This window comes from Arthrobacter wenxiniae, assembly GCF_013376105.1.
GTDB lineage: Bacteria > Actinomycetota > Actinomycetes > Actinomycetales > Micrococcaceae > Specibacter > Specibacter wenxiniae.
Genome location: NZ_JAAMFM010000002.1, coordinates 228,938 through 286,183 on the forward strand (window position 1 = coordinate 228,938; position 57,246 = coordinate 286,183).

Genomic DNA, 57,246 nt, shown 5'->3' on the forward strand with positions numbered 1-57,246 from the left:
CGCTGCTCCACCCGCTCGCTCATGACATGCTCCCAGCGGCACGCCTCATCGTGGACATAGGCCCAGTCCAAGCCGATCACGTCGGCCAGCAGCCTCTCGGCCAGGCGGTGCTTGCGCATGACGCGCGTGGCCTTGTCCCGGCCGGGAGGGGTCAGCTCGAGGTGGCGGTCGCCGGAGACTATGACCAGGCCGTCCCGTTCCATGCGCCCAATGGTTTGGGAGACGGTGGGACCGGAGTGGTGCAGGCGCTCGGCGATGCGTGCCCGCAGCGCCACGATGTTCTCTTCTTCCAGCTCCAGGATGGTGCGCAGATACATTTCCGTCGTGTCAATCAAATCTGTCACGTCAGATTCCTCCTGAGGTTGAGCGAGATTCCGGGCACAGGCCTTTTGCCTCTACGTTATCCTGCTTAATACAAGGGAGGAAAACCTCCCCTTGCTCCAGTTGTGTACCCTGCGCCCGCCCGGCAGCAGAAGAATGTTTCACGATGCGGCCTGCATTTCAGGATGGGCCGGCGGTTGCGGCAGAATTGGCCGCAGGCCCTTGGCGCCTTTGAATCCATCGCACAATTTTTGGAGCAGCCCGTGAGCGAATCCACGCCCCTCACCATCCCCGCCAACCTGCGTCCGGCAGACGGCCGCTTTGGCGCGGGCCCCTCGAAGGTCCGTCCGGAGCAGGTGTCGGCCCTGTCCGCCGCGGGTGCGTCATTGCTGGGCACCTCCCACCGCCAGGCCCCCGTAAAGAAGCTGGTGGGCGAGGTCCGCAGCGGCCTGGGCGAGTTCTTCAACGCCCCCGACGGCTACGAGGTCATCCTGGGCGTGGGCGGCTCCACAGCGTTCTGGGACGTGGCATCGTTTGGCCTCGTGGAGAAGAAGGCCCAGCACCTCTCCTTTGGCGAGTTTGGCTCCAAGTTTGCCGCGGCCACCAACAAGGCCCCGTTCCTGGACCCCTCCTCCATCATCACCTCGGAGCCCGGGACGCGCCCCGAGGCGGCGGCCGAGGCGGGCGTCGACGTTTACGCCTGGCCCCAGAATGAGACCTCCACCGGCGTGGCCGCCCCCGTGCAGCGCGTTGCCGGGGCCGACGACGGCGCGCTGGTCCTGGTCGACGCCACCTCCGCCGCGGGCGGCCTGCACGTGGATGTAGCGCAGGCCGACGTCTACTACTTTGCCCCGCAAAAGAACTTCGCGTCCGACGGAGGACTCTGGCTTGCGCTGTTCTCCCCCGCCGCGCTGGAGCGCGCCGCGCGCATCGGCGCAACCGGGCGCTGGGTGCCGGACTTCCTGAACCTGGGCACGGCCATCGACAACTCGCTGAAGAACCAGACGTACAACACCCCGGCCCTGGCGACGCTGGTGACGCTCAACGAGCAGGTCAGGTGGCTCAATGAAAACGGCGGCCTGGACTTTGCGTCCAAGCGCACCGCGGACTCCGCCGGCCGCCTGTACTCCTGGGCCGAGGCGTCCGGCGTGGCCACCCCGTTCGTGTCGCGTGCCGAGGACCGCTCCAATGTGATCGTGACGATCGACTTTGACGAGTCCGTGGACGCGGCCGCCGTGGCCAAGGTACTGCGCGCCAACGGAATTGTGGACACCGAGCCCTACCGCAAGCTCGGCCGCAACCAGCTGCGCATCGCCACGTTCGTGGCGATCGAGCCGGACGATGTCACGGCACTGACCAGGTGCATCGACTTCGTCATCGAAAACCTCTAAGCCCCGGCCCAACAGGGCCCTGGCTGCCGCGCCGGACGGACGACGGCGGCCAGGGCCGTCGGGCGGGTTCCTCCCAGAAGGCGTCCAACTGCTCCTGATTGGAGTAGTGCCCCCGCACTTCCCGGATCAGGCCGTCCTCCACGTGCATCAGCTGGCAGCCGGTGATGTCCAGCACCCGCCCGCCGAAGTCCCCCGTGGCGTGCTGGACGGCCACGACGTAACGCTCGCCCACGGCGACGTCGAGCAGTTCAGCCTTGAAGGTGCCGCCGGACAGCGGCCCCAGCTTCACGAGGAACTCATCCCGGATGGCGGGCCAGCCCACGTGGTCGCCGGCAATCGGCCCCGTTCCTGGCAGGTGCCACAACGCATCGGGCGCAAAACACGACTCGGCCTTGGCCAGGTCACGCTCCGCGACAGACTCGTAGAAACGCCTGACCACGTCCGCTGCCGCATCATTCATGCCCACAGCATGTTCCCGCGCCCGTGTTGGCGTCAACAACATCTTTTGCGGACCGGCCGCGACGGGGCCCGGCGAGCGGGACGGCCTCGGCCGGCGTGGGGCGGGTCAGGCCTGCGGTGCGCCGCCGGCGCCACCCGGGGACCCGGCGTCGTGCCCGGACTCCCCTGACCCACCGGAGTCCCCGGACTGCCAGGATTCCTCCTCCGCGGCGCCGCTGGCGGAATCCCCTGCGCCGGATTCCTCCGGCTCGTCCGCCTTGGCGTCCTCCGGGCGGACCCGCTCGGCCCACGGGACCCACGGCGGGGCCAGGATGGATCCGTTGGTCGGGAGCAGGCCCACTTCGTTGACGGTGGCGTCCTTGGAGCGCGAAACGCGGGTCAGCGTCGCGAACCACTGCCACCCGGCATAGCCGGGGAGCCTGCATTCAAAGAGGTGCGTGACGGTCCGGACGCCCTCGCTGCGCACGGCGGCGTGCGGGCCGATGTTGGCGTCAGCGGCGATGTCCAGCACGGCGCTGCGGGCCACGTCCGCGGCCGCGGCAAGAAAGGCGTCGGGCTTGCCCACCCGCCAGACGGGGACCCCGGGCCGGGGCACTGCGTCAACGGCGACGGCGTCAACGGCGGAGGCACCCGCCGTCGGCTCGGCGTCGGCGTTCCGGGCGGCCGCCGTGGCGGGCTCGGTGGGAAATTCTGTCATCGTGGGCACCGTCATGCGTCGAAGTTGTCGGCAACCTTGCGCAACGCCGCGGCAATCTTGCTCGCGTCGCCTTCAGGGTACTTGCCGTTGGTCAGGGATCCTATGGAGTGTTCCAGCAAGGTCGCCAGGTCCTGCACGATCGGGGCGAGGTCGCGGGCAGGCATGCGCTTGGCCTTGGCCACGGACGGGCCGCGGTCCAGGATCTTCGCAGCCATCGCCTGGGCACCCTTGCGCCCGTCCGCCACGCCGAACTCCATGCGCATTCCAGGCTTGATTTCACCGGCGTCGGGCGCGAGGGCATTGGCGCGCAGGAAGACTTCCTTGCCGTCATCGGCGGTCAGGATGCCGAAGCCTTTTTCGTTGTCGTACCACTTCACTTTGCCGATCGGCACTTGCTTTACCTCGTTAATTCTTCTGTAGGAACCATGCCCGGCGGCTGCACGGCGGTGGGCCGGACGCACCCTGGACCGTGAAATGTGCATCCACTGCTGGCGGGGCCGGGGCGTGCCGGTCCAGTCCCTTCAAGGTTACCGCGTCCGGGAATGCGGGCGTGCTTTGTGCCGCCCCTGTCCGCTGTTAGCGTTATGGGCATGAGCACCCACAACACCGCCCCCGCCCCCGACGGCCGGGGCTGGCTGGCATTCAACCTTGCGGCCGTGGTGCTGGCCCTGGCGGGCGTCGCCGCACTGGCCATTTTGCTGCTGGCGAAGTGGGCCGGCGGCGAGCCGTGGACCGGCCTCACCTGGATCGCGATGCTCTGCCTGCCCGCAGCCTTCATCATGATGGGCGGCAGCGTCATCCATGCCGTGTCCCGGCGACGGCGGCTCTAGTCCCAACCGCCGGTTTTCGCGGTAGCGTTGAGCTGATGTCCACCCTGCAGCTCCTGATCTCCGACCTCGCTGCCCGGCCCGATTCCTCGCTGCTGCGGCTCCTTTCGCTGCGCCCGGAGCTGATGGACCCGCCGGCAGCCGATTTCGCCGCCCTCGCCGCCCGCGCGTCGAGCCGGGCCGGGCTGTCCCGTGCGTTGGACCGGCTGAACGAGCCGCAGCTGCAACTTCTGACAGCCCTGGCGGTGGCTGCGCCTGCCGGTTCCGGGGCCACCGCCGCACAGCTTGCGGAGGCCGTGGCGGACGCCAGTGCCGCAGAGCTGGAGCCGCTCCTCGAACAGCTTCACGAGCTGGCCCTGGTCCTCCACTCTCCCGAGGACACGGACGACGCCGGACCCCGCCGCTTCCTGCCCGTCACCTCCCTGCGCGAGGTGCTGGGCGCGCACCCGGCCGGGCTGGGCCGGGGCTACGTTGAACTGGCCGACGCCCTGCCCGGCTGCCGGGACAGGCTGGCCGGGATCGCCGGCACCCTGGGGCTGCCGGGCGGCGATCCGGCGGCAGCGCTGCACGCCCACGTCACGTCGTTTGCCGGGCCGGACGCGCTCCTGGCCGATGCGCCCGACGGAACAGCCGGGCTGCTGGCCAAGTTTGCGGCCGGCCCCATGGGCCGCGTGGCCCATGCGCTCCGCGACGTCGGCCGGGAGGGCCGCCCGGGCGAAGGCGCCGCGCCCGCCCAGCCCGACGCGGGCGGCGCCGTCAACTGGCTGCTGCGCCGGGGCCTGCTGATTCCCCTGGACGACGACCACGTGGAACTGCCCCGTGAGGTGGGCCTGCTGCTTCGCCACGGCCGCGTGGTGACCCACTTTTCCCCTGCACCGCCCGTCGTGGAGGTGGCCCGGGTCCGCACCTCGCTGCGGGACAACGCGGCCACGGGCGCGGTGGCCGCGCTGCTGCGCACCATGGGCCGGCTCCTGGATTCCGTGGAAAACGCGCCGCTGGCCACGCTGCGGGCAGGAGGGGTCGGCGTGCGTGCCGTGCGCGCCGTGGCCAGGGATCTCGACGTCGAAATGGCACAGTCGTACTTTTACCTTGAGCTGGCCGCCATGGCGAAGCTCATCACGCTCGACCCCGACACGTCGCTGTGGAAGGCCACGGCGTCCGGCTGGCGTCCGCGGGACCGCGCCGAACAGTGGCTGTGGCTGGCCTCGGCCTGGCTCGACGCCGGACGGCTGCCGTCCCTGGTGGGAACAGGCTCCCCCGCCGTCAATGTGCTGGCGGGCGAGGCCTTCCGCCCGGACGCACCGGCCCTGCGCGCCACCTCCCTGCAGGTGCTCGCCTCGCTGCACGGGGGCGCCGCGCTGCACGGGGACGCCGCGGAGTCCGGCACGGTTCCGGCACCCACCATCGAACAGGTGCTGGACCACTACGCCTGGCACCATCCGCGCCCGGCCCGCCGCATTGCCAAGGCGCTGGCCGGCTTCCTCGCCGAGGCCGAGCTGCTGGGCCTGACCGGCGCCGCCGCCCTGACGGACCTGGGCCTGGCCGTGATCGGCCGCGACTGGGACGGCGCCCTGGCCCTCCTCGCCGGCACGCTGCCGGAACCGGTGGAACACGTCCTGCTCCAGGGCGACCTCACCGCCGTGGCGCCCGGCTACCTTTCCCCGGTCCTGTCCGAGGAGCTCGCGCTGCTCGCCGAGCCGGAGGGCCGGGGCACGGCCGGCGTGTACCGCTTCACCCGCGCATCCCTCCAGCGCGCCCTGGCGGCCGGGCGCACCGCCACCGGCATCATGGACTTCCTGGCCGCCCACTCGGCCACGCCCGTCCCGCAGCCGCTGGAGTACCTCGTGGCCGACACCGCCTCCCGCCACGGGCGCTTCACGGTGGTCGCCGCCTCCGCCGTGGTCAGCGCCCGGGAGCCGGGGCTGCTGGCAGAACTGCTGGCCGTGGGCGCGGCCTCCGGCCTGCAGCTAACCGCGGTCTCCCCCACCGTGGCCGTGTCCGCCCTGCCGCCCGCCGAGCTCGCCAGGAAAATGCTCGACGCCGGCCACTCGCCCGCGCTGGCCGGCGGCGTCGCGGCGGAGGAACCGGGCCGGCCCGCCGGCCGGCCGCGGCGGGCAGCCCCCTCCACAACGCACCCGGCCATGGCGCCCTGGGAGGCCGCCCGCCTGTCGGCGGCCGAAGGGCAGGAGGCGGGGGACGCCGTCGTGCATCCCGCGGGACCGGCGGCGGCCCAGCTGGCCATGCTGCGCAGCCGGCCCGCCTGGACGCCGGGGCGCGGGGAGGCGGCGCCGGCCCTGGTCCGCGAGCAGCTCCAGCGTGCCATCCGCACCATGGCGGACGTGTGGCTGACCACTGTCGGCGGCGACGGCCGGCCGGAACGGCTGCGGCTGCGCCCCGTGACGGTTGCGGAGGGGCGCGTGCGGGCGTTCGACCACGAGCGGGACAGTGAACGGGTTTTCAGCATGCACCGGATTGTGGACGTGGACTTGATTGAGGGCGGCAGCGCCGGCACGAAAGGCAGAGCATGAACGACGGGCCGTTGATTGTCCAAAGCGACAAGACCATCCTGCTGGAGACGGCGCATCCGCAGGCCACCGAGGCGCGGCACGCCATCGCCGCGTTTGCCGAGCTGGAGCGGGCGCCCGAACACATGCACAGCTACCGGATCACGCCGCTGGGCCTGTGGAATGCGCGGGCCGCCGGGCTCGACGCCGAACAGGTGCTGGACACGCTGCTGACGTTCTCGCGCTTCCCCGTGCCGCACCCCCTCCTGATCGACATAGCTGAGGTCATGTCCAGGTACGGCCGGCTCACCCTGGAAAAGGACCCCGTCCACGGGCTCGTCATGCGCACCAGCGACTTCCCCGTGCTGGAGGAGGTCATCCACGCCAGGAAGATCGGCGCGCTCCTGGGGCCGCGGATCGACCCGCTGACCGTCGTGGTGCACTCCTCCCAGCGCGGGGCGCTCAAGCAGCTGCTGCTCAAGGCCGGCTGGCCCGCGGAGGACCGGGCCGGGTACGTCGACGGCACGCCCCACCCGATTGCCCTGACCGCCGGGGACGCCGACGCCGTGGCCCCCAAGGACGGCGCGTGGTCGCTGCGCCCCTACCAGGACCTGGCCGTGGAGAACTTCTGGGCGGGAGGCTCGGGCGTGGTGGTCCTGCCGTGCGGCGCCGGGAAGACGATTGTGGGCGCCGCGGCGATGGCCGTCTCCGGCACCACCACCCTGATCCTGGTCACCAACACCGTCTCGGCCAGGCAGTGGAAGGCCGAGCTGCTGCGCCGGACCACGCTCACGGAGGCCGAGATCGGTGAATACTCCGGCGCCGCCAAGGAGGTCCGCCCCGTCACCATCGCCACCTACCAGGTGCTGACCCTGCGCCGCGGCGGCCTGCACCCGCACCTGGAGCTGCTCAACGACAACGACTGGGGGCTGATCATCTACGACGAGGTCCACCTGCTGCCCGCCCCCATCTTCCGCATGACGGCGGAGCTGCAGGCCCGCCGCCGGCTGGGGCTCACGGCCACGCTGGTCCGGGAGGACGGCCGCGAGGGCGAGGTGTTCTCGCTGATCGGGCCCAAGCGGTACGACGCCCCGTGGAAGGACATCGAGGCCCAGGGCTACATTGCGCCCGCGGACTGCGTGGAGGTGCGGATCGACCTGCCGCAGGACGAGCGCATGGCGTACGCCATGGCGGACGACGCCGACAAGTACCGCCTGTGCGCCACCTCGGAGAGCAAGTCGGCCGTGGTGGAAAAGCTGGCGGCCGAGCATGCCGGCGAACAGCTCCTGGTGATCGGGCAGTACATTGACCAGCTCGACGAGATCGCCGGGCGCCTCGGCGCGCCGCTGATCAAGGGTGAAACGCCGGTCAAGGAGCGCGAGCGGCTGTTCGGGGAGTTCCGCCGCGGGGCCGTGAAGACCCTGGTGGTGTCCAAGGTGGCGAACTTTTCCATCGACCTGCCCGAGGCCTCCGTGGCCATCCAGGTCTCGGGATCCTTTGGCTCCCGCCAGGAGGAGGCACAGCGGCTGGGCCGGCTCATGCGCCCCAAGGCCGACGGCCGCACCGCCCGCTTTTACACCCTGGTGGCGCGCGACACCGTGGACGCCGACTTCGCGGCCAAGCGCCAGCGCTTCCTCGCCGAGCAGGGCTACGCCTACCGCATCATCGACGCCCCCTGACCAAACCCTCGGTTGCAACCGGGGCACTTTCCCCCAACCCTCCCGCCCAACCGGGGCACTTCCCCCCAACGGTATATGTCAACCTGTTTGAGAGAGGTTGACATATACCGAGGCGAGCGAGCGTTTCGAAAAAGCGCCCCGGTTGCAACCGAGCGTCTGGGTATGCGGAGTAGGATCATTTGCCACAGGGTCCCGTCCGGCTGGAGGCGTCATGGATTACGAAGAGTCGGTGGCCGCGCACTACGGCAGCGGCGGCGTCCTTGAACGGCTGCTTGCCGTAGTGCGCAGGGCCGGGGCCGACCCGGGGAATTTTACGCCGGAGGACCTCGGCGGCGCCGACCAGCTCCACATCGGCGGCCGCGCCGCCACCTCGCGGGTGGCTGAACGCGCCGGGATTGGCGCCGGCACCCGCGTCCTGGACATTGGCTCCGGGCTGGGCGGAGTGGCCCGCCACCTGGCCGCCGAATTCGGGGCCACGGTCCACGGCGTGGACCTGACACCGGAGTTTGTGGCCGCCGCCACCGCGCTCACACAGCGCACCGGGCTGGCCGGCCCGGTCGAGTTCACCCAAGGCAGCGCCCTGGACCTCCCCTTCCCCCGCGGCACTTTTGACGCCGCCGTGGTGATCCATGTGGGCATGAACGTCCGCGACAAGGACAGGCTTTTTGCCGAGGCCGCCCGCGTCCTGCGGCCCGGCGGGGTCCTGGCCGTCTACGACATCATGCTGCTCGGCGGCGACGTCGAGGCCTATCCGCTGCCGTGGGCGGCCACGGCGGAGACGTCCTTCCCGCAGCCGCCCCTGGCCTACAGCGACGCGCTGGGCCAGGCGGGCCTGGAGGTGGACCGGGAAGCCAAGCCCCTGGCCGAGGGCATTGAGTTTCTGGAACGGGTCCGCGACGGCGCCGGCCCCGCCGGGCTGGACGGGCCGGCCATGGCCAACCTGCTGGACGCGTTCCGGGCCGGCTTGCTGGCGCCGGTGGAGATGTACGCCCGCCGCCCATGACCTTGGATCGGCACGGGCCCTAGAACAGGACCCGCAGGTCCTCAAGCAGGTCCACCTGCTGCGGGTCGCCCGCCACGCAATGCAGTCCCGACTCCGGCGTTCTCCCCGAAAGCCCCCGGACAAACTCAAGTCCGACGCCGGACACCTGGGTTTGCGGACCCCGCCCGCCCAGGTGCCACGTGCCGTGGAGCTCGCCGCACAGCTCAAGCGCGACGCCGGGCGCCGGCCCCGTTGCGGATACTCCGCCGACGCTCCCGGCGCCCCTCCTGGATGCCCATTCCACGGCGGCGTCCCGCATGATTTGTTCGAGAACGTGCCCGTCGGCTTCCGTTGCCGGGCGCGGCCGGCCCGTTGCCCGCGCCAGGTCGATGCCGTGCATCCACGCATCGCGGAGGTAGATCACGTTGAAGAGATAGCCAAGGCGCAGTGCCGCCCCTCCGGGCGCCATGCCCGGTTGGACGGGAAGCCACGCCAGCGCAGCCGGAAACGAGGCAACCTTCCCCGCAACTTTGGGCGCGTTGGCGGCGTAGCGCTCGGAGAGTTCCACCGGGGACTGGCCGCCGTGCTCGTCGACCTGCACCTGGTTTGCGCCGTCCAACGGCGACAGGCGGGGGTACCGGCGTCGTCCCTCCCGGCGGTGGCGGAGAGTGGTGCGGACGCTGAGGATGTCCTGCTGCGCCCCGGCGAGGTGGCCGGCGAGATCGCGGACGCTCCAGCCGGCGCAGTCCGTGGCCGCGTCCCATGCCCCTTCGGGGAGCGCTGCCAGGAAGCCGGCGATGCCGGACATGACGGATTGGTACAGGGCGGCCGAGGTGGCGCGCGTGGCGGCCGGAATGGCCGTTGCGGCCGGATACATGATTACTCCTTAGGGTGCGTAGTGTTCCAGCCACAGGGAGACCGCGGGTCCTGCCAGGCGGGCGTAGCGCCCGGACCCCCCGCCCGCGGGTTCGTTGGCCAGTTGTTGTGAGACGACTCCCGCCACCACCGTGGTGAAGAGCAGGACGGCTTCCTCAGTGGCTGCGGAGGCCCGCAGTTCCTTGCGCGAAACCGCCAGCACAATGTGGTCCCGGAGCAGCGCCACCATCTCCTGGCTGGGCCTGAAGGCCTGGGGCGACGGTTCAAAGCCCGGCACGGGGCGCCAGCTGATCAGCTGGGCGACGACGGGGTTCCCGGCCGACCACGCCACAAACGCACGGGCACCTGCACGCAGGGCCTCGATGGGATGGTCCGGGTGCTGGCCGCCGGCCACGGCGACGGCGTCGCGGAGTCCGGCGGCGGCCCTTTCAAACAGGGCGTCATACAGGGCATTCTTCGACGGAAAGTACTCGTACAGCGACGGCGGGCGCATGCCCACCCTGCGGGCGACGGCCGAAAGCGACATGCCCGCGACGCCGTCGCGGGCCATCAATTCCACGGCCGCGCCCAGGATTTCCCCGATGACGGCATCCCTGCGCACCTTGCGGCGGTCCTGCACTGGTTCCACGCCTTCATTGTCCACCTAACGCCATTAGGAAAACAAGGGGGCATTAGGACTTCGCGTCCATGCCCGGCGGCCTCACGCGGGAAGGGCCAGCCCGGCCGTCCACGTCTCATGCAGGGCCAGCAACTCGGCCAGGATTTCCGGTTCCGCCGCCTGCAGGTCGGTGGTTTCAGCAGGGTCCTGCGCCAGGTTGGCCAGGAAGTAGCCGCTGCCCGGCTCGGCGTGCTCCACCTGCCGGATGGCCTGGGCCACGGCGGAATCCGGCTCCACCCAGCTGAGCTTCCAGTCGCCGCGGCGCACGGACCACTGCCAGCCGCAGTCCCAGTGGAGGGCCGCGTGCCCGGGCGCCAGCCCGCCGTCATCCCCCAGCAGGTTGCGCCCGTCGCAGTGGGCGTATGTCCCGGCCGGCGCCCCCGCGGCGGCCAGCGCGCTGGGGAGGATGTCCATGGAACTTGCCAGGGCCGTGGCGGTCAGCCCCTCCGGCACCCGGCCGGGCCAGCGCACCAGGAACGGGACGCGGACGCCGCCCTCCCACAGCGTGTACTTGGTGCCGCGCAGGGGCAGGTTGACGCCATAGTTGCAGGTGGAGCCGCCGTTGTCCGTCAGGTAGAAGACCAGCGTGTCCCCGGCCAGGCCCAGTTCGTCAAGCTGGTCCAGGATCAGCCCGATCTGTGTGTCCATCAGTTCAAGCTGGGCCAGGTAGTACGCCCGGCCGTTCGCCAGGTGGGGGCTGATGGCGCCGTCGTACCAGTCAATGTATTCACCGGCCCCCGGGTTCCAGTCCTCAAAGGCGGGCAGTCCGCGCTTCTCAAGTTCCCCGGCGGGCAGCTGCCAGCAGAAGTTGTGGACCGCGTTGAAGGCCACCGTGGCCAGGAACGGCCTGTCGGCGTGGTCCGCGACGAACTGGCGGGTGCGCTCGCCGATCGCGTCGGTGAGGAAGCCTTCGAGTTCCTGCGGTTCCTCCCCGTTCCACAGGGGCTGGACCGCCATTGGGTGAGCGGCCTTGCCATAGTCTCGGACAGCGTTTTCCGAGTGGTGCAGGTAGTTCAGCCGGCCCATGGACTCCCCGGCCAGCCCGTAGAACGATTCATCGTAGCCGTGCCGCGGCGGGGTGCCGCGGTCGCCGTGGTGCTCGCTGCCGTAGTGGACCTTGCCAAAATAGCCGGTGGCGTAGCCCTCCCCGCGCAGCAGCTCGGCAATGGTGGGCACCTCCGGCGGGCACACCTCCGAGTCGGTGAACCAGCGCGCGCCCCAGCGCTGCTGGTAGCTTCCCGCGGCCAGACCGGCCCGCGACGGCGAGCAGATGGGGGCCGTGACGTAGGCGTTGCTGTAGGAGGTTCCCTGCCGTGCCAGCCGGTCCAGCGCCGGGGTGCGGACGTCCCCCTGCACGCCCAGGATGGACCTGTCGGCGTAGCCGTGGTCGTCGGAGACAATGACCAGGATGTTGGGCTTGCGGGCCACGGGCATGGTGCCTTCGTTCATTGGGTGCGGGCGGGGCATTGGTCAAGTGCGGTCTTCAGTGCGTCAAGGGCGGCGGCCAAGGGCGGCAGTTCCGGGTGCCAGGCCTTCTCCCATTCCAGCGACATCCAGGGATCCAGGTCGCCGTGGGCGGCGGCAATCCCGGACGCCAGGCGCTGCATCCGCCGCAGCGGAAGGGACCCCTTCCCCGGCAAGGCCGGCGTGGCATCGCTGGTGCCGGGAATCCGCTCGCCGTCCTTGTACTGGGCGTAGGCCAGCCAGTCCGCCAGCAGCCCGGCCGTGCGCTCCGGCGCCTCCCCGTGCCGCCACGGGTGCATCAGGTCCCAGATCACCTTGACCGGAGCCCCCGGGTCCACGCCAGCCAGGATGCGGGCCAGGTCCGCGGCGCGCGGATGTGAATCATGGGTCTCCAGCGCGAGCGTGACGCCGCGTTCCCGGGCCAGGCCGGCCGCCGCATTGAGACGGCGCGCGCCGCGGGCGTCGGCCGCCGCCATGTCCGCCGGCACGGGGCCTTCCAGCGCGGGCTGAAGTCCGGCCCCGGGAAACACGCGCACATTCGCTGCGCCCAAATCGGCGGCGAGGTCGACGGCGGAGGCAAGCTCGGCGTCGACCGTTCCCTCCCGCCCATCCTCGCCCGGGGCGCACACCCGGACGTAGCTGGCCAGGGCAAGGACGGCCAGCCCGGCGGCGGACAGCGCCGCCGCCACCGCCCGTCGCCCGCCCGGCGGCATGCCCGGGTGGACAATTTCGCCGTCGGCGGCGCGCAGCTCCAGGCCGGTGGCCCCCGAAACCCGTGCGAGTGCCACAACCTGCGCCAGGGAGGCGCCCGGGCAGCCAAGCGTGGAAAACGCCAACGGCATGGCAGTCCTTTCGTCACATGTGCCTTTGTCCCAGCGTACCCGGCCAACGCATCCATGGAAACCGCTTTCCACGGAGAGTTTGCGCGGGCTTAATACGTCTTTATTCCTTCCGTGAAAAGGTGGTAATTATGGGGTCCGTCTCATCCAGAAGGAGCAGCCATGGTCACCCGCTCGACGAACCGGCCCAACATCGTCTTCATCCTCAGCGACGACCAAGGTCCCTGGGCTCTGGGCTGCGCCGGCAATGGGGAGATCCGCACACCCCACCTGGACGCCCTCGCCGCCGAAGGCACGCGGCTGGAAAACTTCTTTTGCGCCTCCCCCGTCTGCTCGCCGGCCCGCGCCAGCCTCATGACCGGCCAGATACCCTCCCGCCACGGCGTCCACGACTACCTGACCGGGGTGGAGGTCGGTCCCGGAGCCCCCGACTACCTGGCCGGGCAGCCCCTCTTCACGGATGCCCTGGCGGACAACGGCTACCGGCTGGGCCTGGCCGGCAAGTGGCACCTGGGGGCCAACGACGCCGCTCGGCGGGGCTTTGTGCACTGGTTCGGCCTTGAGGGCGGCGGCAGCCCGTACCTGCGCTCCACCATGTACCGCAACGGCGAGCGCGAGGAGGTCACTGAATACCTGACCGACGCCATCACCGCGGATGCGCACGCCTTCCTGGACCGCGAGGCCGCCCGCGAGGAGCCGTTCTTCCTGGCCGTGAACTACACGGCACCCCACAAGCCCTGGAAGGGCCAGCACCCCAAGGAATTTGAGGACCTCTACACGGACTGCGAGTTTGCCAGCTGTCCGCAGGAGGAGCCCCACCCGTGGCAGCCCACCGTGGGCGGGGTGGCCATCGGCGGGGAACCGGACGTCCGGGCCGCCCTGGTGGGCTACTTCGCCGCCGTCAGCGCCATGGACGCCGCCATTGGCGGGATCATGGGACACCTGGGCCGCCTGGGCATCGCCGAGGACACCCTGGTCATCTTCAGCAGCGACAACGGCTTCAACTGCGGCCACCACGGTGTCTGGGGCAAGGGCAACGGCACCTTCCCGCAAAACATGTACGACTCCTCCGTGAAGGTCCCGGCCATCTTCCACTGGCCCGGGCGCATCGCCGCGGGCACAGTGCGCACCGAATTGCTCTCGGCCTACGACGTCGCCGCCACCGTCCTGGAGCTGGCAGGGCTGGATCCCACTCCCTTTGAGCATGGTCCCGGCGCCTCCTTCGCCGCCCTGCTGGCTCCCGGCGCCGGCTCCGGCGCCCCGTCCGCCCGGGCGGAGGACGCCGTGGTGGTCTACGACGAATACGGCCCCGTGCGCATGATCCGCACGCACCGCTGGAAGTACGTCCACCGCCACCCGCACGGCCCCCACGAACTGTACGACCTGGCCGCGGATCCCGGGGAACGGCACAACCTGATGGACGACGGCGGCACCCACCCCGCACTTGTCGACTTGCGTTCACGCCTGGCCGGCTGGTTCGCCCGGCACGGCGAGCCGGAATTTGATGGTGCGGCGCTGCCGGTTGCGGGGGCGGGCCAGCACAGCCCCCTCCGCCCGCCCGCGGGGAGGGCAGACCCGTTCGGGGCCTTCACGGGGCCGAACTGGGACGGGGCCTGAGGCCGCCCGCGTGACCATTGGCCGGCCACTTCCCTTTATTTTGGCCGGCCACTTCCCTTTATTTGGACGGTTACGCCTTCGTCAGGCGCAGCTCGGTCGGCAGGCCGTTGGCGCAGTTCACCGTGATCCTGGTGGTGCTGCGTCCGCAGCTTGCGGTGACTGCCCGCACACCGCTCTTCCAACGTCCCGCCAGTTCCAGCGTGATTCGGCTGCCCTGGCTGGGCGAGGCCTTCCACGGCACCCCGAACGGCGACTGCAGCGGGGAGGACTTGTCCTTTCCGTTGTAGAAGCGCAGGTCCGGATCGGTCACCGACACGGCCAGCTCGGCGCCCACGGGCTGGACGAGCACGACTGAAGGGGTGTCCACGGCCGTCACGATTCCGCCGTTGATCCGCTTGGAGGCCTCGAACACCGCGTGGGCGGTGATCCCCGTTGCCAGGTCATGCACCACGTGGGCGGTGTCGTCGTGCTGGAGCACCGTGTACGGAGCCGTGGACTTCCTGCCCATGGCTGTGGTGAACGCGGTCATCGAATCCGCCGTGGAACCGACCACCATCGCGTACTCGTAGCCCGCATTGCGCGGCCGGCTTCCGTGGTCCAGCACAGCGATCGCGTAGGGCAGTGTGCCCGTGGTGGAGGCGCCCTGGTCCGGTGCCGTCTGCACCGCCCGGGTCACCTGAAGCTGCTGCCCGCCCGGGACGAAGTAGCCCACGTTCTGCGGGTCCACCAGCCACACGGGAGCATGGACCTTTTCGGCACTGCTGTAGGGCAGCTGGGCGATCGCGCCGACACGCGAATCCTGCGTCGGCACGGACGTATCGGCCAGGCTGCACTGAAACAGCGTGGTCTGCGTGCGGTGCGTGCGGTCGTTGTTTACGATTCCGCTGCCCAAGAACACCACCCGGTCATCGAACATGAACACGGACTTGCGGGCATAAAACGATCCGTCATACTCAGCATTCTCATGCAGGCTCATCAGGAACGCACCGTTCCGGCCCCCGATCGTGCCGCCACCGCCCAGCCGCTGGTCGGTCAGCAGCATCTCCTCACCCGTCGGGGAAATGTTGGTGATCAGCTTCTCAAACGGCAGCTGGATCGCCGTCGTGCCCGGGAACCTGTTCCAGTCCCAGCCCGGCTGGACAAAGCCGGAGCCGGCATTGCTGACCGGGGTTCCCCCGCTCATCACCTGCACCTGGCCGTAGGTGATGTACCGACCGTACTCGTTGTTCCCCGGATAGACCTCGGTCGACCAGAGGTAGCGGTTGTGCCCGCGCACGGAGACCAGCCAGTTCTCCCGCCGGTGCGAGACCAAGGCGGCGTGGTTCATCACCTGGCAGCCAGTGGGGTCGGGCTCGGCGGTGACGCCGGCCGCGGCCAGCGCGGTTGCCAGCGACTTCTGCGCCGAATTCGGCTTGGCCGGCAGCAGCCGCAGGAACGCCGCGCCCATCACCGGGTCCAGCGCGAACTTGCCGTCGGGGCTGCCGGCGCTGGTCATGGTCTGGTACGGGGCGATCTTCAGCGAGTCCGTCCCGGTGGGGTGCCGGTTGGCCAGGCTCAGCGGCCAGTTGCTCTGGTTGGCGTAGAAACGCATCGCCAGCAGGGCCTGGTTCCACCGCTCGTGCGCCGCCTGCGAAATGGCAAAGCCGGTGCCTGCCAGCACCGCCAGCGCCGGGGAACCGCCCGCGAAGCCGTCCCGGGCGTAGGCAGGGTAGTGCCCCATGTGGTGGAAGGTGGCGAGGTCGGGCTTGAACCCGCCCTGAGTGCCGGGAGAGCAGGCGATGGCGTTGTTGAGCCACTGCTGCACCAGCTTCACCCGCGCCACCTTCTCGGCGTCGCTGTCCGAAAGGAGTGCGCTGGCCAGCATGCCGGCCACCGTGGTGTTGAGGATGTCGAAGACACCGTTGTAGAACAGGTTGACATCACTCGTGTCCAGCCGGGTCCGGCCCATGCCCACCAGCCAGGCCAGGGCCGCCTTCGCCTCGTCCAGCAGCCCGCGCGACGCAAGCAGCTCGCGCATCAGCCAGACCGAGGAATAGAACGGCGACGCCTGATAGCCCAGGTGGTGGATGGTGCCCTGGCAGCTGCCATCGGTCCAGCCCTGGTCCCACAGGTGCTGGAGCATCCGCACATACAGTTCGCCCAACGTGCCCTGCAATGTCGGGTCGGTCGTCGAGGCGTACGCGGAGGCAGTGGCCAGCATCTGGTTCGTGTAGGCAGGCAGCGGCGTCTCCGGGGACAGCCGCGCGTAGTCGCTGGCAATCGCATCCGGCCAGATCGCGTCCTGATGGCCCAGGATTGCGCTGCCCCCGCCTCCACTGCTGCCCGCAGCGGGCACCCCGAGGGCGTCCACGGCGGCGGCCATCGCCGCGACCGACGCCGCGGACACAGTGACCTTCTGGACCACGGCAGCGGTGTAGGAAGACGCCACGGTTGCCAGGTCGGACAGCTCGGCGGCGGTCGGGGCCGGCGTCGGCAGGTGTTTTGCGTCCTGTTTTGAAAGCCACAGGAGGTCCAGCCAATGCTGGTTCGCGCCAGTGTGGACTTCCGGGTCCACGAACGGCACCTGCCGGTCCGGCGTGGGGAAGTTCGATCGCAGCGGCTGGTTGACAATGAGGTAGTCCAGGTGCCAGGCGCCCGCGACGGAAGGGGCCACAAAACGGAGCGTGTCCATGCCCGCCCGGGGCTTGCCGTTCATGTCCTGGTAGCGGATCCACGCCGTCCGCCAGCCGGTGAAGTTCAGGTTCATCTCACACCACAGGTCCGTGGTCGAGCCACGTCCGGCCTCGATGCGGAGCTTTCCGGGGGACGCCTTGGCCTGGTACACCCAGAACGCCAAGGTATTCACCTCCGCGCCAATGTCCGCGCCATTGCCGCCGGCCGGGGGCGCCAGGAGCAGCGGCGCCGTCACCTGGAGCACTGACCGTGGCCTGTAGTCCCACCGCAGGCTGGCACTGCCGGCATGATGGACGCCACTGACGATGGCCATCGGCGAACCGTCGGAGGTGCTGAACTGGGACGGCACGGCTGTCTCCAGCAGGAACACCGGCGGTTTGAGGGCCAGCGCATTGGCTTCCAGTGCGGCCATCGTCGCCGGGGTCGTGGCTGCGGGTGCCGGTGTCGCGACAGGCAAGGGCGGGGAGGGGGTCTCGGCGAACGCAGGGGATGCCTGGACGACGGTGGCCGTGACCGCGCCTGCCGCGGCCACTGTGAGCAGACCGCGACGGCTGATTTCCGTTGATGGGCGAGGCATGTGGATCTTCCTTCAGTTGAACGAATGTGATCCACAGTACATATCCGGGGCAAAGGATGAATCAAGCACCAATTCACCATCACGCCACTCATTGCCTTTTCACCTCCGCCCTGCCGACGCAAACCGATTTGTCCTTTATTCCTCCCCTGCAGGTGGCCTTGACTGCTGAAGACAGCAGCGGACCAGGTCACACGGGCCCGGCCTGCGCCAAATGCAAAGGAAGTCTGCAATGACGCACGAAGTATCCCGACGACACATCCTCCAAGGCACCGCCGCGCTGACATTTGCCGGCCTGCTCACCGGCGGTTTCGCCCCCATGGCCCAAGCCGCCGAAGCCGCCACGCCCGCTGATCTGCAGGCCCTCCGGGAACGCTGGGTCGACCAGATCACCGGCCGCCTGCTCATCGACCCCGCCGACCCCGACTTCAAGGCAGCCATCGCGTCCCAGGACCGGGCCGTCGCCAAGTCCGTGTCACTGTTGGCCCCCCGCCCCGGAAAAATGGGCGTCTTCACGGATGCCCCGTTCTCATCCGAGGCACAAATGGTCACCAGCTACAAGCGGCTCGCACAAATGGCAACGGCCTGGGCCACCCCCGGTTCCCAATATGAAGGCAGTGCGGCCCTGCTGGCCCAAATTCTCGGCGCACTGGAGGACGGCAACACCTACATTTACAACGACGGACAGGCCGAGCACGGGAACTGGTGGTCGTGGGAAATCGGCACCCCCAAGGCCCTGGCGGACACCCTGGCCGTCCTCGGCGGCAACGTCAGCCCCGACCTGATCGCCAGGTACTGCGCCGCGATCGACCACTTCATCCCCGACCCCACCAAGCAGTTCCCGGATTCACGGGGGAAAATCCTCTCCGAAGGGGCCAACAGGGTCGACATCTGCCAGGCCATCATTATGCGCTCCATTGTCGGTGGCGACACTGCCAGGCTGGCAGCGGCCATCTCGGCGCTGAGCCCGGTGTGGCAGTACGTCACCTCGGGCAACGGCTTCTACGCCGACGGCTCCTTTGTCCAGCACACCACCATCCCCTACACGGGAACCTACGGCGTGGTGCTCCTGGGCGGGCTGGCCAAGCTGTTCTCGCTGCTGGGCGGTTCCGACCACGCCGTCAGCGACCCCAGCCGGACCATCCTGTTCAATACGGTGGAGGACTCCTTTGCCCCGTTCATGCACGACGGGCTGATGATGGACTCCGTCCGCGGCCGGGCCATCTCCCGGACCCAGGAGCGCGGCTTTGACGACGGCGCCATCACCATCGAGGCCGTCCTGTGGCTGGCGCGCGGTGTGGATGCCGCCACCTGTGACCGCTGGCGGTCGTTGTGCAAGGGCTGGGTGGCACGGAACAAGTACAGCAACCCGCTGGTCGGAGCCTCAATCCCGCGCACGGCCCTGCTGAAGGAACTTGCCACGTCCGCCCCGCGTGCCGCGGCTGAAACACCAGGACACAAGTTCTTCCCCGGCATGGACCGCTCCGTTTTCCGGGGTAAAGGCTGGGCTGCCGCCCTGGGCCTGTCCAGCCGTCGGACGACCTGGTACGAATGCGGCAACGGTGAAAACAACCGTGGCGCCCAGACAGGTTCCGGCATGACGTATCTCTACGCCGGCGACCAGGGACATTTCGACGACGATTTCTGGCCCACCGCCAATCTCAGCCGGTTGCCGGGCATCACCGTGGACACCACGCCGCTGCCGCCGAAGGTGGAGGGCGAGTGGGGCGCGGCGACCCCGCACAATGAGTGGACCGGCGGCGTCACCCTGGACGGCATCGGCGCCGTGGGAATGCATTTGATCGGCCCCGGCGGTACGGGCCTGCAGGCCCGGAAGGCCTGGTTCCACACCACGGACATGGTGGTGGCGCTGGGCGCCGACATCACCACCGCCAGCGGGGCAGCCGTGGAGAGTATCGTCGAGCACCGCAATCTGGGGGCCGCCGGCGGACAGGCCATCACCGTGGACGGCCGCCCGCACACCGCCGCTGCCGGAACCCAGGTGCGCTACAGCCGCCCCCGGTGGGCGCACTTGGAAGGGACGGGGGGCTACCTTCTGCTCGGCGAGGGGGACCTGACTGTGCTGCGCGAGCAGCGCACGGGCGCATGGCGTGACATCAACACCGGAGGAACCCCGGACATCGTCAGTCGACAGTACGCCACCCTGCTTTTTGAGCACGGGGCGGCCCCCTCCGGGGCCGCCTACGCCTACGCGCTGCTGCCTGGCGCCTCGGCCGGGGACACGGCCAAGGCAGCCGGCAAATCCGCCCCGAAGGTCCTGCGCAATGACAAGGCCGGCCAAGGCCTGGAACTGGACAAAAAAACGACGGCGGCCTTGTTTTGGGCCCCCGGCACGGTGGGAAACCTGACGGCGGACGGGCCCGCCTGCGTGTTGTTCCACGGCAGCCCGGGGCAGGGGGTGCTGGCGGTTTCGGACCCGACACAGACTGCCGCATCAGTCACCGTCACCATCCGGGATGTCCGCTACCGCCGCATCAACTCCACCGTCGGTGCCACGCTGTCGGTGGACCGGCAGGGCGGTGTGATCGTCACCATCCCCACCGCCGGCCTGTTGGGCCGGACGGTGGAGGTCACGCTGCACGGCTAGGTCCTGGCAGCGCCCCAGCGGAAGACGCCTTGGTTGATTGCATCCGCGACCCACGGCGTCTTCCGCTGCCACGGCATCACCGTCGTTTGTCCGCCATGACGGACTTCCACGCCATCGGCCGTCCAGGCCCACTCGAGGGTTTCGGCGACGGCCCGAAGGGACTCGACGGGTTCGTCCAGGCCGGACAGCCAGAGGATCTGGAGCGTGTTCACTGGCAGCGGGTCCCACCCCAGGACTGGCAAGGCGCTGTGCGGCCCCAGGATCGTTGCGCCTCCGCCGGCCACCTGGCCGCCCGCGGGTTCGACGTCGCTGTCCAGCAGCATCAGTGCCGCGCCCCGGACCGGGCCGCCGTCCGCTCCCTGTCCGCGGCAGGCAACCTCCGCCGTCGTCCCGGTCACGGACACGTCCAAGGGTGCGGGGGCACTGCAGGGGTAGCCGGACACTGCCGGGCTCAGCCCCACCACGCCGGTGAGCCGCGCGGCACGCACCTCCATCCCGTCAATGACGGCAAAGGAAGTCTGGACGGCAACATCCCGGCCTGCCGCGTCCAGGGAAAAGGTGCTCGAGCCTCCCGCCGGGCGGACGCTGCCGCCGCGCAGCCCGCGATGCCGGCTGGGGCCCGCTGCTCCGGCAAGGTACACGTCGTTGTCCCGGCAGCCGGCGTCAAACCAGGGCGCGGTGGCGGTGGAGAAGGCAAGGCGGCGGTAAAGGGGCTCGTCCTTTTGCGGATGGCCGTCGGTGCCGGCGTTGAGCACCCGGACGGTCCCGGTGCGCCGGCACCCCACAGCCAGCCAGGCAGGCCCCGCGAGTGCGAGGGTGAAGTCGGCTTCCTCCACCGGAAGCGGTTCCTCGACATCCGTCCAGGCCGCGTGGCCGGCGGGCAGCAGAAGGCCCAAAAAGCCCTTCGCCGCCCATTGCGGGGACCCCGGGGCGTTATAGGACTGGAGGATGGAGGAATCAGCGCCGTGCCAGCCCAGGGTGGGGACGCCGCCAGGGGCCGCGCCACCGGTCAGGAAGTACTTCAAGGTCCCCGAAGCCAGCCGCCGTGCCAGCCCGGGCGAGACGGCGGTGACCCCTTCACGCTGCGCCATCCAGAACGGTGCGGCCACCCCCCACCGGTAGATCAGGGACCGGCCCTGGATCAGCGGGGCCCCGTCCGCGCCGAAGAGGTGGCAGTAGCCGCGGACAAATTGTGCCAGCCGGTTCCGGTACACCTCCCGGCGGCCGGTGGCCTCCGGTTCGGCCAGCATGTCCAGGATGAAGAACGGGTAGAGGTGGAAAGTCCAGGCGTTGTAGTGGTCGAAGCGCCGCCCTTCCCCGTCGGAGTACCAGCCGTCCCCCACGTACCAGTCCTCGATCCTGGCGAGCGCCCCTTCAATGCCGGCGCCGTCGTGTGCATGGCCGGCGGAGGCCAAAAAGGCCTGGATGGTGGCGGCAAAGAGCACATGGTTGTTGTCCGCCCCGTAGGAGTGCGCGGATCCGGAAAGCCAGGCCGCGGTGTTGTCCCGGACGCGTTGGGGCAGGCGGTCCCAGATCCAGGGACGGGTCAGGTGGAGGCTGAGCGCCACGCCGGTGGCCTCGACCGTGGCCTGGCTGTGGTCGCTCAGCCGCGGCCAGCGTTCACCCGATGCGGGGTCCGTTCCGGCATCGAGCGCCCGGGCATACCAGTCCACCAATCCGGTGGGCACCTGTTCGGGGTCGCCGGCGGCCCCGGCCAGGCGCAAGGCAGCGAGCAGGAACGTGCGGGCAAAGCCTTCGAGGAGTTCCTCAGCATCCTGCCCGTGTCCGGCAGGGAACCCGTGTCCGGCAGGGAACCGGACCTGGGCCCCGCCGGGAGAGGAGTACCGCCATGCCGCGGCGATCTGCTCATCAGCGGCCGCCTCCCAGTGGGCCCGGGTCCACCCCGTGAGGGGGGCGTTTTCGGGGTCTGCCGCAATTCCCTGCCAGGTCACCGGGCGCCCTGCAGCGCAACGCCGGGCGCCACGGAGCCGCCCAATTGCACGGGCTCCCCGGATTCGGCCGCCGCATAGGCGGCCAGGACCACTTCCACCACGTGCTTGGCGTGCGCGCCGGCGACGGCCGGCGCTGCGCCGTCCACGGCGGCGGCGAAGTCCTTCAACTGGGCGGTAAAGGCATTTTGGATGTCGGCGCCGGTGGAGGAATGGACCTGGGTGAGGCTGCCGTCGATCTCCACGAAGGTGCCGCTGCGGGGATCAACGGTCACGGTGCCGTTCTCGCAAACCACCAGCATTTCATCCACCCGCCTCGGAGCGTCGGAGACGATCGTAATGCGGACCTGGACGCCGTTGGCCAGCAGCACCTCCATGCTGCCGTCCGTCTCAACGGGCGCCCCAAACCGGTTCAGTGTCGCAGCGGTGACCCGCACTGCCGGGGCACCGCCAATCCACATCGACCGGTCCAGGCAATGGGCACCGATGTTGATGAATGCGCCGCCGCCGGAAATGGCCCGGTCAAAGAACCAGCCGGCGCGCGAGCCGGGCCGGTAGTCGGTGCTGCGGTAGTCATGCACCAAAAGCACCTTCCCCAGCCGCCCGGACTCCACCGCTTCCTGCAGGGCCAGCTTCTCGGCCATGAAATGCTGGATCAGCCCGACCACCATGACCACGTTGGCCCGGGCACAGGCTTCCTCCATGGCGACGCAGTCCGCCAGGGTGGTGGCCATGGGCTTCTCCACCAGCGCATGGACGCCGTGGGATGCCGCCGCGATCACCATTTCCTTGTGCAGGCTGTGAGGGGTGTTGATGACGACGGCGTCGACGACGCCGTCGTCGAGCATCCGCAGGTAGTCCGTGTAGACGGCAGCGCCCCACGGGTGTGCAACCTTGGCAGCAACGTCCGCCTGAAGGTCGCAGACCGCTGTCAGTTTGACTCCGTCAAGGGCAGCGGCGCCTTCGGCATGCAACACGGCCACAGCCCCTGCACCAATGATTCCCAACCTCATGTTTCACTCATTCCTCTTCATTGTGTGCAGCTTGTCTTGTGGCACCGCAAGATTCCCTGACCACCAGGCGCGGCCGCAGCCGTACCTGGTGGATGGGGCAGTCATCGCCCTCGGCGAGCCGCCGGAGCAGGACTTCGGCAGCCATTTTGCCCATGCGGTGCTTGGCCGGAGCCACGGCCGTCAAGGGCACTTCCGCCAGGTCGGCCATCTCGTCGTCATAGGAGACCAAGGCCAGGTCCTCCGGGATCCGCAGGCCCGCGCGGCGCGCCGCGGCCTCGAGCAGCGTGGCCTCCCTGTCGCCAAAGACCAGGGCCGCGTCCACCCCGGCCCGGACCAGCTCGGCCAGTAGTTGGTCAGTGGCGCCATTTTCCCAGTCCGGCTTCAGAACGCGGAACATCAGCGGCTCGAATCCGAGGTCGGCGGAGGCCCGCTCATAGCCGGCGACGATGGCCGGCTCCGTGGGGGTCCTTCCGCGGGTGAGCAGGGCCACGCGCGGGTGGCCCAGGCCGGCAAGGTGGAACACGGCGTCGTAGGCACCGCCCTGGTGATCCGAGCACACGTGCTCCGTCCGGTCGCCCGGGCCGAGGTCCATCAGGCTGCGTTCGAGCAACACCACCGGGACGTTCAGCGCCATCAGGTCCGTGACCCGCTGCCGGGGATCGGTGATTCCGGTCAGGGTGGGCACCAGGATCAACCCGTCAACTCCGGATTCAACGAGAAATTCAATGCTTGAATCCTCCCGTTCCGGCACGTAGTTGTAGGTGGCCAGCTGCAGGCTGACGTCCTGGGCGGAGAGTGTCTCCTCAATTCCCTGCAGGACGCGGGGATAGTACAGCTGCGTGTCAGGAAGCAGCACGCCCACCGTCAGGCGCGATCGCCGCCGCGGCGGCTGGCGGTCAGTCACAAAGCTGCCGGCGCCCTGCCGGCGCACCACCATGCCCTCCTGGACCAGGTCGTCAAAGGCGCGCCGGACAGTCGTCAGGGACAGTCCGGTCTCGGCGGCAAGCTGGGCTTCGGTGGGCAGTTTCGCCCCCGCCGCCCAGGTTCCCGCCATGATGCCCCGACGGATGTCAGCGGCAAGTGAGCGGAACTTCAGGTCCCGGGCGTTGGCGTCCCTGATCTTTCGCGGCGCTGGGTTGGGGCTCACTGCTTCCTTTCACGGTGCATCCCGGCCAGTCTGCCAAGGACTAAGGATAGGAATAAAGGTTGAATTAGGAAACATTATTCCCGCAATCCCGCAGCAGGCCTCAGAACCAGCCGGATTCACACCCCCTTCCTTCCATTGGATGCGGCCCGACGGTGGCACCCGCGCCCGACCATCATCAAAGTGACCTCGAATTACTGCTTGATTCCTTTCTTTTACAGCTGGTTGAGTCATCTCACTGAGCCGTGACATACGGCACAACAATCTCAAGAGGTGTCCTTACATGAGTACTCGTTTTAGGTTTACCAAGGCCTTGGCCGTGCTGGCCGGAGCCGCGCTCGCCCTGACGGCCTGCGGCGGCGGCACCACCGGTGCCGATGCAAAAGACAGCGGTACAATGACGTACTGGTCGATGTGGAAGGTCGGCGAACCGCAGCAAAAGGTGATCGCCCAGGCCATTTCAGATTTTGAAAAGCAAACCGGCGCCACCGTGAGGGTGCAGTGGCAGGGCCGCTCCAACACCACCAAGCTGGTCCCGGCGCTGAACACCAGCAATGTCCCGGACCTGGTCGACGGCTCCTACGCCAAGCTGGCACCCGTCCTCGGCAACACCGGCGAGGCCCTCCCCCTCACGGACGCCTATGCCTCCGCAATTGACGGGAAGAAGGTCTCCGACCTCATCCCCGGCAAGTACCTGGCGGCGAGCAACATCAAGGACTCCGGCGGCCAGCCGTGGATGCTCCCCTACAGCCTCAGTTCCGATGCGATTTGGTTCAACGCGGCGAAGAACCCGGGCCTGGCGGCCGCCCCGCCAACCAACTGGGACGACTTCATGGCCCTGCTGAACAAGGAAAAGGCTGCCGGGCAGGTGCCGCTGGCCGCCGACGGGGACATCGCCGGCTACAACTCGGCCTGGTTCTCCAACCTCATGATTCACGCGGAGGGCCCGGGGTCCCTGTACAAGATCGCCTCGGACAAGTCCGGTGCAGCCTGGGACTCCCCCGCGGTCCTCGCCGCAGCCCAGAAAGTGCAGGCAATCGCCCAGGGCGGTTACCTGATCAACGGCTACAACGCCAGCAAGTGGCCGGCGCAGCAGCAGGCCTGGGCCAACGGAGGCGCCGACCTCCTGCTCAACGGCTCCTGGATCCCCACCGAAACAGGCACCTATGCCGCCAAGGGCTTCCAGTATTCCTCCTTCCCGTTCCCCGCGGTGAGTGGACAGCCGGCCATGGCACGTGCCGACTTCGTCGGCTGGGCGGTCCCGAAGAAGGCGAAGGATCCGGCCCTGGCCCAGAAGCTGGCCGCCTTCCTGCTCAACAAGAAGTACCAGGACGACCTGGGCACACAGGCGAAGGTGCTGCCCATCCGTGCGGACGCCCAGACCTCCCCGGAGATGTCCACCGTCAAGACGGCGATTGACAACGCCAAGGAGATCTACCAGGCCGACGACGGCATCACCTTTCCCGGCTACACCACCAAGGTCTACTGGCCCATTGACGACCAGCTGTTCCTCGGCAAGATCAACGCCACGCAGTTCGTTGCCAAGATGAAGGCGGCACAGCTCGCCTACTGGAAGGGCCAGGGATAATGTCGGCCCTCACCACCAAGCTCCCCAGGCGCGCCTCCGGTCCGGCAGAAAAGCCGGGCCGGAGGCCGGGGGGCAGCAGCATCGACCGCCAACGCCGCAAACTTTTGGTGCCGTTCGTCGGACCGGCATTCATTTTCTACACCGTTCTCTTCATCGTCCCGGCGTTCGCCGCCGTGTGGATCAGCCTCAATGACTGGGCCGGCTCCGGGCCCATGACCTTCGTCGGTTTCAGCAACTACATCCAGGTTTTCCAGGACCCGCTGTTCCTGAAGTCATTTGGCAACACCCTGCTTCTGCTCTTTGTCGTCGGCGCGGTCGTCTTCGCCCTGGCGTTCGCCATGACCCTGGTCCTGCGCGACATGGCCGCGAAGAAGATCGTCAGGAACGTCATCTTCTTCCCCCACCTGATCAACGCGCTGGTTTTTGGTGTGCTGGCGGGGTTCATCTTCAATCCCGGCGGCATGGTCAATACCCTGCTCAAGCCGCTCGGCGTCAGCGAACCTCCGGCCTGGCTGGCGCAGGACAACATCTTTCCCCTGATCATGGCCACCATGGTCATGACCACCACCGGCTACTTCACCACCATCCTCATGGCCGGCGTGGACCGGATCCCCCCGTACTTCTACGAGGACTGCGCGCTTGCCGGGGCAACGGCCTTCCAGCGCCTGCGTTACGTCATCCTGCCGCTGACCTGGGATGTCTTTGGCACCTGCGCCGTGCTGTGGACCATCTCATCGATCAAGATCTTTGAAATCATCTGGGTCTTTGGCGGCAGCAGCGGCGCCGGCATTCCGCCGACCCAAAGCTGGACAGTGGCCGTCTACACCTACGTGACCGCATTCTCCGGCCTCTCAACGCCCGCCTACGGTGCGGCAACCGCATCGGCCATCATCTCCCTGGCCCTGGTGTCCGTGCTGGTGGTGCTCCTGCGCCGCGCCATGCGCCGTGACGCGATTGAATTCTAAGGAAAACATCATGACCACCCTTGCCCCGTCCACGTCCGAGGGCGCCGCCCCGCCACCCGTCCGCAGGCGCAGAAACCGCGGCGGAGTCAGCCCCGCACTGCGGGCCGATCACAACCTGGCCCGAAGCGTCGGTGTCTTCCTGCTCTGGGTGGTTGTGGTCGTGAGCATCGCCATGCTCGCCTGGATCGTGCTGCAGGCCTTCCGCGACACGCGTGAAATCCTTTCCAGCCCCTGGGGCATGCCGAAGTCGTTCGACTTTACGAACTTTTCCACGGCCTGGAACGTCAGCGGCTTTGCCATGGCAACGCTCAACAGCGTGGTCACAACAGCTGTGTCCTCCAGCGTGTGCGTCGCGATTGCCTGTCCTGCCGCCTACTACCTCAGCCGGGTGGAAAGCCGCCTCACCAACGGACTGAGCCTGTACTTCATCATCGGCCTGGGCATTCCCGCCCAGGTCATCCTGATCCCGCTCTTTGTGATGCTTGACAAAGTCCACCTGACGGACAGCCTGATCGGCCTGAACCTGGTGTACATCGGCTTGTCCATGCCGTTCACCGTATTTCTGCTCACCGCATTCTTCCGCAGCCTGCCGCTGGAAATGGAGGAGGCCGCCGCCCTTGACGGCGCATCGGCCCTGCGCACCTTCGTTAAGATCACGCTTCCCCTGGCCAAGGGCGGCATCCTGACGGCATTCGTGCTGCTGCTCGTCTCGCACTGGAACGAAACGCTGCTGGCCCTGACCTTGATCCAGTCGACCGAAAAGTACACCCTGCCCGTCGCCTTGATCTCCTTTGTGCAGCAGCAGACCTACTCCGGCGCCGACTGGGGCGGACTGTTTGCCGGCCTGTGCATCGTGATCCTGCCAATGCTCGTCATCTACATGTGGCTGGGGCGCAGGCTCACCGAGGGGCTGACACTGGGAATGGGCAAGTAACCCAACCATGGCCAAGAAACCCAATCTGCTGTTCCTCGTCGCCGACCAGTTCCGGGCCATGTGCCTGGAACCGGGCGGCGACGCCGTTTCCACCCCGTTTCTCGATGGCATGGCGTCACGGGGGCTTTCCCTGGGCCAGGCGGTGAGCAACTATCCGGTGTGCAGCCCGCACCGGGCCATGATGATGAGCGGGCAGTACCCCTCCGTCAACGGCGTCACGCACAACGTGAACTCTGAAACGGCACCCTGGGGCGTGGGGCTGCGCCCGGACGCCCCGTCCTGGGCCGCGGTGCTGCGCGACGCCGGATACAGCACCGGATACATCGGCAAGTGGCACCTGGAGGCGCCCGTCCCCGAGGACGCCATCCACGGCACCGGACCCTTGGAGGATGGCCGCTACTGGGATGCCTACTCCCCCACGGACCGGCGCCACGGCTTTGATTTTTGGTATTCCTACGGCTGCTGCGACCAGCACCTTTCCCCCCACTACTGGACGGGCGACGCCGGACGTCACCAGCGCATCAACGTCACCGGGTGGTCGGCCGCCCATGAGACGGACGTCGCCGTGGAATTCCTTCACCGGGCTGCCGCCGGTGGCCCGGACGCCGCCCCTTTCGCCTTGGCCGTGTCCTGGAATCCGCCGCACCAGCCCTTCGACCAGCTTCCCCGGAACCATGACACCAGTTATGCGGGGCTGTCCGCCGCCCAGCTGCTCAACCGCCCCAATGTGGATCTGGGCTCGGAAACGGGGCGTGCGGCGGCCGCCATCGCGCCGCTGTATTACGCGGCAGTCAGCGCCATCGACGCCCAGGTTGGCCGGCTGTTGCAGGCACTGGACTGTCTGGACCTCACCCAGGACACGCTGGTGGTCTTCACCTCCGACCACGGCCAGCAGATGGGCAGCCACGGGCTCCTGTACAAAAACGTCCCCTTTGAGGAATCCATGCGGATACCCTTCGTCATGCACTGGCCGGGCAGGCTGCGCAACGACCCGGCAACCTCAGCGGGGGTGGGGCTGTGCAGCGTGGACATCGCCCCGACGCTCCTTGGCCTGCTGGGCCATGGCGGCAGCGTGCCCGCGGAGATGCAGGGGACCGATGTCTCCGCCGCCCTTCTGGACTGCGGCGCCGATGACGCCGGGCAGCCCGCGGGGACGCCGCCGTCGGCCCTGTACTTCCACTACCCCCGCGACCACAACGAACAGCATGTGCGCGGCCTGCGCACGGCCACCGAAAAGTTCATAGCCCGCTTCCACGAGCGCGACGGCCTTTCCGCAACACTGTACGACCTGGTCCGGGACCCCTATGAGCTGGAGGGCATCCGCGACGAAGGGCGGATCAGGGCCCAGGCCGCAGCCCTGCAAGCCGCCTTGGCCGGCGCCCGCCAAGAATGGCCGGGAGAAGCCGCCCTCGCAGCCTTGGCGGAGGGCCGGTGAACATCCTGCTCGTCATGGCGGACCAGTTCTCCGCCCATGCGCTGCTCCGGACCAGGGACACGGATGCGCATTTCCGCACCCCCCACCTGGACCGTCTGGCGGCCGCTTCGCTGTCCTACACGCAGGCCTACACGCCTTTTCCGCTGTGCGTGCCCGCCCGAAGCGCCATGGTGACAGGACGGTATCCCCACCAGCTGGACATCGTCTCCAACGGAGCGGGCGGCGCGGAACCCGGTCGGGGCCCGGCCTCCCTGGGACATTGGTTTGCCGCGGCCGGCTATGACTGCGCCTACGCCGGAAAGTGGCACGCCCGGCAGGCCAGCGCCACGGTGGAGGACGGCTTTGTCCCGCTCCACCCCTTGGGCGACGAAGGCCTGGTCGAGGCCTGCACGGACTGGCTGTCCACGCGCGCAGCGGCCGGGCCCTTCCTCTTGGTGGCTTCCTTCGACGACCCCCACACCATCTGTGAGTATGCCCGCTCCCAGCCCCTGCCCTACGGCAACGTTCCGGAGTCCCCGGTCGGCGGGGCGCCGCCACTGCCGGCGAATTTCGCGCCCGCGCCGTACGCCCCGTCGGCCTTGGCCGTCGAGGCCGATGCCGCAGCGCGGGTCTACGGCACCAGGGGCTACAACGCCGACGACTGGCGGCAGTACCGGGCTGCCTACGCTGCTCTCGTCACACGCGTCGATGAACGCATCGGCCAGCTCCTGGACGCTGTTGACCTGGCGGAGACCGCCGTCGTTTTTGTCAGCGACCACGGCGACGGGGACGCAGCGCACGGTTGGAACCAGAAGACCGCCCTGTACCAGGAGTGCATCCGCGTTCCGCTCCTGCTGCACGTGCCCGGTCGGGCAACCGGCACCGTGGAAAGCCCCGTGGCCGGTGTCCTGAGCCTGCTGCCCACGCTGTGCCAGGTCGCCGGGATTGCCCCGCCGCCGGACCTCCCGTCGAGGTCCCTGCTGGAAGGGCAGCCTGACGTGGTGGTGGTGCAGACCCTCTTCCAGGCGGACTCAAAGCCGCAGACCACCGGCCGCGCCCTGGTGAAGGGAAGGTACAAGTACACCGTCTACAGCTGGGGCCGGCACCGCGAACAACTCCATGACCTGGAGGCCGATCCCGGGGAACAGCGCAACCTTGCCGTTGAAGACTCCTTCGCGGTCCTGTTGGAGGAGCTGCGCGGGGACCTTCACCGCTGGGCACTGGAACACGGCGATGCCGCGTTCCTGAAGAAGTTGGTCCTGCCCGCCTCCGCCCCGGACCAGGCCCGGGCGGATATTTTTGCCGTTCCGTACTAGCCGCTGGGAACTAGCTGGGCGTAGGCTGACAGTTACTACCCACGGAATAGCCAGCTTATTCCCAGCCAATGGTCGGAGACTCAAATGGTGAAGAAGACCGGACCTGAAGCAAAGCTGCTCGTTGTTGACGACGAGCCCAACATTCGCGAACTGCTCTCCACTTCCCTCCGGTTCGCCGGATTTGAAGTGGTGGCGGCCGCCAACGGCCGCGAGGCCCTGGCCGCAGCCGAAGAGCACAACCCCGACCTTGCCGTGCTGGACGTCATGCTGCCGGACATGGACGGTTTCACCGTCACGCGCCGCCTCCGTGCGGCCGGGCGGCACTTTCCCGTCCTGTTCCTCACGGCGCGGGACGACACCGAGGACAAGGTGACCGGCCTGACGGTGGGCGGCGACGACTACGTGACCAAGCCGTTCAGCCTGGACGAGGTGGTGGCGCGCATCCGTGCGGTACTCCGGCGCACCCAGCCCATGGAGGACGACGACGCCGTGCTGCGCGTTGCCGACCTGGAGCTCGACGACGACGCCCATGAGGTCCGCCGCGCCGGGAACACCGTGGAGCTCTCCCCCACCGAGTTCAAGCTGCTGCGCTACCTGATGCTCAACCCCAACCGGGTGTTGTCGAAGGCGCAGATCCTGGACCACGTCTGGGAATACGACTTCAACGGGGACGCGTCCATTGTGGAGTCCTACATTTCCTACCTGCGCCGCAAGGTGGACACCGATTCAACGCTGCCCGCCCTCATCCAGACCAAGCGCGGCGTGGGCTACGTGCTGCGGACAGCCGACAAGCGCTAGCCGCTTTGATCACGTTGTGGAAGAACGCATCACTGCGTTCCCAGCTGGTGGCGATCATCAGCGCCCTGCTGGCGCTGTCCCTGCTGGCCCTCGGCGCCACAACGTTCCTGCTGCTGCGCTCCTTCCTGCAGGACCAGATGGATGCGCAGCTGACCACGTTCCAGCGGTCGATCGTCGGGATCGGCACGGTGGACACCCAAAGCACGGGGCAGTCCCCGTTTGGTTTTGACTACTACGTGGGCTTCCATTACTTCGACGGCGGACTGGCGGCCCAGAACCGCACTGGCGACGACAAGCCCGTCTACCCGCAGTATTCGATGCCCCAGGCCCTGGCCCTGAACGGAAAGAAATTCACGGTCCCGAGCACCGACGGGGGCGCGCCCTGGCGCGTGACGATCGTGGCCGCCCAGGACTTCCTGATGCCGGACTCCCTCGGCACGAAGCGCCTCTACACCGGCTACGTCGTGGTGGGCCTGCCCTATGAAAGCCTCAACACCACCATGGAGCGGCTGGCCATCGTCATCACCGGCGTTGCCATCCTGGCCATCACGCTGGGCACCATGATCGCCTACTGGACCGTCAGCCGGTCCTTCCGGCCGCTGAGCCGGGTGGAAAAGACGGCGGCGGCCATCGCCGCCGGGGACCTCTCCCGCCGCGTCGAGATTGAAAACCCGTCCACCGAGGTGGGGCGGCTCTCCGGCTCATTGAACACCATGCTGGCCCACATTGAGCACGCCTTTGCCGCCCGGACGGCCTCCGAGCGGCGCATGCGCCGCTTCGTGGCGGACGCCTCCCACGAGCTCCGCACGCCGCTGGTCACCATCCGCGGCTTTTCCGAGCTCTACCGGCACGGCGCGCTGCAGACGCCGGACGACGTCGGAACGGCCATGGGCCGCATAGAGAGCGAGGCCAAGCGCATGGGCGAGCTGGTCGAGGACCTGCTCATGCTGGCCCGCATTGACGAGCAGCGCCCGCTGCTGCTCAAGCCCGTGGACCTGCTGATCCTCGGCCACGACGCCGTCCTGGACGCCCGCGCCTCGGCACGCGACCGCGCATTCTCCGTGGTGGGGCTGGCCGGGGGCCCGGGGGCGCCCGCACCCACAGTGGGGGACGAGGCCAAGCTGCGCCAGGTGGTGGCCAACCTCATGGGCAACGCGCTGCGCTACACCCCCGCGGGGTCTCCCGTGGAAATCATGGTGGGCACGCGCCAGTCCGGTGCCGGCAAGACCTCCGTCATCAAGATTCGCGACCACGGCCCCGGCATCTCCGACGAGGAGGCGCCACGCATCTTCGAACGGTTCTACCGCGCCGACTCCTCCCGCGACCGGAACACCGGCGGCAGCGGCCTGGGCCTGGCGATCGTTGCGGCCATCGTGGCGTCCCACGACGGCACCGTGCGCGTGGAACAGACCCCGGGCGGCGGCGCCACCATGGCCGTTGAGCTCCCCTTCGAGGAACCGGACGACGCCGGCGCCGGGGACACGCCGTCGGCGGACCGCGCCGTCCCTCCCGTGCCGCTGCAGGCGCCGCGCTCGGCGGGACGGGCGGCAAAGCAGGGCAATGCCTCCTCCACCGGCGGGTCCGCCGGCTGACAGCCCCACAACATCCGCTGCGGCGGTGGCGGGCCCGGCAACGCCGTCCTAGCGTGAAGGGACCATTCAGCGTTCCCCGCGGTGGAACCGGACACACGGCGGAACCGGACACACGGCGGAACCCGTCACGCAGGAGGCACCCCATGGCCCAGTTCAACGTCAACAGCGACGAGCTCGCCCTCAAGAGCACAGCCGTCAAGGGCTCCGTGGACCGCATCAGGCTGGAAGTCGACGGCATGAAGCGCAACCTGATGGACCTGCAATCCACCTGGACGGGGGCGGCCGCCACCAACTTCCAGGCCCTGCTTCAGGAGTGGCATGCCACGCAGGCCAAGGTGGAGGCGTCGCTGGAAAGCATCAATGCCGCCCTGTCGATGGCCGCAACCCAGTACGCCCAGGCCGAAGAGGCGAACGCCCGCATGTTCACCGCCCGCTGACGCCCCGCTATCCCTCCCGGGTGCCCTGGTGGAACCGAACCTGCCACCGGCCGTCCTCATGCTGCCAGATGGAGCTGCGCAGCGAGGTCCCCCGCGGCTCCACGCTGCGGTAGGTCAACAGCGCCGTGGCGGCGTCGAGGCGGTTGAGGGTCAGCACTTCCAGGCTCGCCTTCCCTGCGCCTCCGTCGCCGAACATGTCCAGGATCTCCTGGCGCGACCACCGGCGGCCCGACGCGCCAATCTCCTGGAAGTCGCGGTGCAGCAGTTCCCCGGCACGGAGGGGGTCAGCGCGCACGGCGGGGTCCAGGAGTTCGCGTTCCAGATCCACCACGGAGTCAAGCGCCGCGTCCGGGCGGGGCGGAAAGGCGGGGTCGGGTTCGTCGTCGAGCATGGAAAAGAGGTCAGGCTGTCCCGGCGCCTCTGCCGGGGCGGGGACCGGTTTCGGTGCCGCCCGGGGTTCCGGGGGTGCCTGCACGGCCGCCGCGGGTGGGTTGGCGCCGGGGTTGGCGCCGGGGTTGGCGCCGGGGAAGCCGGGCCCGCGGTCGGGTTCGCGCTTCGCCTGGTAGGCCGTGGCGGCGTCGCGGGCACGGTCGTCCGCCGCCTCGTTGAGGTCATGGCCGGCGTGGCCCTTGACCCACTCAAACGCGTAGGTCCGCCCGACTATGGCGGCGTCGATCTCCTTCAGCAGGTCAACGTTCAGCACGGGCTTCCCGTCCGCCTTGCGCCAGCCCTTGCGCTTCCAGCCCGGCATCCACTTGGTGATGCAGTTGATGACGTACTGGCTGTCGCACAGGATGTGCAGCGGCTCCTGCGGCAGGTGGGCCGTGGACTTGAAGAGGTCCAGCACCGCCATGAGCTCGCCCATGTTGTTGGTGCCATGCGGCCAGCCCCCCGCACGCCAGCAGGTCTCGTCCACATACCAGGCCCAGCCGGCGGGGCCGGGATTTCCCAAAGCCGAACCATCGGCTGCCGCAACAATTGTCATGACCCAATACTTTCAGATGAATCCGGCACTTAAACGCCAAAGGCGCCCCTCCGCAGTGGAAGGGCGCCCCGGTGGTGGCACTTGACGGCTAGAAGCCGCCCATGCCGCCCATGTCGTCGCCGCCGCCACCGGCGGGTGCAGCCTTTTCGGGCTTGTCGGCAACAACTGCCTCGGTGGTCAGGAACAGCCCGGCAATGGAGGCCGCGTTCTGCAGTGCGGAACGGGTCACCTTGACCGGGTCGTTGACGCCGGCAGCCAGCAGGTCCTCGTACACGCCGGTTGCAGCGTTGAGGCCGTGGCCGACGGGCAGGCCGCGGACCTTGTCGACAACCACGCCGGGCTCGAAGCCGGCGTTGAAGGCGATCTGCTTGAGCGGCGCGTCGATGGCAACCTTGACAATGTTGGCGCCAGTGGCCTCGTCGCCCGTCAGGTTCAGGCCCTCGAATGCCTTGACGCCGGCCTGGATCAGGGCAACGCCACCGCCGGGGACGATGCCTTCCTCAACGGCAGCCTTTGCGTTGCGGACGGCGTCCTCAATGCGGTGCTTGCGCTCCTTGAGCTCAACCTCCGTGGCGGCACCGGCCTTGATGACCGCAACGCCGCCGGCCAGCTTGGCCAGGCGCTCCTGCAGCTTCTCGCGGTCGTAGTCGGAATCGGAGTTCTCGATCTCGGCACGGATCTGGGACACGCGCCCGGCGATGGCGTCGGCCTCGCCGGCACCTTCGACGATGGTGGTCTCGTCCTTGGTCACAACAACCTTGCGGGCCTTGCCCAGCAGGTCCAGCGTGGTGTTTTCCAGCTTCAGGCCGACTTCCTCGGCGATGACCTGGCCACCGGTGAGGATGGCGATGTCCGCCAGCTGGGCCTTGCGGCGGTCGCCGAAGCCCGGGGCCTTGACGGCGACGGACTTGAACAGGCCGCGGATCTTGTTCACGATCAGCGTGGCAAGGGCTTCGCCCTCAACGTCCTCGGCGATGATCAGCAGCGGCTTGTTGGACGCCATGACCTTCTCGAGGACGGCAACGAGGTCCTTGACGTTGGAGATCTTGGAGTTGACGATCAGGATGTACGGGTCCTCAAGGACCGTTTCCTGGCGCTCGGTGTCGGTGACGAAGTAGGCGGAGATGTAGCCCTTGTCGAAGCGCATGCCTTCGGTGAGCTCGAGCTCCAGGCCAAAGGTGTTGGACTCCTCGACCGTGATGACGCCTTCCTTGCCAACCTTGTCCAGGGCTTCGGCAATCAGGGCACCGATTTCGGTGTCGCCGGCGGAGATGGAGGCCGTGGCCGCGATCTCTTCCTTGGTCTCGATCTCCTTGGCGGAGATGAGCAGCTGCTCGATCACGGCCGCAACGGCCTTCTCGATGCCGCGCTTGAGGGACAGCGGGTCCGCTCCGGCCGCGACGTTGCGCAGGCCTTCCTTGACGAGGGCCTGGGCCAGCACGGTGGCCGTGGTGGTCCCGTCACCGGCGATGTCGTCGGTCTTCTTGGCAACTTCCTTGACCAGCTCGGCGCCGATCTTTTCGTAAGGATCGTCCAGCTCGATCTCCTTGGCGATGGAAACACCATCGTTGGTGATCGTGGGGGCGCCCCACTTCTTTTCCAGGACCACGTTGCGGCCGCGCGGGCCCAAGGTGACCTTGACGGCGTCGGCGAGGATGTTCAACCCACGCTCAAGGCCGCGGCGTGCCTCTTCATCGAATGCAATGATCTTGGCCATTTAGGCTTCAGTCCTTTCGGGACAGTCATTATGGATTCAGGTTCCCCAGGCGGTGCCCGCGACGGACGGACCCGGAGCGGGCGATCTCTTTCACGCCTGCCCCGGAATCCTCACCACAAGAGGAAAGTTGTTGACCTCCGACGGCAGCGGGCTGGCTAGGATCTAGCAGTCACCACCTCAGAGTGCTAAGTCAATAATTAGCACTCGGCACCCGAGAGTGCAAGCGCGGCGTCTTCATATGCGCTGCGGGCGAACGCGTGGCCGGCCCCGCCGGCGCCCCCGGCAGCGGTGGAGCCTTCGGGCCCGGGCGCTTCCACCGTTTCGGCGAAGCGGCCAGCGTGGGAGTGAAAAATGATCCGCGCGGCGCAAGCTGATCCGGGGCACGGTTGCCCCGCGGCCTCGGCATCCACAACTGCCACCTCGGCTTCACCAAGAAGGCCCTGACCCAGCTGCCCGTTTCCGTGTCAAGCGCCGGTTTGCCCGCCTGGGCCATGGCCATTTGGGTGCTGGCCGAGGGAATCCCGATTCTGGCGGGCAACGACGGCTTCCGCACGGACGCCGGGGGCATCCCCCTAGGACTGCCCCCGCAAACAGGCACTCCACGGCGAGGTACTGCGCGGCCACGCGCACAATAGGCGGCCCCGGACCGCGAAACTGCGCCCGCTACGCCCCCGGGCCCAGCACCACTGTCAGCGGAACGCCCATTTCGGTGGAATCCAGCAGGGTGGAGATGTTCAGGAGCTTGCCCAGGGCCTCGGCGTTGGCCTTTTGCGCCGTGCCGCTGTAGATGACGGAGGAGACGGCCTGGGGAGCGCCGGTCCAGTTCCCGGTCTGGGACACCGTCCAGCCGTTGGCCGTGACCGTCCCGCTGTACCGGGCCGCGAGGCCGCCGATTCCGGTGGCGTTGAAGATCACAACCGGCGTGGACTTGTCCACCGCGGACCCCGGCGTCGGCGTGGCGGAAGGAGTCGGCGTGGCGGAAGGAGTCCGCGTGGCGGTGGCCGCGGCCGGGGTGGACGGTCCGGCACTGGCCGCCGCGGTGGACGTCGCATGGCTGGCCGGCGGGGTGACGGCCTTGTCCTGGCCGCTGAGCTTGGGCACGATCAGGAACGCCAGCAGGCCGATGCACAGCGCGGCAACACCAAAAATCATCAACGGCAGGAGGCTGCGCGTGGCCACCTCGAGCGAGGCGCGGTGGACGCCGTGGCGCGCAGAGTTCTCCGGGACACGGTCAAATTCGTCGCGCGGGTAATTAGTCATGGGGCGGTGCTGTCCTTGGGGGTGAGGCAGTGGAAGCGTACGTCAATTCCCGAGCCGGCGTGCGGTCCGGGCCTTTTGGCGCGATGTACGTAGTCTACGCAACCGCTTGACCAGCATGGGGTCATGCTCCAGGGCCGCCTCCGTGTCGATCAGGACGTTGAGGATCTGGTAGTAGTGGGTGGCGGAGAGGTCGAACATCTCGCGGATGGCCTGCTCCTTCGCCCCGGCATACTTCCACCACTGCCGTTCCAGCGACAGCATCCGGGCATCCCGCCCGCTCAGGCCGGCGCCGGCGTCGTGCCCCGCGGCCGGTGCATGCTGCGAAGGTTCTGCTGCTGGCGCCACCACACACTCCCTCATTTTCACATCGCGACATCTTTCGCGGCGCCCCACTGACGCGGCCCGCCTCCTCCATGATAAAGGCGAATCACAGCCGTGTCATTCGGGGATGCGGCGACAATGGAAGCATGAACTCCGCCCCCGGCCTCTTCGACCTCCCCTCCCCCGCCGCCTGGGACCGCTCCCAGCTGCGGGCCCTGGACACGATGGGCACCGACCCGCTCTCGCTGCTCGCGCCGGACTGGGCCGCGGCCCTGGCAGCCCAGGAACCCGCGCTCCGCGGCCTGGGCCTCATGCTGCGCCGGGAGTACGACGCCGGCACCTCCTTCCTGCCGCCGCCCACCCGGGTGCTGCGCGCCCTGGCCGCGCCCCTGTCCGGCGTCAGGGTCCTGGTGGTGGGGCAGGACCCCTACCCCACCCCGGGCCACTCGGTGGGCCTGGCCTTCGCTGTCGACCGGGCCACCCGGCCCCTGCCGCGCAGCCTGAACAACATTTACAGGGAACTGCAGGACGATCTGGGCATAGCCCCGGCGGCGCACGGGGACCTCAGCGCCTGGGCCGGGCAGGGCGTCCTCCTGCTGAACCGGGTGCTCACGGTGGCGCCGGGCACGGCGGGCTCGCACCGGCGTCGTGGTTGGGAAGGGGTGACGGAGGCCGTCATCAGGACGCTGGCGGTCCGGGGGCAGCCACTGGTCAGCGTGCTCTGGGGGCGGGACGCGCAAAGGCTGGCGCCGCTGCTGGCCGGGACTGCCATCATTGAGTCGGCCCACCCCAGTCCGCTGTCGGCGTCGCGGGGATTCTTTGGCTCGCGGCCGTTCAGCCGCGTCAACACCCTGCTGGCGGAGCAGGGCAGCCGGCCCGTTGACTGGGCCCTGCCCGCTTGAACGCCACCGCCCCTGCTAGTGTTAGGGCTACCTAACTTAATGTCGTGCCACACTGGGCGGCCCCCTTCTTCAGGAGTGATTTGTGAGTTCCCCCGACACCGGCAAGGAAACGTTCGTTGCCCCGGCTGTGAAGCGCCGGACCCAGTTCACCCTGAATGTGGTGCGCAAGGAGCGGCTCAGCCCGCACATGGTGCGCGTGGTGGCGGGCGGGCCGGGGCTGGCCGCGTTTGAGCCCAAGGACGCCACGGACATGTACGTGAAGATCCATTTCCTGCAGCCCGGGGTGGACTACGCGGAGCCCGTGGACGTGTTTGCGCTGCGCGAGACCATGCCGCGGGACCAGTGGCCGGCCACCCGCACGTACACCGTCCGCTGGGTGGACCTGGCCGCGCAGGAAATCGCGCTCGACTTCGTCATCCACGGCGACGCCGGGCTCGCCGGGCCCTGGGCCATGGCTGCGGAGCCGGGGGACCGCATCATCTTCTCTGGCCCCGGCGGCGCGTACCGGCCCAATCCGGCGGCCGACTGGTTCCTGTTTGCCGGCGACGAGGCCGCCCTGCCCGCCATCGCCGCCGCCGTCGAGGCGCTGCCCTCCGGCGCCACTGGCCGCGCCTACCTTGAGGTGGACACCGCAGCGGACCTCCAGCCCATTGCCGCACCCGCCGGCGTCGAGGTGGCATGGGTGTTCCGCAACGGCGCCACGCCGGCCGAAAGCACCGCGCTGGTGGACGCCGTCGCCAGCGGCCCGTGGCCCGACGGGGAGGTCGACGCCTTCATCCACGGCGAGCGCGAATACATGAAGGCGCTCCGGGACGTCCTGTTCAAGCAGCGCGGGCTGGCCCGCAGCCAGGTCTCCCTCTCCGGCTACTGGGCCTACGGCCGGTCCGAGGACTACTTCCAGGCGGAGAAGAAACAGCCCATCGGCAAGATCCTCTGACCGGCCTACCGCCTCCGGTTGCGGCGGCGGTCCTTTTGGCCGGCGGGGCGGGTGAGGGGACGGGCCATGTTGTCGCCCAGGACCACGCCGGCCGCCACGGCGAGGATCACCACGAGGGCGTTGAAGAGGCCCACGGCGCCTGTCACCGAGTCCGCCGGCGTGAGCGTCATGACAAACATGGCCCGGAAAATGGACAGCCCCACCAGCAGGAAAATGATGGACGGCACGGCCACCACCAGTTGGGGCGCCCCCAGCCGCAGGGCGATGACGCGCGCCAGGATGCCGACCACCACGGCGGCCAGGGCGGGCGCGAACCGGGCGCCCAGGCCCAGTTCCATGCCGCCGTAGTAGGCCAGGTAACCGGCCAGCGCCACGGCCATCGTGGGCACCAGCAGCCGCACCGAGGTTTGCTCGGCAATGCAGATGGCCACCGTGGCCAGCGCCACGAGCGGCAAGACCACATAGAGCGGCAGCGATCCGACACCGGGCTCCGCCACGTTGATCCGGTCCCCGCCCAGCATGGACGCGCTGACCAGGGCGACGGCGATGCCCGACACGATGGCGCCAAACGTCAGGAACGCGGACAGGAACCGTCCTGCCGCGGTGACGGGAAAGCCGTTGATGGCATCCTGCACGGCCGAGACCAGCCGGCCCGACGGGAGCATCAGCAGGATCCCTCCGGCCACCACCATGGACGGGCTCAGCGGAACGTGGAACATGAAACACAGCACAGCCACGATCGTGACGATGAAGGAGGTGATGGCCGTGACGAAGAAGTCCGGCACCCGCCACCGCCCGAGCATGCGGGCAAGCTGCCCCGCGAGCAGGATGGTCACCAGCGCCACCAGCATGCCGAACGGGCTCCCGCCAATCACCCCCACAACGGCGGCGGCGAACACGGCCTCGGCCAGGGACACCATCCAGCGCGGGAACGGCTTGGGCCGCTTGATGATGGTGTCCAGCCGGCGGTGGGCGTCGTCCCGGGCCACGCCGCCGGTGACAATGTCGGTCACGAGCTCGTGCACGTGCACAAGCCCGGCATAGTTGTTGGTCCAGGACCGGACCACGCGCAGCAGCGTGATGGGCACGCCGTCGCGGTGGGCGTAGTTGATGATGACCGACTGGTTCGTGATGTCCACTTCAATGTTGCGCAGGCCAAAGGCGGCCGTGACGGCAATGATGGACGTCTCCACCTCCAGCGCGCCGGCCCCGTACCGGAACATGGTCTCGGCCAGGCGCAGGGCAAAGTCGATGGTCTTGCGCGCCGATTCGTCCGCCAGCCCCACCTGGATCATGGGATTCGCATACGGGCTGCCCGCCAGCCGCTCCACAATGTTCATCGGCGCCGTGGGCGGGGTCTCCCCCTGCACCAGGCGGCGCAGCACGGTGCGCGCCGCCTTATTGGGGCGCGACGGCGGCACCGCCGGGGACATGGGCATCGGCACCTTGGGCACCGGCGCCTTGGGAATCGGCCCCTTGGGAATCGGCACCTTGGGAATCGGCCCGGCCGGGATCATGGCGGACGGGGGGACGTTGCGCGTGGCGGACGGACCGGCCGCCCGGTCCTTTTTGTCCCGGTCATTGGAGCTGCTGCTCATCCACTCTCCTCTGGGGACACGCCCCGCCGGACACCACGGCGGCCGGCGGGGCCGGCGTCGCACGTGTCCTTGGTTGGCAAAAAGCGGCTAGTAAAACTTCTGGCCCGTGCGGCGGGTGTACAGCTGCCGCAGCACCCGTTCCCCCGCCACTGTCCACAATTTATAGCGCACCGGGCTGAACACCACGTCCCAGCAGCCTACAAAATCCGTGACCGTCTTCGTGAAGCTGGTCTTGAACAGGCCCAGTCCGTGGTGCGGGTGGGTGGGGTCCTTGAGCTTGTCCGACGGTGGCGTGCCGCACAAGTCGTACTGCACGGCTCCCAGGCCCTTCATGTCCAAGATGGCCTCCCATTGGATCAGGTGGGAGTCGCCGTACTGCGAGCGCTTTTGCAGCGAGCCGCCGTCCTTGTAGGTGGCCTTGGTGCCGTAATTGATGACGAACGCGCCCACCGAGGGGACTCCGTCTTCATGCACAAAGTAGAAGCGGCCCTGGCCCCTCGCGGCGAACTCGGACCAGAATTGGCGGAAGTAGCCAAACTCGCGGGCGGCCCCGGCGTTCTTTGCCGCAAAGGTGCCCACCATGAGGTCGTAGAGCTTGCGCTGCGTCTCCTCCGTGGCCTCCGGGCGGACCACCTCCACGCCCTCGCGGATGGCGCGGCGCACGGCGTTGCGGCCGCGCGAGTGCAGGTTGCGCAGGAGCTGGCCCGGTTCCGGGGAGATGTCCAGCAGGGCGGTGCTGTCGTTGGGCTGCAGGTCAGGCACCTTCACGTAGCCGGCCCCGGCCAGCACGGCGCGGGCCTGGTCCGAGGCGACGACGTCGGGCTCGATCTTCGCCGCAAAGACGTTCAGGCGGGCGCGCCGGACAAAGTCGCGCAGCGCATCCATCATGGCGGGAATGTGTTCCACGGTGGCGGTGTCCGGGCCCTTGATCAGGTACCAGAGGCGGCCCAGGCCCGGGAACTTCTTCTCCAGGGCCAGGTTGTAGCTGGTGTACCCGGGGCCCTCGAATGCCAGGTACTGGGGCGCCCAGCCGTGGTTTTTCTTCACGGCGGCAAAGGCGGCGGACTGGAGCAGGTTGCCCCCGTTGGGGTTCGCCGTGACCAGGGTGTCCCACTGGTCGATCTCGGCGGCGGTGGCAAATCGGGCGGTGAATTCGCGCAAAAGACCCTCAATCACGTCGGCATGTGTTCGCTGCACCAAGTCTAGCGGGCCGAATTCTCACATCCCACGCACAGCCTCCCCCGATGGAACACCCTGCGTGTGGCCAGAACATGGAATCCGTAACGGCTGCTGCACGGGCGGCCACAGGTGCAGGGAGCAAAACATGGGTGTGGTATCCCGGAGCGTGGGCAACGCGTTCCGCAACAAGGTGCGCAGCGGCGCCGTGGTGGTCATTTTGGCGGTGGCCATCGGATTGGCGCTGGCCATGCTGGTGGCCAACCAGGCCGTGGGCGCCAAGGTCGACTCCCTCAAGGCGTCCGTGGGCAACAACCTCACCGTCAATCCCGCCGGCTCGCGCGGCGGCCTCGGCGGCGGCAACCCGCTGACGACGGCGGATGCCACCAAGGCGGCGGCCGTCGCCCATGTGACGGGCGTCAATGGGACGCTCACCGTCCGGCTGGCCAATGCGGCCACGGCCTCCACGAGCGGTTCCGCCGGCGGCCCGGCTGACCGCGGCGGGGCGGCCGGCCGATTCGGCAGCAGCGGCACCACGAGCCTGGTCTCCGCGGTTCAGCCCGGGGTCCTGGGGCAGCGCAACAACGGCACCGGCAGCACCGGCAGCCCCACGGGCGGAACGGCCGGCGGGACCACCCAGCCCACGTTCACCATTCCGATCCAGGCCACGGGCGTTTCCAGCCCCACCACCGCAGCGGGCACCGCCCTCAAGCTGACCGGCGGGGCGCAGCTGAGCGACTTCGCCGCCAATTCGACCCAGGCCCTGGTCGGATCCACCCTGGCCGCCAAGAACTCCCTGAAGGTGGGATCCACATTCACCGTCCAAACGCGCACCATGAAGGTGACAGGCATCTTTGATGCCGGCGACGCGTTCGACAACAACGGCATCTACCTGCCGCTCGCGGCCACCCAGACCCTGGTGGACCAGGCCGGGCAGCTGAGCAGCCTGAACGTGGTGGTGGACAGCATCGAAAACGTCGCCGCCACGCAGGCCGCGCTGACCACTGCCCTCGGCGCCTCCAACGTCGACGTGACGGCGGGCTCCAACAACCTCCAGTCGGCCATCACGTCCCTGGGCACGGTGCAGAACATTTCCCTGATCGCCTTCATTGCCTCGCTGGTGACGGCGGGGCTGATAGTGCTGCTGATCATGATCATGGTGGTGCGCGAGCGCCGCCGCGAGATCGGCGTGCTGAAGGCGATCGGCGCCTCCAACCGCACCATCGGCGTCCAGTTCACGCTCGAGGCCCTGGTGCTGGTGGTGCTCGGCACCGTGGTGGGGGCCGTGGTTGCGGCGTTCAGCTCCAACCCCATTGTCAGCGCCCTGGTGGCCGGCAACACCGGTTCCACGGTCTCGGCCGCCGGCCCCGTGCGGGGCGGCGGGTTTGGCGGCGGCGGCTTTGGCGGCGGCGGGTTCACCCGGACCCGCGGCGCGTTTGCCGGAGCCAGCCAGCTCATCGGCACCATCAGCACGTCCGTCGGCTGGCAGACCCTGGTGCTCGGCGCCGTCGGAATCCTGGCGATCGCCGCCATCGGCGCACTCATCCCGGCCCTGCTGACGGCCAGGGTCCGCCCCATCGAAGTCCTGCGAGGAGAGTAAGCAATGCTGCAAGTCAAAGACGTAGTCAAGTCCTTCAATTCCGGGGACCGCACCATCAAGCCCGTCAACGGGGTCAGCTTCAGCCTGGAGCAGGGCACCTTCGCCGCCATCCTGGGCAAGAGCGGCAGCGGCAAGAGCACGCTGCTGTCCCTGCTGGGCGCGCTGGACAAGGCGACCTCCGGGGACGTCATCGTGGACGACGTGAACATCTCCACGCTCCCCGACAGAAAACTGACCGCCTACCGCCGCGACGACATCGGGTTCGTCTTCCAGTCCTACAACCTGATCCCGAACCTCTCGGCCAAGGAAAACGTCATGCTGCCCATGGAGTTTGCGGGGGTGTCCCACGGGGAACGCAGCAAGCGCGCAGCCGAGCTGCTGAACCAGGTGGAGCTGACCGAGGAAATGCACGGCCGCCTCGCCAACCGGCTCTCCGGCGGCATGCAGCAGCGCGTGGCGATTGCCAGGGCCCTGGCCAACAACCCGAAGCTGATCCTGGCCGACGAGCCCACGGGCAACCTCGACGACGAAACGGGCGAGCTCATCATTGCCCTGCTGCGCCAGCTGGCGCACGGGAAGAAGACCACCATCCTCGTCGTCACGCACGACCACGCCCTCGCCGCCCAGACGGACCGCAAGTTCCGCCTGGCCCGCGGGCAGATCACCGAGGCCTGAAAGTCGCCCCAACCCTCGGTTGCAACCGGGGCACATCCAGCCAACCCCCGGTTGCAAACGGGGCACATCCAGCCAACCCCCGGTTGCAAACGGGGCACATCCAGCCAACCCCCGGTTGCAAACGGGGCACGTCCAGCCACCCCCCGGTTGCAAACGGGGCACATCCAGCCAACCCCCGGTTGCAAACGGGGCACGTCCAGCCACCCCCCGGTTGCAAACGGGGCACATCCAGCCAACCCTCGGTTGCAAGTATGCGGGAGCGATGCCCAAAACGGCCCCGGTTGCAACCGAGCGTCACGGAAAACGGCCCCGGTTGCAACCGAGGGTCGGGAAGGGTGCGGCTATTTGGTGGGGCGGAGCCAGGTGAACCTTGGCGTTTCCTTCGCCAGGAAGGCGGCCACGCCGATCCTCGGATCGGCGCTGGCCGCCATTTCGCGCTGCCAGTAGCTGTTGCGTTCGGCCAGTTCGGCCTCCGGGACGTGGGCGCTGATGGCGTCGACCAGGTCCTTTTGCGACTGGATGGAGAACTGCGAGCGCCCGGCCAGGAGCAGGGCGAAGGCCCGGACGTCGTCCCAGAACGTGTCGATGGGCAGCACCTTCATGGCCAGGCCGAGCCGCCGGGCTTCAACGGCGTTGACCATGTCCCCACTGAACAGCAGGTATTTGGCCGCGGCCGGCCCCGCCAGCTCCACCAGCTTCCGGATCCCGGAGAGCGGGTAAACGATGCCGATCTTCGCCGGCGTGATGCCAAAGACCGCGTTTTCCGACGCCAGGCGGATGTCGCAGGCACCGGCAATCTGCCAGCCGCCGCCCACGCAGTAGCCGTCGATCGCGGCCACGGTCGGCTTGCGGAAGCGCGCCAGGGCGGATTCTGCCACGGTGATGTCGCCCCCGTCGCGCTGCCCGGTGGCAGGGTCGTGCAGGATCTGCTGGACCGAGGCGATGTCCGCGCCGGCGGAAAAATGTGTCCCGGCCCCGCGCACCACCAGCACCTTCACGGAGTCGTCGTCCTCCAGTCGCGGCAGCAGCTCGGCGAACTGCGGCCACATGCCTGCGGTGAGGGCGTTGCGCATCGACGGGTTGTCCATGACCAGCGTGGCCACCGGCCCGGCCTGCTCCACCCTCAGCGTCCCCGTTCCCGCGTGCGCCCGTCTCACGGCCGGGCTCACGGCCGGGCACCCGTGGCCGCGTCCGCCGTCGCGCCCGCCGCCGCACCGGGCGCCCCCGCCCCCGGCGCCGCCAGCACAATCCCGGCGTCCACCAACCCGGCCACCTGCTCGGAGGTCAGGCCCAGCCCGGCCAGCACGGCCAGCGTGTCCTCGCCCAGGACCGGCGGGGCCTTGCGGATCCGGGGCGCCCGCCGGTCCACGGAAATGGGCCCGCGGACCAGCGGCAGCGGCGAACCGTCGGCGCGGTGGACTGTCTGCACCATCTCCAGCGACCGGACCTGCGGGTCGGCGAAGGCCTGCTCGTAGTTGTAGATGGGCCCGGCCGGGATGGCGGCGCCGCGCAGCAGCGGCAGCCATTCGGCGGCCGTCCGGTGCGCCAGGAGCCCCTCCAGCACCACCTTCAGGGCCGCCCTGTTGACGTTGCGCAGCTTGCCGGTGGCGTAATCCGCGTTGTCGGCAAGCTCCGGGTCGCCCAGCAGCACGCACGCATCCCGCCACTGCTTTTGGTTGCCCACGGCGATGATGACGGGGATGTCACCGGTCCTGAACACCCCGTACGGCGACAGGACCGGGTGGTTGTTGCCCTGGGGCACGGGGACCTCGCCCGTGCTCAGGTACTTTTGGCCCTGGAACGCGCCCAGCGCCAGCCCGGTTTCCAGGAGCGACGTCGAGACCTCCATCCCGACGCCCGTCCCGTTCCTGCCCACCAGGGCTGCGGCGATGCCGAGGGCCGTGTTGATGCCGGCCACCATGTCAATGATCGGCACGCCGACCCGGTACATGTTCTCCGCGTCGGCGCCCGTGACGGACATCAGCCCGGTCATGCCCTGCGCCACCTGGTCCAGCCCGGGCGCCTGGCTAAGCGGCCCCGTGGTGCCAAACCCGCTGACGGAGGCGATGATGATGCCCGGCTTTGCCTCGCGCAGCGCATCCGGGTCCAGGCCCATGACAGCCAGCACGCCGGGGCGGAAGTTTTCCACCACGACGTCGGACCCGACGGCCAGCTGCCACAGCAGGTCCCTGCCCGGCTGGGTGTAAAAGTCGATGGCGATCGAGGACTTGTTCCGGTTGGCGGAGTCAAAGTAGAGGCTGTGGTCGTTTTCAAACGGCGGCCAGGACCGGCTGGAGTCCCCGCCCTTGATGCTTTCGGTCTTGATGACCTCGGCGCCGAGGTCGGCCAGCAGGGCGGTGGCGTAGGGGCCGGCGAGCGCGCGGCTGAGGTCCAGGATGCGCACGCCCTCCAGCGGCAGGCCGCTACCCATTGGGCACCCCGCGCAGCTTCACGTTGATCTGCTTGGTCTGGGTGAACCCCGCCAGCATGCCCTCGAGGGAAACCTCGCGGCCGATCCCGCTCTGCTTGTAGCCGCCGTACGACTGCCCGGGCACCTGGCCGCCGCCCTGGTTGACCTGCACCCAGCCGGCGTCGATCCGGTGGGCGGTGTTCAGGGCGTCGTCCAGGTTGTGGCTCCACACGTAGGCCGCCAGCCCGTAGTTCGTGTCGTTGGCCATGCGGATGACGTCCTCCGTGTCCTTCCACGGGATCGCCACCAGGACCGGCCCGAAGATCTCCTCCCGGGCCAGCCGGAAGTCATTCCGCGCCCCGCTGAAGACGGTCGGCAGGTGGTAGTAGCCCTCGGTCAGCGGGCCGTCGGCGGGCGCGTTGCCGCCCAGCACCGCCCTCATCCCCGGCGTGGCGCGGCCCTCGTCGAGGAAGCCGGTGATGGCCGTGTGCTGCTTGAGGTTGATGATGGCGCCCATGTCGGTGGCCTCGTCCAGCGGGTCGCCCACCGTGAGCGCGCCCAGCCTGGCACTGAGGCGGGACAATACGTCGTCGTAAATGTCCTCATGGAGGAACAGGCGGGAGCCGGCCGTGCAGCTTTGGCCCTGGCGGGTGAAGCGGGAGGCGAGGAGCAGGCCGTCGAGGAGCTCGTCGTCGTCCGCGGCGTCGGGGAACACGATGGACGGGTTCTTCCCGCCCAGCTCCAGCGACATGTGGGCCAGCCGCGCCCCGGCCTCGGCGGCCACCTCGCGGCCCACCTCGGTGGAGCCGGTGAAGGAGACCTTGTCGACGCCGGGGTGGTTGGCCAGGGCGCTGCCGATCACGCCGCCGCGCCCCGTCAGGGCATTGACGACGCCGGCCGGCAGGTGCCGGTTGCACACCTCCGCCAGCTTCAGGATGGTGAGGGGGGCGTCGTCGGCCGCCTTCATGATGACGGTGTTGCCGGCGGCGAGCGCGGCGGGGATCTTGAACGCCGCGATCATCAGCGGCGAGTTCCAGGGCAGGATCGCGGCCACCACGCCAAGGGGCTCCAGGCGCGTGTACTGCAGCTGGTTCTCGCCCGCCGGCAGCGTGGTGCCCTTGACCTCCCCGGCAATGCCGGCAAAGTAGCGGAACATGGCCACCATGGTGGTCGACTCGGGGCGGGCCTGGGTGCGCAGCGCGTTGCCGGTGTCGAGGGCGGTCAGCCGGGCGAACTCCTCGCTGCGCCGCTCGAGTTCGTCGGCGATGGCCAGCAGCGCCTTGGCCCGGCCGGTGAAGTGCTGGGCGCGCCAGCCCGGGAAGGCGGCACGGGCCGCGGCGACGGCCCGGTCCACGTCCTCCACGGTGCCGGCGGGGACGCGGGCGATCACGGTTTCGCGGCGGGCGGGGTTGAACACCTCGCGCCACTGCGAGCCGGCCGAGGGCTGCTCCTCTCCCCCGATCCACATGGGCCAGTCGCGGACGGCGGCGTTCGTTGAAACTTCAGTCATGGCTGGTGCCTTCCTATTCTTTGCCCGCGCCGGCGGCGGGTTCTTTGCTTGCGCCGGGTGCGGGCAGCGAGCCGTCCACCAGGGACACGATCATGCTGCAGTCCTTGGCGCCCTGCCCGCCGTCGATGAGCCGCTGGAACAGCTGCTGGACGTGTTCGCCGATCTCCAGCGGCGTCTGCGTGCTGCGGGCCGCGGCGATGGCCAGGCCGATGTCCTTGTGGGCCAGTTCCGCGGTAAACGTGGGGGCAAAGCCGTTGTTGGCGGCGGCGGTGGGCACCACTCCCGGCACCGGGTACCAGGTGCGCAGCGCCCAGCTGTCGCCGGAGGAGACGGAGGCGATGTCCCAGAAGACCTGCTTGTCCAGGCCCAGGCGGTCGGCCAGCACGGCGCCCTCCGAGGTGGAGGCCAGGTTGATGAACAACATGAGGTTGTTGCAGATCTTCGCTGCCTGTCCGGTGGTGGCCCCGCCTGTCGGGATGATGTTTGCGGCCATGGGCTGGATGTACCCGGACGCGTCGGCCACGGCGCCGGATTCGCCGCCCACCATGAAGGTGAGGGTTCCGGCGGCCGCCCCGCTCATGCCGCCCGAGACGGGGGCGTCCACGAAGCGGAAGCCGGCGGCAGCGGCGGCGTCGTGCACGGCCTGCGCGGACTCGATGTCAATGGTGGAGGAGTCGATGAGGAGCGTGTCCTTGGCGGCGTGCGCCAGGATCCCGGACCCGCCGAAGTACACGCTGCGCACGTGCTCGCCCTTGGGGAGCATGGTGAAGACGACGTCGGCCCCCTGGACTGCCGCTTCAACCGAGCCCGCCGCCTGGACCCCGTTGGCGACGGCGGCGTCGAGCGCGGCGGCGCTGAGGTCGAAGCCCCTGACGGAGTGCCCCGCCTTGACCATGTTCGCCGTCATGGGCCCGCCCATGTGCCCCAAACCGATCCATGCCACAACTGCCATGATAAAAGCCCCTTTGCCTACACAGTTCATTATGCCCCGCACGATTTCAATGCCGGACATGACCAGCATCACACCCTGCTAAAGTGCAAACAAGGCCGAAAAAGGCAGAGCGCATGTGCACTTTTGCACTCATTGCCCCGTGAGGGAGTGGATCCGATGGATTTTAAGAGGTTTCCGAGCCCGGATGACCTGCTGGTGCTCCTGACGGTGGCACGGCTGGGCCGGTTCACGGCCGTGGCGGATGCCCTTGAGACCACGCACACCACGGTGTCGCGGCGGATTTTGGCGCTGGACAAGCAGCTGGGCGGGCGGACCCTGGAGCGCACGCCGCAGGGATGGGAGCTGACGGAACTGGGGCGGGCCGCCGTCGCGGCGGCGGAGGGCATCGAATCAAGCCTGAGCTCGCTCACCACGGGCGTTGAGCGGCACATGGACCCCGTCTCCGGCCTGGTGCGCGTCAGCGCCTCCGACGGCTTTGGCGCGCTCGTCGCCACGCCGGCCCTGGTGAAGCTGCAGCGCAAGCACCCCATGCTCCGCGTGGAACTGCTCAGCGCCACGCGGAGGCTGAGCAGGAACCGGTCCGGCGTGGACCTGGAGGTGGTGGCCGGCAGCGTCGACGCCGGGCGGGCGGAGGTCATCTTTCTCTCCGACTACACGCTGCGCCTGTACGCGGGGACGGGATATGTGCAGGCCCGCGGGCTGCCGGGGTCCGAGGGGGAATTGAAGGACCACCGCTTCATCTCCTACGTGGAATCAACGCTGCAGGTGGCCGAGCTGGCGCAGCACCACCACCGGCTGACCAGCGAACCGGCCGAGTTCCAGGCCACCAGCGTGTTTGCCCAGATCGAGGCCGTGCGCGCCAACGCCGGGATTGCCATGCTGCCGTCCTTCATGGCGGACGGGCTGGAAGGCCTGGTCCGCGTCCTCCCCGGCAAGGTGTCGCAAACGGTGCAGTTCTGGGCCGCGGCCAGGCCCGAGTCGCTGCGGTCCCCCGCCGTCCAGGCGGTGGTGGCGGCGTTCCTGCACGAAACCGAGCTCCGCCGCGGCCAGCTCGTCACGGGCTGACCGACGCTCGGTCGCAATCGGGGCGCTTTTTGGCAACGCTCCCTCACGCAGTGCGGGAGCGTTTGCGGTTTTTGCCCCGGTTGCAACCGAGCGTCGGTAGATGAACCCCCGATTGCGCGGGAGGGTTGCTAGGCCGTCCAGCCGCCGTCCATGACGTAGGAGGCGCCCGTGGCCATCGCCGCCTGCCCGGAAGCCAGCCAGGCGACGAGCCCGGCGATTTCATCCGGCTCGATCAGGCGCTTGATGGCGTTTTTGGCGAGCATGACCTCCCCGAGCACCTGCTCCTCCGAGATCCCGTGCGTCCGGGCCTGGTCTGCCACCTGACCCTCCACCAGGGGTGTGCGCACATAACCGGGGTTGACGCAGTTGCTCGTGACCCCGTGCGGGCCGCCCTCCCTCGCCGTGACCTTGGACAGGCCCTCGAGCCCGTGCTTGGCCGCCACGTACGCCGACTTGAACGATGAGGCGCGCAGCCCGTGGATGGAGGAGATGTTGATGATCCGCCCGTAGTTTTGGCCGTACATGTGCGGCAGCGCGGCCCGGATCAGCAGGAACGGGGCCTCCAGCATGATGGTGATGATGCGGTGGAAGGCGGCCGGGTCGAAGTCCTCGATGGGGCTGATGGCCTGGATGCCGGCGTTGTTGACCAGGATGTCCACCTCGAGGGTGAGCGCCTCCAGGGCCTTGGTGTCCAGCAGGTCCACCTCCCAGGACTCGCCGCCCACTTCCGCAGCCACCGCGGCGGCGCCGGCCGCATCCCGGTCGGCCACGACCACGTGGGCCCCCTGGGCGGCCAGCGCCCGCGAGATCGCCGCGCCCAGGCCGCCCGCGCCGCCGGTGACCAGCGCGCGCTTCCCGGCCAGTCCGGCGTCGGCCGCTCCCCCACCCAGCGCGCGAGCGGCGCCGGCCGCCTGCCCGGCCCCGGTCACGCGCGTCTGCCCGGCCCCGGCCGGCGGCACTGCTTGGCTTGCGTCCATCTCTAGCCCACTTTCGTTGCTGACTTGCCGGCCGCGGCGCGGCCCAGGGCCAGCGTGCCGGCGGCGTCGGCGTCGTCGATGTCCTGCAGGGACACTCCCTTGGTCTCCTTCAGGAATAGCACAGCCACGGCCGTTACAACACAGGCACCCAGCAGGTAGATGGCCACCGGCACGGACGAGTGGTAGTGCTCCACCAGGCCGGTGGCGATGAAGGGCGCGATGGAGCCGGCCACGATGGAGGTGACTTGGTAGCCCAGGGAAACTCCGGAGTAGCGCATGCGGGTGGGGAACATTTCCGCCATAATGGACGGCTGGCCCGCGTACATGAGGGCGTGGAACACCAGTCCGATCATCACGGACGCCAGGATGAGAAGATCGTTCTTGGTGTCCATCATGGGGAAGGCGAAGAATCCCCACGTGGCGCCGGCGATGGCACCGAGCATGTAGGTGGGCCTGCGGCCGATCCTGTCGGAGAGCCTGCCCACCAGGGGGACCACGCAGAAGTGGACGCCGTGGGCCACCAGGAGCAGCAGCAGGATCCGGGAGGTGTCGATGCCGACGATGACCTTCAGGTAGGTGATGGAGAACGTGACCACCAGGTAGTACAGGATGTTCTCCGCGAAGCGCAGCCCCATGGCCGTGAACACGCCGCGGGGGTAGCGGCGGAAGACCTCGAACACGCCATAGCCGGCATCGGGATTGCTTTCCGCCGCCTCCTGCGCCTTGAGGAAGATGGGCGCGTCGCTGACCTTGGTCCGGATGTAGTAGCCGATCAGGACGATGACGGCGGAAAGCCAGAACGCCACGCGCCAGCCCCAGCCCAGGAACGCCGCCTCGCTGAGCGTCGAGGAAAGGAACAGGAGCACCCCGGTGGCCAGCAGGTTGCCCATGGGCACCGCCGACTGCGGCCACGAGGCCCAGAATCCGCGGGACTTGTTGGGGCTGTGCTCGGCCACCAGCAGGACCGCGCCGCCCCATTCGCCGCCGACGGCGAAGCCCTGGATGAAGCGCAGGGCCACCAGCAGCGCCGGCGCCCAGTAGCCCACCTGGTCGAAACCGGGCAGGCAGCCCATCAGGAAGGTGGAGATGCCCACCAGGATGATGCTCAGCTGCAGCAGCTTCTTGCGCCCGTACTTGTCGCCAAAGTGGCCAAAGACAATGCCGCCGATGGGCCTGGCCACGAAGCCGACGGCGTAGGTCAGGAACCCTGCCATGATCCCGTCGAGCACGGAGCCGGCGTTGGGGAAAAACATGTGGCCGAACACCAGGCTGACAGCCGTGGCGTACAGGAAAAACTCGTACCACTCCACCACAGTTCCGGCCATGGAGGCCGCCACGACCTTGCGAAGCCCTGATTCCTTGACCGACGCGCCTGGTCCGTTTTGTTGACTCATTCTTTTCTCCTCCGCGCCTCCATTGGCGCGTCCGGTCCCCATCAGACATGGTCCCCTGAGGCGCATTCGCCCCCTGTGACCCAGCGCACATTTGAACGCTACCCCCGAGTATGACAGCGGCAATATTCGATCATCAATGACCTTTACCGCAGATACGGTGAACGAAAACGCACAATGGTTGCCGCGGTGCAGGCTGCGGCTAGGATGGGTACGCTCCACACCGCGGCCCCAGGGCCACCTTCGACGCGAGGCAATGCACATGAATAGGTTGTTCGGGCTCTTCACGGCACTCGCCCTCACGGCGGCCCTCCTGACAGTGGGCGTTGCGCCTGCGCCCGCGGCCGCGCCCGCACAGCCGGTGCCCGCGGCCGCACGGGCGGCGCAGGCGGCGCCCGCACAGCTGGCGCCCGCCGCCACTGCCCCCGCCAGCCCCTTCCTCGCCGCCGTCCTGGCTGCCGCCAACAAGGTCCGGTGGGCCAACGGGGCCGGCCCCGTTGCCTGGAACCCGGCGATTGCCACGGGCTCGCAGCAGTGGGCCGCCACAGTTAACGGCCGCATCAACACCGGCACCCTGGTCATGGCCAAGGTGCACCGCACCGACTATGGGGCATCGATCCTGCCCAAGGGCTCGGACATGTACTCGGAAATCATTGGCATCAACAACACGCCGCAGCAGATTGTCGACTGGTGGATGGGCTCGCCCGGGCACCGCGCCGCCCTGTTGGACAAGCGGGCCACTGACATTGGCATGGGCGCGGTCAAGACCACCAAGGCGGGCTGGAGCGGCATGTCCGTGGTGGTGGCCAACCTGGCCGGCTATGCTTCCACCCGCAAGACCCAGCCCCAGCCGCCGCCCCCGCCGGTGGCCAACGACGGCGACGTGGCCGCCGTCGACCCTGCCGGAAACCTGTACATCTACGGTGCCGCCGGCGGCGGGGACTTGTGGCAGCGCTCGTTCATTTCCGCCGGATGGGCCGGCACCCAGCAGCTTGAGATTGTCGACTTCAACTCCGACGGCCGCCAGGACATCGTGGCGGTGTGGAAGTCCGGTGCGCTCACTGTCAGCTACGGCCAGTCCAACGGCACGCTGGCGGCAGCCAGGACCATCGGCGCCGGCTGGTCAGGCTATGACATCATCGCCACGAAGTGGCGCACCGCGGACAGGTTCCCGGGCCTCGTGGCCAAGCACCGCGCCTCCGGGGACCTCTTCTACTACCCTTCCCCCAACGGCCTCGGCTTTTCTCCGCGGCTCAAGATCGGCACCGGCTGGGGCAGCCTGAAAATCATCGGCACCGACTTCGACGGCGACGGCCGGGCGGACATCGCCGCGCGCAACCCCGCCGGCCAGCTCCTGCTCTACCGCGGCAGCGGCACCGGCGGCTTCATCTCCGAGGCCCGCCGCGTGATCGGCGTCGGCTGGGGCGGCATGACCCACCTCTCCGGCATCACCAACCACCTGGGCACCGGAGGCCAGGGCATCCTGGCCCGCGACGGCGCCGGGAACCTGCTCCACTACCCCATCCTTGCGAACCGGTTCGGCGCGCGGGCGCAAATCGGCACCGGCGGATGGAACACGCTGCTGCTGGGCAGCTGAGAGGCCCGGGCCTTGTGGCGCACGCGCTGAAGCACGACGCCGGTCACCCCACTCCGGCGTCCTTCGCACGGACAATGGCCTCGCCACGGCCGGCGGGCGCCAGGTGGCGGAGCGGGGCCGACCATGGCCTTGGCGCCGGGCGCCCGATACAGCGTCCGGTACAGCGCCCGGACTGCCTTTCGCCGGTTGGTTGAAGTGGACATGGCGGGTTCTCCCTTGAACGAAGTGCCGGTGGAACGGCGTGGTCCCACCAGCCTCCAGGGGGTGCCGTCCCGGGCAACAGGGCCCGGCGTCCCGACAGGCCCGGGATTGCCCCCGCAGCTGTCCCCCTCCAGACCCCGGCACCGCAGCTGTCCCCCGCCAGACCCCGGCCCCGCAGCGGGCCCCCTCTACCCCGGCGCCACGCAGTCGGCGAGCGCGGCGAGCTGGGCCACGCGGCACTCGTCCTGGAGGTACATCATGTGCCCGGCCTGGTGGTAGTGGTGCGTAAACCGGGTCCGTGCCTCCGCGGAAATGTTCAGCTGCGCCCACACGTATTCGGCCGCGAAGTGGGGCGTGGCGCCGTCATGGCAGCCGTAGTCGACGTGGACGCGCAGGGCCGCGTTGTAGCCGAGCAGCCGTTCCAGGTCCCCGGTCACGTCCACGGGGGCACCTTCAAAGGTCTTGTAGCTCCACGGCTGGACGCGGCCCGTGAGCGCCTCACAAGGCATGTCGTTTTCATAGCGGAGCTCGGTGCGCACATAGTGGTTGATGGCGGCGGCGTACGGCCCGGTGATGGCATTCATGGACGCGTCATCCCGGTTCACCGACGCCTGGCCGCGCAGGTGCCGCTGCGTGAACCGGCCGTCGATCCGCCCCTCCGTCAGCCCTTGGCCCCGCAACAGTTCGGCGGAGAACTCCGAGTAGTCCCACCGCAGGTTGCTTTGCCGGATGAAGTCCTCGCTGAGCGTGGTCAGCTCCGCCAGGCCAAACGGCGCCGGCGCCAGCGCACCGACGTCGCCGCTGTCCACGCGGCGGGGTCCCAGCAGGCCCATGGGCAGCCAGACGCCGGACGAGCCGGGCCCGCCGGTGAACGCGAAAACGACCGGGCGGGGGTTCGGCTTTGCCGCCTCCGCACCGGTGTCCGGCCCGGGGTCCTTGACGTAGCTGACCACGAAGATCTCGGCCTTCGGCTTGAAGCCGGCGACGCGGGGGGCCGGTGTGCGTGGGGCCGGCCTGCGGGGTGTTTTCCGCCATGGAAGGAGCTTATCGCTCCGGGTTGTCAGCCGGGGGACGCCGCGGCGTGGCCACGATCCACCCGTCTCGATCGCACATCGGACCCCGCAGGGCTACGAGTACAGCCCGTTCAGCCACGCACCCCAGGCGGCGCCCGCGGCATCGCCGTCCGCGCCCCCGGCGAACAGGTGCACGGTCATGCCCACCACGGCGCCAAACGCGTTGCGGCCAAAGAAGCGGTACATGGCGTCGCCGGTACGCAGCCCCACAAAGTTCTCATCTTGGTAATCCACCACGGCATCGACGTCGCCGACCCCCGCAATGGCCACGTTGACGTGTCCCCCTGCCCCGGCGCCGTGGATTCCCAGGGCGGCCTTGACGGCTTTGAACGCGTCCGGGCCCTTGGACGCTTCCGGGCCCTGGATGTCGGCAAACGCGGCCTGCTTCCCTGCGAAGTACTTCACGTACTGGCCCAGCGTGTGCTGGTAGAACGCGGTGTGCTTGGCGGCGCCATCATATTGGTTGTCCCAGTCCTCAAAGAAGACGCCGCTGTGCACGTAACGCAGCCACGACCTGCCTTCCGGCCGTTCGGAAATGTCGTATTCCAGGCTGTTGAAGAACCCGCCCTCGCCGTCCACGTGGTTCGCGAAGCGGTGCGGCGGGTCCCAGGCGGTGACAGTGCTGCCGTAGGGGCCCGCGCCGCCCACCCGCGGCTCGAATTCGCCGTCCATGGGCCACAGCCAGCCCGAGTTGCCGACGGTGGCGGCGTCGAACACCTGCTGCGGCGTGCCGTCGATCTCCGATTCGTGCACGATCTTGAATTCCTTGGCCATCATTGCTCCCTGGTGCGGCCGGGCGAACCGGCAATTTGAGAGGGTTCCGGTGCGTCGGCGCCGGGCTTGACGCTGGGGTGAAGTGCGACGACGAGGCGGTGGTTGCGCCCGCCGCCCGCGGTTGCGCTGTGGTACTTTTCCACGAGCCGGGCGGTGCTCGCCGCCAGCTCGGCGATGAACGCCGCGCGGTCCGCGGCGCTGGCAAAGGCCAGCTCCCCGTCGAGCGCGAAGGTCGCCAGGCGCTTGTTGGCGCGGTCGGCCCCGGTGATCAGGGTGCCCACGTCCCGGACCAGGCGGGCCGCCACGGCCAGCATCCAACGGGCGGAAAGCCGGTTGGGCTCCAGCGACGGGTCCGGCGCGACGCCGGGCAGCGCCGCCGGGGAGATCACGAACGACCGCGCCGCGGCCCCCATGATCCGTTCGGTGACATTGCCCTTGCGGCGCTCCTCGACCAGCTGGACCAGTCCGTGCTTTTCCAGCTCCCTGAGGTGGTAGTTCACCTTCTGCCGCGGGAGCCCTATCCGGGCCGCCACGGTGGCGGCCGACGCCGGGTTCCGCAGCTCCGCAAGCAGCCGCGCGCGCACGGGATCCAGCGACGCCTCCGCGGCGGCCGGGTCCTCGATCACTGCCACGTCCAACATGCATCCATCATTCCACCGAAGAATTTATCTGTCCAGAACTATTTTTTGATCCGGAATGCCTTGTCCCCGGAACCGAAGCGCCGCGGGGCGCGTCAGGGCCGGAGCATGACCTTGATGGCGCGGCGCTGGTCCATGGCGCGGTAGGCCTCGGCGGCGTCCTCCAGC

General features: G+C 68.8%; 49 protein-coding genes (2 of these 49 only partly in view). 21 read left to right on the top strand and 28 right to left on the bottom strand.

What is annotated here, in order from left to right:
• Window positions 1-344: the beginning of an iron-dependent transcriptional repressor DtxR gene (locus G6034_RS02750; RefSeq protein WP_176633558.1), read on the bottom strand. 352 nt of this gene lie to the left of the window's left edge; the window shows 344 of its 696 coding nt (coding positions 1-344); it begins with the start codon at window positions 342-344; its stop codon lies beyond the left edge, outside the window.
• 240 nt (window positions 345-584) lie between these two features.
• On the opposite strand from G6034_RS02750, the gene serC reads away from it, so the two are divergent.
• Complete coding sequence (serC, locus tag G6034_RS02755) at window positions 585-1,712, top strand: phosphoserine transaminase (protein WP_343037908.1); 1,128 nt, start codon at window positions 585-587, stop codon at window positions 1,710-1,712.
• Here the strand turns inward: serC and G6034_RS02760 are convergent.
• From G6034_RS02760 to G6034_RS02770, 3 genes are all read right to left on the bottom strand, one after another.
• Entirely contained in the window at window positions 1,696-2,172 is a 477-nt protein-coding gene (locus tag G6034_RS02760; RefSeq protein ID WP_176633560.1) for a nuclear transport factor 2 family protein, read from the bottom strand. The genes serC and G6034_RS02760 overlap by 17 nt on opposite strands.
• Before the next feature lie 105 nt (window positions 2,173-2,277).
• The gene (locus tag G6034_RS02765) at window positions 2,278-2,868 is read right to left on the bottom strand and encodes a DUF3027 domain-containing protein (RefSeq protein ID WP_176633561.1); all 591 of its coding nucleotides are present in this window, start codon (window positions 2,866-2,868) and stop codon (window positions 2,278-2,280) included.
• An 11-nt stretch (window positions 2,869-2,879) separates the two neighbouring features.
• A complete protein-coding gene (locus G6034_RS02770; RefSeq protein WP_176633562.1) occupies window positions 2,880-3,260 on the bottom strand; it encodes a cold shock domain-containing protein in 381 nt (126 codons plus the stop codon).
• 198 nt (window positions 3,261-3,458) lie between these two features.
• On the opposite strand from G6034_RS02770, the gene G6034_RS02775 reads away from it, so the two are divergent.
• The 4 genes from G6034_RS02775 (at window position 3,459) to G6034_RS02790 (ending at window position 8,881) form a co-directional block, all read left to right on the top strand.
• Window positions 3,459-3,698 carry a hypothetical protein gene (locus G6034_RS02775; RefSeq protein ID WP_176633563.1) on the top strand — a complete coding sequence of 80 codons (240 nt, stop codon included), beginning with the start codon at window positions 3,459-3,461 and terminating at the stop codon, window positions 3,696-3,698.
• A gap of 35 nt (window positions 3,699-3,733) precedes the next feature.
• A complete protein-coding gene (locus tag G6034_RS02780) occupies window positions 3,734-6,223 on the top strand; it encodes a helicase-associated domain-containing protein (RefSeq protein WP_176633564.1) in 2,490 nt (829 codons plus the stop codon).
• The gene (locus tag G6034_RS02785; RefSeq protein WP_176633565.1) at window positions 6,220-7,878 is read left to right on the top strand and encodes a DNA repair helicase XPB; all 1,659 of its coding nucleotides are present in this window, start codon (window positions 6,220-6,222) and stop codon (window positions 7,876-7,878) included. Before G6034_RS02780 ends, G6034_RS02785 begins: the two co-directional genes overlap by 4 nt.
• Window positions 7,879-8,089: 211 nt before the next feature.
• On the top strand, window positions 8,090-8,881 hold the full coding sequence (locus G6034_RS02790) for an SAM-dependent methyltransferase (protein WP_176633566.1): 792 nt from the start codon (window positions 8,090-8,092) through the stop codon (window positions 8,879-8,881).
• 19 nt (window positions 8,882-8,900) lie between these two features.
• On the opposite strand, the gene G6034_RS02795 is transcribed toward G6034_RS02790, so the two are convergent.
• The 4 genes from G6034_RS02795 to G6034_RS02810 all read right to left on the bottom strand — a co-directional run bounded on the left by G6034_RS02795 (window position 8,901) and on the right by G6034_RS02810 (window position 12,700).
• Window positions 8,901-9,737: a maleylpyruvate isomerase family mycothiol-dependent enzyme gene (locus G6034_RS02795; RefSeq protein WP_176633567.1), complete on the bottom strand. Its 837-nt coding sequence runs from the start codon at window positions 9,735-9,737 to the stop codon at window positions 8,901-8,903.
• A gap of 9 nt (window positions 9,738-9,746) precedes the next feature.
• Window positions 9,747-10,364, bottom strand: coding sequence for a TetR family transcriptional regulator (locus tag G6034_RS02800; protein ID WP_176633568.1), 618 nt, complete (start codon window positions 10,362-10,364; stop codon window positions 9,747-9,749).
• A gap of 72 nt (window positions 10,365-10,436) precedes the next feature.
• Window positions 10,437-11,828 (bottom strand): sulfatase family protein, encoded by a 1,392-nt coding sequence (locus G6034_RS02805; RefSeq protein ID WP_176633655.1) that lies wholly within the window; start codon window positions 11,826-11,828, stop codon window positions 10,437-10,439.
• A gap of 11 nt (window positions 11,829-11,839) precedes the next feature.
• Window positions 11,840-12,700 carry a sugar phosphate isomerase/epimerase family protein gene (locus tag G6034_RS02810; protein WP_176633569.1) on the bottom strand — a complete coding sequence of 287 codons (861 nt, stop codon included), beginning with the start codon at window positions 12,698-12,700 and terminating at the stop codon, window positions 11,840-11,842.
• 159 nt (window positions 12,701-12,859) lie between these two features.
• On the opposite strand from G6034_RS02810, the gene G6034_RS02815 reads away from it, so the two are divergent.
• The gene (locus G6034_RS02815; protein WP_176633570.1) at window positions 12,860-14,314 is read left to right on the top strand and encodes a sulfatase family protein; all 1,455 of its coding nucleotides are present in this window, start codon (window positions 12,860-12,862) and stop codon (window positions 14,312-14,314) included.
• 70 nt (window positions 14,315-14,384) lie between these two features.
• Here G6034_RS02815 and G6034_RS02820 read toward each other — a convergent pair whose 3' ends face one another.
• Complete coding sequence (locus G6034_RS02820) at window positions 14,385-17,564, bottom strand: chondroitinase family polysaccharide lyase (protein ID WP_176633571.1); 3,180 nt, start codon at window positions 17,562-17,564, stop codon at window positions 14,385-14,387.
• Between the two features lie 229 nt (window positions 17,565-17,793).
• Between G6034_RS02820 and G6034_RS02825 the strand changes: the two genes are divergently transcribed.
• The gene (locus tag G6034_RS02825) at window positions 17,794-20,169 is read left to right on the top strand and encodes a polysaccharide lyase 8 family protein (protein ID WP_176633572.1); all 2,376 of its coding nucleotides are present in this window, start codon (window positions 17,794-17,796) and stop codon (window positions 20,167-20,169) included.
• On the opposite strand, the gene G6034_RS02830 is transcribed toward G6034_RS02825, so the two are convergent.
• The 3 genes from G6034_RS02830 to G6034_RS02840 are packed head-to-tail and all read right to left on the bottom strand — an operon-like array spanning window position 20,166 to window position 24,278.
• Window positions 20,166-22,121, bottom strand: a complete 1,956-nt coding sequence (locus G6034_RS02830; RefSeq protein WP_176633573.1) for a DUF2264 domain-containing protein — start codon at window positions 22,119-22,121, stop codon at window positions 20,166-20,168. The genes G6034_RS02825 and G6034_RS02830 overlap by 4 nt on opposite strands.
• Window positions 22,118-23,131, bottom strand: a complete 1,014-nt coding sequence (locus tag G6034_RS02835; RefSeq protein WP_176633574.1) for a Gfo/Idh/MocA family protein — start codon at window positions 23,129-23,131, stop codon at window positions 22,118-22,120. The genes G6034_RS02830 and G6034_RS02835 overlap by 4 nt, the downstream gene beginning before the upstream one ends.
• A 7-nt stretch (window positions 23,132-23,138) precedes the next feature.
• On the bottom strand, window positions 23,139-24,278 hold the full coding sequence (locus G6034_RS02840) for a GntR family transcriptional regulator (RefSeq protein WP_343037909.1): 1,140 nt from the start codon (window positions 24,276-24,278) through the stop codon (window positions 23,139-23,141).
• Between the two features lie 280 nt (window positions 24,279-24,558).
• Here G6034_RS02840 and G6034_RS02845 point away from each other — a divergent pair, with 280 nt between their 5' ends.
• The 8 genes from G6034_RS02845 (at window position 24,559) to G6034_RS02880 (ending at window position 33,319) form a co-directional block, all read left to right on the top strand.
• On the top strand, window positions 24,559-25,863 hold the full coding sequence (locus G6034_RS02845) for an ABC transporter substrate-binding protein (RefSeq protein ID WP_176633575.1): 1,305 nt from the start codon (window positions 24,559-24,561) through the stop codon (window positions 25,861-25,863).
• A complete protein-coding gene (locus G6034_RS02850; protein ID WP_246295234.1) occupies window positions 25,863-26,828 on the top strand; it encodes a carbohydrate ABC transporter permease in 966 nt (321 codons plus the stop codon). Before G6034_RS02845 ends, G6034_RS02850 begins: the two co-directional genes overlap by 1 nt.
• Window positions 26,829-26,838: 10 nt before the next feature.
• Window positions 26,839-27,762: a carbohydrate ABC transporter permease gene (locus G6034_RS02855; RefSeq protein WP_176633576.1), complete on the top strand. Its 924-nt coding sequence runs from the start codon at window positions 26,839-26,841 to the stop codon at window positions 27,760-27,762.
• Window positions 27,763-27,769: 7 nt separating this feature from the next.
• The gene (locus tag G6034_RS02860) at window positions 27,770-29,197 is read left to right on the top strand and encodes a sulfatase family protein (protein ID WP_176633577.1); all 1,428 of its coding nucleotides are present in this window, start codon (window positions 27,770-27,772) and stop codon (window positions 29,195-29,197) included.
• On the top strand, window positions 29,194-30,492 hold the full coding sequence (locus G6034_RS02865) for a sulfatase-like hydrolase/transferase (RefSeq protein WP_176633578.1): 1,299 nt from the start codon (window positions 29,194-29,196) through the stop codon (window positions 30,490-30,492). The genes G6034_RS02860 and G6034_RS02865 overlap by 4 nt, the downstream gene beginning before the upstream one ends.
• 87 nt (window positions 30,493-30,579) lie before the next feature.
• Window positions 30,580-31,290 carry a response regulator transcription factor gene (locus G6034_RS02870; protein WP_343037915.1) on the top strand — a complete coding sequence of 237 codons (711 nt, stop codon included), beginning with the start codon at window positions 30,580-30,582 and terminating at the stop codon, window positions 31,288-31,290.
• Between the two features lie 5 nt (window positions 31,291-31,295).
• A complete protein-coding gene (locus G6034_RS02875) occupies window positions 31,296-32,882 on the top strand; it encodes a sensor histidine kinase (protein WP_176633580.1) in 1,587 nt (528 codons plus the stop codon).
• 143 nt (window positions 32,883-33,025) lie between these two features.
• A complete protein-coding gene (locus G6034_RS02880) occupies window positions 33,026-33,319 on the top strand; it encodes a WXG100 family type VII secretion target (RefSeq protein ID WP_176633581.1) in 294 nt (97 codons plus the stop codon).
• 7 nt (window positions 33,320-33,326) lie between these two features.
• On the opposite strand, the gene G6034_RS02885 is transcribed toward G6034_RS02880, so the two are convergent.
• The 4 genes from G6034_RS02885 to G6034_RS02900 form a co-directional block, all read right to left on the bottom strand.
• Complete coding sequence (locus tag G6034_RS02885) at window positions 33,327-34,304, bottom strand: ribonuclease HI family protein (protein ID WP_176633582.1); 978 nt, start codon at window positions 34,302-34,304, stop codon at window positions 33,327-33,329.
• Between the two features lie 88 nt (window positions 34,305-34,392).
• Complete coding sequence (groL, locus tag G6034_RS02890; protein WP_176633583.1) at window positions 34,393-36,021, bottom strand: chaperonin GroEL; 1,629 nt, start codon at window positions 36,019-36,021, stop codon at window positions 34,393-34,395.
• A 663-nt stretch (window positions 36,022-36,684) separates the two neighbouring features.
• The gene (locus G6034_RS02895) at window positions 36,685-37,281 is read right to left on the bottom strand and encodes a LytR C-terminal domain-containing protein (protein ID WP_176633584.1); all 597 of its coding nucleotides are present in this window, start codon (window positions 37,279-37,281) and stop codon (window positions 36,685-36,687) included.
• Between the two features lie 42 nt (window positions 37,282-37,323).
• Entirely contained in the window at window positions 37,324-37,641 is a 318-nt protein-coding gene (locus G6034_RS02900) for a DUF3263 domain-containing protein (RefSeq protein WP_176633585.1), read from the bottom strand.
• 185 nt (window positions 37,642-37,826) lie between these two features.
• On the opposite strand from G6034_RS02900, the gene G6034_RS02905 reads away from it, so the two are divergent.
• Together G6034_RS02905 and G6034_RS02910 are read left to right on the top strand one after the other, a co-directional pair.
• Window positions 37,827-38,504, top strand: a complete 678-nt coding sequence (locus G6034_RS02905; RefSeq protein ID WP_246295259.1) for a uracil-DNA glycosylase — start codon at window positions 37,827-37,829, stop codon at window positions 38,502-38,504.
• 82 nt (window positions 38,505-38,586) lie between these two features.
• Window positions 38,587-39,441 carry a siderophore-interacting protein gene (locus G6034_RS02910; protein WP_425485445.1) on the top strand — a complete coding sequence of 285 codons (855 nt, stop codon included), beginning with the start codon at window positions 38,587-38,589 and terminating at the stop codon, window positions 39,439-39,441.
• A 5-nt stretch (window positions 39,442-39,446) separates the two neighbouring features.
• On the opposite strand, the gene G6034_RS02915 is transcribed toward G6034_RS02910, so the two are convergent.
• Entirely contained in the window at window positions 39,447-40,880 is a 1,434-nt protein-coding gene (locus tag G6034_RS02915; RefSeq protein ID WP_246295261.1) for a threonine/serine exporter family protein, read from the bottom strand.
• A 246-nt stretch (window positions 40,881-41,126) separates the two neighbouring features.
• Window positions 41,127-42,200 carry a lipid II:glycine glycyltransferase FemX gene (locus G6034_RS02920; protein ID WP_176633659.1) on the bottom strand — a complete coding sequence of 358 codons (1,074 nt, stop codon included), beginning with the start codon at window positions 42,198-42,200 and terminating at the stop codon, window positions 41,127-41,129.
• A 163-nt stretch (window positions 42,201-42,363) separates the two neighbouring features.
• On the opposite strand from G6034_RS02920, the gene G6034_RS02925 reads away from it, so the two are divergent.
• The gene (locus G6034_RS02925; RefSeq protein WP_176633587.1) at window positions 42,364-43,815 is read left to right on the top strand and encodes an ABC transporter permease; all 1,452 of its coding nucleotides are present in this window, start codon (window positions 42,364-42,366) and stop codon (window positions 43,813-43,815) included.
• Window positions 43,816-43,818: 3 nt separating this feature from the next.
• The gene (locus tag G6034_RS02930) at window positions 43,819-44,490 is read left to right on the top strand and encodes an ABC transporter ATP-binding protein (RefSeq protein WP_176633588.1); all 672 of its coding nucleotides are present in this window, start codon (window positions 43,819-43,821) and stop codon (window positions 44,488-44,490) included.
• Between the two features lie 341 nt (window positions 44,491-44,831).
• Here the strand turns inward: G6034_RS02930 and G6034_RS02935 are convergent, their stop codons facing one another.
• Genes G6034_RS02935 through mmsB form a run of 4 tightly spaced genes read right to left on the bottom strand, consistent with a single transcriptional unit; the run spans window position 44,832 to window position 49,362 of the window.
• Complete coding sequence (locus G6034_RS02935; protein WP_218063482.1) at window positions 44,832-45,647, bottom strand: enoyl-CoA hydratase/isomerase family protein; 816 nt, start codon at window positions 45,645-45,647, stop codon at window positions 44,832-44,834.
• 8 nt (window positions 45,648-45,655) lie between these two features.
• The gene (locus tag G6034_RS02940; protein WP_176633589.1) at window positions 45,656-46,921 is read right to left on the bottom strand and encodes a CaiB/BaiF CoA transferase family protein; all 1,266 of its coding nucleotides are present in this window, start codon (window positions 46,919-46,921) and stop codon (window positions 45,656-45,658) included.
• The gene (locus G6034_RS02945; RefSeq protein WP_176633590.1) at window positions 46,914-48,410 is read right to left on the bottom strand and encodes an aldehyde dehydrogenase family protein; all 1,497 of its coding nucleotides are present in this window, start codon (window positions 48,408-48,410) and stop codon (window positions 46,914-46,916) included. The genes G6034_RS02940 and G6034_RS02945 overlap by 8 nt, the downstream gene beginning before the upstream one ends.
• 13 nt (window positions 48,411-48,423) lie before the next feature.
• Window positions 48,424-49,362: a 3-hydroxyisobutyrate dehydrogenase gene (mmsB, locus tag G6034_RS02950; RefSeq protein ID WP_176633591.1), complete on the bottom strand. Its 939-nt coding sequence runs from the start codon at window positions 49,360-49,362 to the stop codon at window positions 48,424-48,426.
• Between the two features lie 156 nt (window positions 49,363-49,518).
• Here mmsB and G6034_RS02955 point away from each other — a divergent pair, with 156 nt between their 5' ends.
• Window positions 49,519-50,427, top strand: a complete 909-nt coding sequence (locus G6034_RS02955) for a LysR family transcriptional regulator (RefSeq protein WP_176633592.1) — start codon at window positions 49,519-49,521, stop codon at window positions 50,425-50,427.
• Window positions 50,428-50,555: 128 nt separating this feature from the next.
• On the opposite strand, the gene G6034_RS02960 is transcribed toward G6034_RS02955, so the two are convergent.
• Complete coding sequence (locus G6034_RS02960) at window positions 50,556-51,404, bottom strand: 3-hydroxybutyrate dehydrogenase (RefSeq protein WP_176633593.1); 849 nt, start codon at window positions 51,402-51,404, stop codon at window positions 50,556-50,558.
• Between the two features lie 2 nt (window positions 51,405-51,406).
• A complete protein-coding gene (locus G6034_RS02965; protein WP_176633594.1) occupies window positions 51,407-52,798 on the bottom strand; it encodes an MFS transporter in 1,392 nt (463 codons plus the stop codon).
• 259 nt (window positions 52,799-53,057) lie between these two features.
• Between G6034_RS02965 and G6034_RS02970 the strand changes: the two genes are divergently transcribed.
• Window positions 53,058-54,392, top strand: coding sequence for a CAP domain-containing protein (locus G6034_RS02970; RefSeq protein WP_176633595.1), 1,335 nt, complete (start codon window positions 53,058-53,060; stop codon window positions 54,390-54,392).
• 389 nt (window positions 54,393-54,781) lie between these two features.
• Here the strand turns inward: G6034_RS02970 and G6034_RS02975 are convergent, their stop codons facing one another.
• The 4 genes from G6034_RS02975 to G6034_RS02990 form a co-directional block, all read right to left on the bottom strand.
• A complete protein-coding gene (locus tag G6034_RS02975; RefSeq protein ID WP_176633596.1) occupies window positions 54,782-55,546 on the bottom strand; it encodes a hypothetical protein in 765 nt (254 codons plus the stop codon).
• Window positions 55,547-55,720: 174 nt separating this feature from the next.
• The gene (locus tag G6034_RS02980; protein ID WP_218063483.1) at window positions 55,721-56,443 is read right to left on the bottom strand and encodes an SRPBCC family protein; all 723 of its coding nucleotides are present in this window, start codon (window positions 56,441-56,443) and stop codon (window positions 55,721-55,723) included.
• Window positions 56,440-57,081, bottom strand: coding sequence for a winged helix-turn-helix domain-containing protein (locus G6034_RS02985; RefSeq protein ID WP_176633597.1), 642 nt, complete (start codon window positions 57,079-57,081; stop codon window positions 56,440-56,442). Before G6034_RS02985 ends, G6034_RS02980 begins: the two co-directional genes overlap by 4 nt.
• A 92-nt stretch (window positions 57,082-57,173) precedes the next feature.
• On the bottom strand, window positions 57,174-57,246 hold the final stretch of the coding sequence (locus tag G6034_RS02990) for a zinc-dependent alcohol dehydrogenase family protein (protein WP_176633598.1). Its footprint extends 983 nt past the window's final position; only the last 73 of its 1,056 coding nucleotides appear in the window; its start codon lies beyond the right edge, outside the window — the gene reads right to left on this strand; its stop codon occupies window positions 57,174-57,176.

What these genes read in the sequence shown, in the direction of transcription:
- G6034_RS02760 (WP_176633560.1), bottom strand. Translation starts at nt 2,172, where the DNA reads ATGAATGATGCGGCAGCGGACGTGGTCAGGCGTTTCTACGAGTCTGTC.
- G6034_RS02765 (WP_176633561.1), bottom strand. Translation starts at nt 2,868, where the DNA reads ATGACAGAATTTCCCACCGAGCCCGCCACGGCGGCCGCCCGGAACGCC.
- G6034_RS02775 (WP_176633563.1), top strand. Translation starts at nt 3,459, where the DNA reads ATGAGCACCCACAACACCGCCCCCGCCCCCGACGGCCGGGGCTGGCTG.
- G6034_RS02780 (WP_176633564.1), top strand. Translation starts at nt 3,734, where the DNA reads ATGTCCACCCTGCAGCTCCTGATCTCCGACCTCGCTGCCCGGCCCGAT.
- G6034_RS02785 (WP_176633565.1), top strand. Translation starts at nt 6,220, where the DNA reads ATGAACGACGGGCCGTTGATTGTCCAAAGCGACAAGACCATCCTGCTG.
- G6034_RS02790 (WP_176633566.1), top strand. Translation starts at nt 8,090, where the DNA reads ATGGATTACGAAGAGTCGGTGGCCGCGCACTACGGCAGCGGCGGCGTC.
- G6034_RS02795 (WP_176633567.1), bottom strand. Translation starts at nt 9,737, where the DNA reads ATGTATCCGGCCGCAACGGCCATTCCGGCCGCCACGCGCGCCACCTCG.
- G6034_RS02805 (WP_176633655.1), bottom strand. Translation starts at nt 11,828, where the DNA reads ATGCCCGTGGCCCGCAAGCCCAACATCCTGGTCATTGTCTCCGACGAC.
- G6034_RS02810 (WP_176633569.1), bottom strand. Translation starts at nt 12,700, where the DNA reads ATGCCGTTGGCGTTTTCCACGCTTGGCTGCCCGGGCGCCTCCCTGGCG.
- G6034_RS02815 (WP_176633570.1), top strand. Translation starts at nt 12,860, where the DNA reads ATGGTCACCCGCTCGACGAACCGGCCCAACATCGTCTTCATCCTCAGC.
- G6034_RS02820 (WP_176633571.1), bottom strand. Translation starts at nt 17,564, where the DNA reads ATGCCTCGCCCATCAACGGAAATCAGCCGTCGCGGTCTGCTCACAGTG.
- G6034_RS02825 (WP_176633572.1), top strand. Translation starts at nt 17,794, where the DNA reads ATGACGCACGAAGTATCCCGACGACACATCCTCCAAGGCACCGCCGCG.
- G6034_RS02835 (WP_176633574.1), bottom strand. Translation starts at nt 23,131, where the DNA reads ATGAGGTTGGGAATCATTGGTGCAGGGGCTGTGGCCGTGTTGCATGCC.
- G6034_RS02845 (WP_176633575.1), top strand. Translation starts at nt 24,559, where the DNA reads ATGAGTACTCGTTTTAGGTTTACCAAGGCCTTGGCCGTGCTGGCCGGA.
- G6034_RS02850 (WP_246295234.1), top strand. Translation starts at nt 25,863, where the DNA reads ATGTCGGCCCTCACCACCAAGCTCCCCAGGCGCGCCTCCGGTCCGGCA.
- G6034_RS02855 (WP_176633576.1), top strand. Translation starts at nt 26,839, where the DNA reads ATGACCACCCTTGCCCCGTCCACGTCCGAGGGCGCCGCCCCGCCACCC.
- G6034_RS02860 (WP_176633577.1), top strand. Translation starts at nt 27,770, where the DNA reads ATGGCCAAGAAACCCAATCTGCTGTTCCTCGTCGCCGACCAGTTCCGG.
- G6034_RS02880 (WP_176633581.1), top strand. Translation starts at nt 33,026, where the DNA reads ATGGCCCAGTTCAACGTCAACAGCGACGAGCTCGCCCTCAAGAGCACA.
- G6034_RS02885 (WP_176633582.1), bottom strand. Translation starts at nt 34,304, where the DNA reads ATGACAATTGTTGCGGCAGCCGATGGTTCGGCTTTGGGAAATCCCGGC.
- groL (WP_176633583.1), bottom strand. Translation starts at nt 36,021, where the DNA reads ATGGCCAAGATCATTGCATTCGATGAAGAGGCACGCCGCGGCCTTGAG.
- G6034_RS02895 (WP_176633584.1), bottom strand. Translation starts at nt 37,281, where the DNA reads ATGACTAATTACCCGCGCGACGAATTTGACCGTGTCCCGGAGAACTCT.
- G6034_RS02900 (WP_176633585.1), bottom strand. Translation starts at nt 37,641, where the DNA reads ATGAGGGAGTGTGTGGTGGCGCCAGCAGCAGAACCTTCGCAGCATGCA.
- G6034_RS02905 (WP_246295259.1), top strand. Translation starts at nt 37,827, where the DNA reads ATGGGCACCGACCCGCTCTCGCTGCTCGCGCCGGACTGGGCCGCGGCC.
- G6034_RS02915 (WP_246295261.1), bottom strand. Translation starts at nt 40,880, where the DNA reads ATGCCCATGTCCCCGGCGGTGCCGCCGTCGCGCCCCAATAAGGCGGCG.
- G6034_RS02925 (WP_176633587.1), top strand. Translation starts at nt 42,364, where the DNA reads ATGGGTGTGGTATCCCGGAGCGTGGGCAACGCGTTCCGCAACAAGGTG.
- G6034_RS02930 (WP_176633588.1), top strand. Translation starts at nt 43,819, where the DNA reads ATGCTGCAAGTCAAAGACGTAGTCAAGTCCTTCAATTCCGGGGACCGC.
- G6034_RS02940 (WP_176633589.1), bottom strand. Translation starts at nt 46,921, where the DNA reads ATGGGTAGCGGCCTGCCGCTGGAGGGCGTGCGCATCCTGGACCTCAGC.
- G6034_RS02945 (WP_176633590.1), bottom strand. Translation starts at nt 48,410, where the DNA reads ATGACTGAAGTTTCAACGAACGCCGCCGTCCGCGACTGGCCCATGTGG.
- mmsB (WP_176633591.1), bottom strand. Translation starts at nt 49,362, where the DNA reads ATGGCAGTTGTGGCATGGATCGGTTTGGGGCACATGGGCGGGCCCATG.
- G6034_RS02955 (WP_176633592.1), top strand. Translation starts at nt 49,519, where the DNA reads ATGGATTTTAAGAGGTTTCCGAGCCCGGATGACCTGCTGGTGCTCCTG.
- G6034_RS02960 (WP_176633593.1), bottom strand. Translation starts at nt 51,404, where the DNA reads ATGGACGCAAGCCAAGCAGTGCCGCCGGCCGGGGCCGGGCAGACGCGC.
- G6034_RS02965 (WP_176633594.1), bottom strand. Translation starts at nt 52,798, where the DNA reads ATGAGTCAACAAAACGGACCAGGCGCGTCGGTCAAGGAATCAGGGCTT.
- G6034_RS02970 (WP_176633595.1), top strand. Translation starts at nt 53,058, where the DNA reads ATGAATAGGTTGTTCGGGCTCTTCACGGCACTCGCCCTCACGGCGGCC.
- G6034_RS02980 (WP_218063483.1), bottom strand. Translation starts at nt 56,443, where the DNA reads ATGATGGCCAAGGAATTCAAGATCGTGCACGAATCGGAGATCGACGGC.
- G6034_RS02985 (WP_176633597.1), bottom strand. Translation starts at nt 57,081, where the DNA reads ATGTTGGACGTGGCAGTGATCGAGGACCCGGCCGCCGCGGAGGCGTCG.